This is a genomic window from Bradyrhizobium sp. A5 (assembly GCF_042076515.1).
In the GTDB taxonomy this organism is placed as follows: Bacteria; Pseudomonadota; Alphaproteobacteria; order Rhizobiales; family Xanthobacteraceae; genus Bradyrhizobium; species Bradyrhizobium cosmicum.
In genome coordinates this window covers 57,672-113,784 of sequence record NZ_CP148990.1, presented here as the reverse complement: position 1 = coordinate 113,784, position 56,113 = coordinate 57,672, and the positions used below count along the sequence as shown (strand labels likewise).

Annotated in this window: 55 protein-coding genes, 2 tRNA genes and 1 pseudogene (2 of these 58 only partly in view); 26 read left to right on the top strand and 32 right to left on the bottom strand. The window is 64.7% G+C overall.

What is annotated here, in order from left to right; translation table 11 throughout:
• From WHZ77_RS00575 to trxA, 7 genes are all read left to right on the top strand, one after another.
• Positions 1–349, top strand: partial view of an ATP-binding protein gene (locus tag WHZ77_RS00575; protein WP_375311910.1) — the end only. It extends 2,156 nt beyond the left edge of the window; only the last 349 of its 2,505 coding nucleotides appear in the window; its start codon lies off the left edge, out of view; it ends in the stop codon at positions 347–349.
• Positions 346–1,872, top strand: coding sequence for a tRNA (adenosine(37)-N6)-threonylcarbamoyltransferase complex ATPase subunit type 1 TsaE (tsaE, locus tag WHZ77_RS00570; protein ID WP_375311909.1), 1,527 nt, complete (start codon positions 346–348; stop codon positions 1,870–1,872). The genes WHZ77_RS00575 and tsaE overlap by 4 nt, the downstream gene beginning before the upstream one ends.
• A 76-nt stretch (positions 1,873–1,948) precedes the next feature.
• Positions 1,949–2,266, top strand: coding sequence for a PilZ domain-containing protein (locus WHZ77_RS00565; protein WP_375311908.1), 318 nt, complete (start codon positions 1,949–1,951; stop codon positions 2,264–2,266).
• Between the two features lie 198 nt (positions 2,267–2,464).
• Positions 2,465–3,187 carry a nucleotidyltransferase family protein gene (locus WHZ77_RS00560; RefSeq protein ID WP_375311907.1) on the top strand — a complete coding sequence of 241 codons (723 nt, stop codon included), beginning with the start codon at positions 2,465–2,467 and terminating at the stop codon, positions 3,185–3,187.
• A 228-nt stretch (positions 3,188–3,415) separates the two neighbouring features.
• On the top strand, positions 3,416–6,562 hold the full coding sequence (gene addB, locus WHZ77_RS00555) for a double-strand break repair protein AddB (RefSeq protein ID WP_375311906.1): 3,147 nt from the start codon (positions 3,416–3,418) through the stop codon (positions 6,560–6,562).
• Positions 6,556–10,065 carry a double-strand break repair helicase AddA gene (gene addA / locus WHZ77_RS00550; RefSeq protein ID WP_375311905.1) on the top strand — a complete coding sequence of 1,170 codons (3,510 nt, stop codon included), beginning with the start codon at positions 6,556–6,558 and terminating at the stop codon, positions 10,063–10,065. Before addB ends, addA begins: the two co-directional genes overlap by 7 nt.
• Before the next feature lie 69 nt (positions 10,066–10,134).
• A complete protein-coding gene (trxA, locus tag WHZ77_RS00545) occupies positions 10,135–10,455 on the top strand; it encodes a thioredoxin (protein WP_007598398.1) in 321 nt (106 codons plus the stop codon).
• Between the two features lie 57 nt (positions 10,456–10,512).
• On the opposite strand, the gene WHZ77_RS00540 is transcribed toward trxA, so the two are convergent.
• The 12 genes from WHZ77_RS00540 to aroA form a co-directional block, all read right to left on the bottom strand.
• Complete coding sequence (locus WHZ77_RS00540) at positions 10,513–11,256, bottom strand: metallophosphoesterase family protein (protein ID WP_375311904.1); 744 nt, start codon at positions 11,254–11,256, stop codon at positions 10,513–10,515.
• Positions 11,257–11,380: 124 nt separating this feature from the next.
• Entirely contained in the window at positions 11,381–12,724 is a 1,344-nt protein-coding gene (locus tag WHZ77_RS00535) for a bifunctional folylpolyglutamate synthase/dihydrofolate synthase (protein ID WP_375311903.1), read from the bottom strand.
• On the bottom strand, positions 12,721–13,662 hold the full coding sequence (accD, locus tag WHZ77_RS00530) for an acetyl-CoA carboxylase, carboxyltransferase subunit beta (RefSeq protein WP_375311902.1): 942 nt from the start codon (positions 13,660–13,662) through the stop codon (positions 12,721–12,723). Before accD ends, WHZ77_RS00535 begins: the two co-directional genes overlap by 4 nt.
• A 111-nt stretch (positions 13,663–13,773) precedes the next feature.
• Positions 13,774–14,610: a tryptophan synthase subunit alpha gene (gene trpA, locus WHZ77_RS00525; RefSeq protein WP_375311901.1), complete on the bottom strand. Its 837-nt coding sequence runs from the start codon at positions 14,608–14,610 to the stop codon at positions 13,774–13,776.
• A complete protein-coding gene (gene trpB, locus WHZ77_RS00520) occupies positions 14,607–15,824 on the bottom strand; it encodes a tryptophan synthase subunit beta (RefSeq protein WP_375311900.1) in 1,218 nt (405 codons plus the stop codon). The genes trpA and trpB overlap by 4 nt, the downstream gene beginning before the upstream one ends.
• Positions 15,821–16,480 (bottom strand): phosphoribosylanthranilate isomerase, encoded by a 660-nt coding sequence (locus tag WHZ77_RS00515; RefSeq protein ID WP_375311899.1) that lies wholly within the window; start codon positions 16,478–16,480, stop codon positions 15,821–15,823. The genes trpB and WHZ77_RS00515 overlap by 4 nt, the downstream gene beginning before the upstream one ends.
• Before the next feature lie 66 nt (positions 16,481–16,546).
• Positions 16,547–16,939, bottom strand: a complete 393-nt coding sequence (locus tag WHZ77_RS00510; protein WP_375311898.1) for a DUF1049 domain-containing protein — start codon at positions 16,937–16,939, stop codon at positions 16,547–16,549.
• 81 nt (positions 16,940–17,020) lie between these two features.
• Positions 17,021–17,326: an integration host factor subunit beta gene (locus WHZ77_RS00505; protein ID WP_007598410.1), complete on the bottom strand. Its 306-nt coding sequence runs from the start codon at positions 17,324–17,326 to the stop codon at positions 17,021–17,023.
• Between the two features lie 171 nt (positions 17,327–17,497).
• On the bottom strand, positions 17,498–18,478 hold the full coding sequence (gene sppA / locus WHZ77_RS00500; RefSeq protein WP_375311897.1) for a signal peptide peptidase SppA: 981 nt from the start codon (positions 18,476–18,478) through the stop codon (positions 17,498–17,500).
• A gap of 183 nt (positions 18,479–18,661) precedes the next feature.
• A complete protein-coding gene (rpsA, locus tag WHZ77_RS00495; RefSeq protein ID WP_014438737.1) occupies positions 18,662–20,365 on the bottom strand; it encodes a 30S ribosomal protein S1 in 1,704 nt (567 codons plus the stop codon).
• 263 nt (positions 20,366–20,628) lie between these two features.
• On the bottom strand, positions 20,629–21,267 hold the full coding sequence (gene cmk / locus WHZ77_RS00490) for a (d)CMP kinase (RefSeq protein WP_375311896.1): 639 nt from the start codon (positions 21,265–21,267) through the stop codon (positions 20,629–20,631).
• Positions 21,264–22,601, bottom strand: coding sequence for a 3-phosphoshikimate 1-carboxyvinyltransferase (gene aroA / locus WHZ77_RS00485; protein WP_375311895.1), 1,338 nt, complete (start codon positions 22,599–22,601; stop codon positions 21,264–21,266). Before aroA ends, cmk begins: the two co-directional genes overlap by 4 nt.
• A 172-nt stretch (positions 22,602–22,773) precedes the next feature.
• Between aroA and WHZ77_RS00480 the strand changes: the two genes are divergently transcribed.
• The gene (locus tag WHZ77_RS00480) at positions 22,774–23,178 is read left to right on the top strand and encodes a TIGR02300 family protein (protein ID WP_143842650.1); all 405 of its coding nucleotides are present in this window, start codon (positions 22,774–22,776) and stop codon (positions 23,176–23,178) included.
• Between the two features lie 95 nt (positions 23,179–23,273).
• Positions 23,274–23,349 (top strand) — tRNA-Ala (locus WHZ77_RS00475).
• A gap of 66 nt (positions 23,350–23,415) precedes the next feature.
• Here WHZ77_RS00475 and WHZ77_RS00470 read toward each other — a convergent pair.
• Positions 23,416–23,877, bottom strand: coding sequence for a MarR family winged helix-turn-helix transcriptional regulator (locus WHZ77_RS00470; RefSeq protein WP_375311894.1), 462 nt, complete (start codon positions 23,875–23,877; stop codon positions 23,416–23,418).
• A gap of 155 nt (positions 23,878–24,032) precedes the next feature.
• Here WHZ77_RS00470 and WHZ77_RS00465 point away from each other — a divergent pair, with 155 nt between their 5' ends.
• From WHZ77_RS00465 to WHZ77_RS00430, 8 genes and pseudogenes are all read left to right on the top strand, one after another.
• A complete protein-coding gene (locus WHZ77_RS00465; RefSeq protein WP_375311893.1) occupies positions 24,033–24,458 on the top strand; it encodes an organic hydroperoxide resistance protein in 426 nt (141 codons plus the stop codon).
• A 178-nt stretch (positions 24,459–24,636) separates the two neighbouring features.
• Positions 24,637–25,839, top strand: a complete 1,203-nt coding sequence (locus WHZ77_RS00460; protein ID WP_375311892.1) for a CaiB/BaiF CoA transferase family protein — start codon at positions 24,637–24,639, stop codon at positions 25,837–25,839.
• 218 nt (positions 25,840–26,057) lie between these two features.
• Positions 26,058–27,374 carry a sn-glycerol-3-phosphate ABC transporter substrate-binding protein UgpB gene (ugpB, locus tag WHZ77_RS00455; RefSeq protein WP_375311891.1) on the top strand — a complete coding sequence of 439 codons (1,317 nt, stop codon included), beginning with the start codon at positions 26,058–26,060 and terminating at the stop codon, positions 27,372–27,374.
• A gap of 49 nt (positions 27,375–27,423) precedes the next feature.
• Positions 27,424–28,305 (top strand): sn-glycerol-3-phosphate ABC transporter permease UgpA, encoded by an 882-nt coding sequence (gene ugpA, locus WHZ77_RS00450; RefSeq protein ID WP_375311890.1) that lies wholly within the window; start codon positions 27,424–27,426, stop codon positions 28,303–28,305.
• Positions 28,305–29,153 carry a sn-glycerol-3-phosphate ABC transporter permease UgpE gene (ugpE, locus tag WHZ77_RS00445; protein WP_375311889.1) on the top strand — a complete coding sequence of 283 codons (849 nt, stop codon included), beginning with the start codon at positions 28,305–28,307 and terminating at the stop codon, positions 29,151–29,153. Before ugpA ends, ugpE begins: the two co-directional genes overlap by 1 nt.
• Positions 29,154–29,163: 10 nt before the next feature.
• Positions 29,164–30,247, top strand: a pseudogene (locus WHZ77_RS00440) (sn-glycerol-3-phosphate import ATP-binding protein UgpC).
• A gap of 252 nt (positions 30,248–30,499) precedes the next feature.
• Complete coding sequence (locus tag WHZ77_RS00435; RefSeq protein ID WP_014438749.1) at positions 30,500–30,925, top strand: Hsp20 family protein; 426 nt, start codon at positions 30,500–30,502, stop codon at positions 30,923–30,925.
• Positions 30,926–30,976: 51 nt separating this feature from the next.
• Positions 30,977–31,249, top strand: a complete 273-nt coding sequence (locus WHZ77_RS00430) for a DUF1150 domain-containing protein (RefSeq protein ID WP_011083553.1) — start codon at positions 30,977–30,979, stop codon at positions 31,247–31,249.
• A 139-nt stretch (positions 31,250–31,388) separates the two neighbouring features.
• On the opposite strand, the gene ptsN is transcribed toward WHZ77_RS00430, so the two are convergent.
• From ptsN to WHZ77_RS00385, 9 genes are all read right to left on the bottom strand, one after another.
• The gene (ptsN, locus tag WHZ77_RS00425) at positions 31,389–31,850 is read right to left on the bottom strand and encodes a PTS IIA-like nitrogen regulatory protein PtsN (RefSeq protein ID WP_014438750.1); all 462 of its coding nucleotides are present in this window, start codon (positions 31,848–31,850) and stop codon (positions 31,389–31,391) included.
• Positions 31,851–32,071: 221 nt separating this feature from the next.
• A complete protein-coding gene (gene hpf, locus WHZ77_RS00420) occupies positions 32,072–32,683 on the bottom strand; it encodes a ribosome hibernation-promoting factor, HPF/YfiA family (RefSeq protein ID WP_375311888.1) in 612 nt (203 codons plus the stop codon).
• Between the two features lie 165 nt (positions 32,684–32,848).
• Positions 32,849–34,471 (bottom strand): RNA polymerase factor sigma-54, encoded by a 1,623-nt coding sequence (rpoN, locus tag WHZ77_RS00415; protein ID WP_375311887.1) that lies wholly within the window; start codon positions 34,469–34,471, stop codon positions 32,849–32,851.
• 90 nt (positions 34,472–34,561) lie between these two features.
• Positions 34,562–35,548, bottom strand: coding sequence for an LPS export ABC transporter ATP-binding protein (gene lptB, locus WHZ77_RS00410; protein WP_375311886.1), 987 nt, complete (start codon positions 35,546–35,548; stop codon positions 34,562–34,564).
• A 223-nt stretch (positions 35,549–35,771) separates the two neighbouring features.
• On the bottom strand, positions 35,772–36,479 hold the full coding sequence (locus WHZ77_RS00405) for an LptA/OstA family protein (RefSeq protein ID WP_375311885.1): 708 nt from the start codon (positions 36,477–36,479) through the stop codon (positions 35,772–35,774).
• Positions 36,480–36,484: 5 nt separating this feature from the next.
• Positions 36,485–37,204 (bottom strand): LPS export ABC transporter periplasmic protein LptC, encoded by a 720-nt coding sequence (lptC, locus tag WHZ77_RS00400; protein ID WP_375311884.1) that lies wholly within the window; start codon positions 37,202–37,204, stop codon positions 36,485–36,487.
• A 142-nt stretch (positions 37,205–37,346) separates the two neighbouring features.
• Entirely contained in the window at positions 37,347–37,961 is a 615-nt protein-coding gene (locus tag WHZ77_RS00395; protein ID WP_014438756.1) for a ribonuclease D, read from the bottom strand.
• Between the two features lie 118 nt (positions 37,962–38,079).
• Complete coding sequence (locus WHZ77_RS00390; protein ID WP_375311883.1) at positions 38,080–39,396, bottom strand: UbiA family prenyltransferase; 1,317 nt, start codon at positions 39,394–39,396, stop codon at positions 38,080–38,082.
• Positions 39,397–39,592: 196 nt separating this feature from the next.
• On the bottom strand, positions 39,593–41,248 hold the full coding sequence (locus tag WHZ77_RS00385) for a hypothetical protein (protein ID WP_375311882.1): 1,656 nt from the start codon (positions 41,246–41,248) through the stop codon (positions 39,593–39,595).
• 320 nt (positions 41,249–41,568) lie between these two features.
• On the opposite strand from WHZ77_RS00385, the gene WHZ77_RS00380 reads away from it, so the two are divergent.
• The gene (locus WHZ77_RS00380; RefSeq protein ID WP_375311881.1) at positions 41,569–42,840 is read left to right on the top strand and encodes an MFS transporter; all 1,272 of its coding nucleotides are present in this window, start codon (positions 41,569–41,571) and stop codon (positions 42,838–42,840) included.
• A gap of 97 nt (positions 42,841–42,937) precedes the next feature.
• On the opposite strand, the gene WHZ77_RS00375 is transcribed toward WHZ77_RS00380, so the two are convergent.
• The 3 genes from WHZ77_RS00375 to WHZ77_RS00365 all read right to left on the bottom strand — a co-directional run bounded on the left by WHZ77_RS00375 (position 42,938) and on the right by WHZ77_RS00365 (position 43,754).
• Complete coding sequence (locus tag WHZ77_RS00375) at positions 42,938–43,231, bottom strand: type II toxin-antitoxin system RelE/ParE family toxin (RefSeq protein ID WP_375311880.1); 294 nt, start codon at positions 43,229–43,231, stop codon at positions 42,938–42,940.
• A 6-nt stretch (positions 43,232–43,237) separates the two neighbouring features.
• Positions 43,238–43,441 carry an addiction module protein gene (locus WHZ77_RS00370; RefSeq protein WP_375311879.1) on the bottom strand — a complete coding sequence of 68 codons (204 nt, stop codon included), beginning with the start codon at positions 43,439–43,441 and terminating at the stop codon, positions 43,238–43,240.
• 226 nt (positions 43,442–43,667) lie between these two features.
• Positions 43,668–43,754 (bottom strand) — tRNA-Leu (locus tag WHZ77_RS00365).
• A 150-nt stretch (positions 43,755–43,904) separates the two neighbouring features.
• Here WHZ77_RS00365 and WHZ77_RS00360 point away from each other — a divergent pair.
• Positions 43,905–44,870, top strand: a complete 966-nt coding sequence (locus tag WHZ77_RS00360; protein ID WP_375311878.1) for a complex I NDUFA9 subunit family protein — start codon at positions 43,905–43,907, stop codon at positions 44,868–44,870.
• Positions 44,871–44,937: 67 nt separating this feature from the next.
• On the opposite strand, the gene WHZ77_RS00355 is transcribed toward WHZ77_RS00360, so the two are convergent.
• From WHZ77_RS00355 to WHZ77_RS00345, 3 genes are all read right to left on the bottom strand, one after another.
• Positions 44,938–45,678 (bottom strand): SDR family oxidoreductase, encoded by a 741-nt coding sequence (locus WHZ77_RS00355; protein ID WP_375311877.1) that lies wholly within the window; start codon positions 45,676–45,678, stop codon positions 44,938–44,940.
• 3 nt (positions 45,679–45,681) lie between these two features.
• Positions 45,682–47,007 carry an FAD-binding protein gene (locus WHZ77_RS00350; protein WP_375311876.1) on the bottom strand — a complete coding sequence of 442 codons (1,326 nt, stop codon included), beginning with the start codon at positions 47,005–47,007 and terminating at the stop codon, positions 45,682–45,684.
• Positions 47,008–47,115: 108 nt separating this feature from the next.
• Positions 47,116–47,922: an undecaprenyl-diphosphate phosphatase gene (locus WHZ77_RS00345; protein WP_375311875.1), complete on the bottom strand. Its 807-nt coding sequence runs from the start codon at positions 47,920–47,922 to the stop codon at positions 47,116–47,118.
• A gap of 169 nt (positions 47,923–48,091) precedes the next feature.
• Between WHZ77_RS00345 and WHZ77_RS00340 the strand changes: the two genes are divergently transcribed.
• Genes WHZ77_RS00340 through WHZ77_RS00330 form a run of 3 tightly spaced genes read left to right on the top strand, consistent with a single transcriptional unit; the run spans position 48,092 to position 50,762 of the window.
• Complete coding sequence (locus WHZ77_RS00340; RefSeq protein WP_375311874.1) at positions 48,092–48,784, top strand: glutathione S-transferase family protein; 693 nt, start codon at positions 48,092–48,094, stop codon at positions 48,782–48,784.
• A complete protein-coding gene (queG, locus tag WHZ77_RS00335) occupies positions 48,733–49,929 on the top strand; it encodes a tRNA epoxyqueuosine(34) reductase QueG (protein ID WP_375311873.1) in 1,197 nt (398 codons plus the stop codon). The genes WHZ77_RS00340 and queG overlap by 52 nt, the downstream gene beginning before the upstream one ends.
• 32 nt (positions 49,930–49,961) lie before the next feature.
• A complete protein-coding gene (locus WHZ77_RS00330) occupies positions 49,962–50,762 on the top strand; it encodes an acyl-CoA thioesterase domain-containing protein (protein ID WP_375311872.1) in 801 nt (266 codons plus the stop codon).
• 123 nt (positions 50,763–50,885) lie between these two features.
• Here WHZ77_RS00330 and WHZ77_RS00325 read toward each other — a convergent pair whose 3' ends face one another.
• Together WHZ77_RS00325 and WHZ77_RS00320 are read right to left on the bottom strand one after the other, a co-directional pair.
• The gene (locus tag WHZ77_RS00325; protein ID WP_375311871.1) at positions 50,886–51,353 is read right to left on the bottom strand and encodes a nuclear transport factor 2 family protein; all 468 of its coding nucleotides are present in this window, start codon (positions 51,351–51,353) and stop codon (positions 50,886–50,888) included.
• Between the two features lie 136 nt (positions 51,354–51,489).
• On the bottom strand, positions 51,490–52,278 hold the full coding sequence (locus WHZ77_RS00320; RefSeq protein ID WP_375311870.1) for an alpha/beta hydrolase: 789 nt from the start codon (positions 52,276–52,278) through the stop codon (positions 51,490–51,492).
• 245 nt (positions 52,279–52,523) lie between these two features.
• Between WHZ77_RS00320 and infC the strand changes: the two genes are divergently transcribed.
• The gene (infC, locus tag WHZ77_RS00315) at positions 52,524–53,063 is read left to right on the top strand and encodes a translation initiation factor IF-3 (protein ID WP_143846126.1); all 540 of its coding nucleotides are present in this window, start codon (positions 52,524–52,526) and stop codon (positions 53,061–53,063) included.
• Between the two features lie 63 nt (positions 53,064–53,126).
• Here infC and WHZ77_RS00310 read toward each other — a convergent pair whose 3' ends face one another.
• The gene (locus WHZ77_RS00310; RefSeq protein WP_375311869.1) at positions 53,127–53,531 is read right to left on the bottom strand and encodes a hypothetical protein; all 405 of its coding nucleotides are present in this window, start codon (positions 53,529–53,531) and stop codon (positions 53,127–53,129) included.
• A 275-nt stretch (positions 53,532–53,806) separates the two neighbouring features.
• Between WHZ77_RS00310 and rpmI the strand changes: the two genes are divergently transcribed.
• Entirely contained in the window at positions 53,807–54,007 is a 201-nt protein-coding gene (gene rpmI / locus WHZ77_RS00305; RefSeq protein ID WP_008143958.1) for a 50S ribosomal protein L35, read from the top strand.
• 80 nt (positions 54,008–54,087) lie between these two features.
• Positions 54,088–54,447, top strand: a complete 360-nt coding sequence (rplT, locus tag WHZ77_RS00300) for a 50S ribosomal protein L20 (protein WP_011083533.1) — start codon at positions 54,088–54,090, stop codon at positions 54,445–54,447.
• 14 nt (positions 54,448–54,461) lie between these two features.
• Here rplT and WHZ77_RS00295 read toward each other — a convergent pair whose 3' ends face one another.
• Positions 54,462–54,869, bottom strand: a complete 408-nt coding sequence (locus WHZ77_RS00295) for a hypothetical protein (protein ID WP_375314870.1) — start codon at positions 54,867–54,869, stop codon at positions 54,462–54,464.
• A 193-nt stretch (positions 54,870–55,062) separates the two neighbouring features.
• On the opposite strand from WHZ77_RS00295, the gene pheS reads away from it, so the two are divergent.
• On the top strand, positions 55,063–56,113 hold the 5' portion of the coding sequence (gene pheS, locus WHZ77_RS00290; protein ID WP_375311868.1) for a phenylalanine--tRNA ligase subunit alpha. It continues 32 nt past the right edge of the window; only the first 1,051 of its 1,083 coding nucleotides appear in the window; it begins with the start codon at positions 55,063–55,065; its stop codon lies off the right edge, out of view.

The window sequence follows — 56,113 nt, the reverse complement described above, 5'->3', positions numbered from 1 at the left end:
GCGCGTGGTGCAGGTGCTCTATAACCTCCTCGCCAACGCCGTCGGGTTTTCTCCACAGGATTCCACGGTCGGCATCAGCGCGCGCCGCACTGAGCATAGCGTGGTCTTCACCGTGACAGATTCCGGGCCTGGAATACCTGCCGACATGAAGGACAAGGTGTTCAACTGGTTCGAAAGCCGCTCGCAGGGGTCGCGTCACCGCGGCGCCGGGCTCGGCCTGTCGCTGGTGCGTTCCTTCGTCGAGCTGCATGGCGGCAAGGTACGGGTGGATTCGATCGTCGGCCGGGGTACGGTCGTGATCTGCGACTTCCCGACCGACCAGGCGGCGCATCGCGACGCCGCCGAATGACTGCGCCCGCCACATTCTCCGTCGCGCTTCCCAACGAGACGGCGACTGCGCAACTGATGGCCGACCTCGCGCTGCTGGTCGGTCCCGGCGATGTCATCACCCTCACCGGCGATCTCGGCGCCGGAAAGACTGCGGCCGCCCGCAGCCTGATCCGCTACCTCGCTGGCGACGAGGAACTGGAAGTGCCGAGCCCGACCTTCACCCTGGTGCAGGGCTACGAGCTGCCGCCATTTCCGGTGATGCATGCCGACCTCTATCGCATCGAGGACGAGAGCGAGCTCGAGGAGATCGGGCTGTCGCCGCTCCCCGATGCGACGCTGGTGCTGATCGAATGGCCGGAGCGCGCGCCGTCGGCGATGCCTGGGGATCGCATCGACATCGCGCTGACGCACCGGCCGGCGCTGGGCCCGAACGCGCGCGCCGCCGAAATCACCGGCTACGGCAAGAGCGCTGCCGTCGTTGCGCGGCTACAGGCGCTGCGCGACTTCCTCGATAGGTCCGGCTATATCGACGCAGGCCGCAAGCGCATGGCCGGCGACGCCTCGACCCGCTCCTATGCACGACTGCTGCGCGATGACGGCGTCGTCATCCTCATGAACTTTCCGCAGCGTCCGGACGGCGCCGCGCTCTACAACGGAAAATCCTACAGCGCCGCGGTGCATCTCGCCGAGAACGTCACACCGTTCGTCGCGATCGACGAAGGGCTGCGCGCGCAGGGAATCTCGGCGCCCAAGATCCATCATTTCGATCTCGACCAGGGCTTTCTGATCAGCGAGGATTTTGGCAGCGAGGGTGTGATCGAAGGCGACCCGCCGCGTCCTATCGTAGAACGCTATGAAGCCGCGACGGATGTGCTCGCTTTGCTGCACGGCAAGACACTGCCGGAGAAGCTGCCGCTGAACGGGCAGGCCTACGACATTCCCGTCTTCGACATCGAAGCACTTTTGATCGAGATCGGATTGATGCCGGAATGGTATCTGCCCGATCGCAACGCGCCGCTGAGCGACGAGAAGCGCGCGGAGTTCTTCGCGATGTGGCGCGAGCTCTTGAAGAAGCCGCTGGCCGCACCGAAGACCTGGATCATCCGCGACTATCACTCGCCAAATCTGATCTGGCTTGCAGATCGTACCGGCATCGAACGCGTCGGCGTGATCGACTTCCAGGACACTGTGCTCGGGCCGAAATCCTACGACGTCGTCTCGCTGCTCCAGGACGCGCGTATCGACGTGCCCGAAAACATCGAGCTGACGCTGCTGTCGCGGTACATCAAGGCACGTCGCGCCGATGATGCGAGCTTCGATCCGGCCGGCTTCGCCGAGCTCTACGCCATCATGTCGGCACAGCGGAACACTCGCCTGCTCGGCACCTTTGCCCGGCTCAACCGCCGCGACGGTAAGCCGCATTATTTGCGCCACCAGCCGCGGATCTGGACCTACCTCCAGCGCTCGCTGTCGCATCCTGCGCTCACCCATCTGCGCGACTGGTATTTCGCCAACGTCCCGCCGCCCCGGTCCGGAACCTGATTTACCGGCTGTTAGCCATCACATCGGTATCATCGCCCGAACGCAGCCGGATAAATACGGGGCTGGAGCAAGGCAGATGGCGGTCAAGACGGACCAGCGCGGAACCAGCCGGGTTGTTTTCGAACGCGGGATTCCGGCGCAGATGATGGGCATCGACGGCACCTGGCGGCGCGACTGCACCATGGAGGACGTCTCCGAGACCGGCGCCAAGCTGACGATCGACGGCTCCGTCGAAGGCCTGCATCTGAAGGAATTTTTTCTCCTGCTGTCGTCCACGGGGCTCGCGTACCGTCGCTGCGAACTGGCCTGGGTCAATGGCGACCAGATCGGCGTCAATTTTCTGAAGGTCGGCGACAAGAAGAAAAAGGCACGCTCCACAGCGGTCGGGGCGTGACGGCAACCGGCGTCGTACAAACGTCACGGCGGGTGGTTAAGGCGGTTAAGACGCAGTGCGGCTAATTGCGGTCCGTGCTAAAAATTGCTGCGAACGCGAAATCCAAGAGTTAGAGTCCAAGAGTTCGGGTCCAAGTATTCGAGTCCAAGCGTCCTGAATCCACGACGCCTAAGAAAGACGAATCCGAGAAGGCAAACGATGTCCGTCAAACCGACCAAAGCCATGGTGCTCGCCGCGGGGTTCGGCCTGCGTATGCGTCCATTGACGGAGAAGATGCCGAAGCCGCTGGTGCCCGTGGCCGGCCAGCCGCTGCTCGACCATGTGCTCGACAAGCTCGGCGAGGCCGGCGTGACCGAGGCCGTCGTCAACGTGCACTACCTGCCGGATCAGATCATCGATCACGTCGCATCCCGCCAGCATCCGCGCGTCACCATCTCCGACGAGCGCGACCAGGTGCTCGGCACCGGCGGCGGCGTGGTCAAAGCATTGCCGCTGCTCGGCGACGCGCCGTTCTTCCACGTCAATTCCGACACGCTGTGGATCGACGGCGTGCGCTCCAATCTGGCGCGGCTTGCGGAAAACTTCGACCCCGCGCGGATGGACATCCTGCTCCTGATGGCGCCGACCGCGACCAGCATCGGCTATAGCGGCCGCGGCGATTACGGCATGTTGGCCGACGGCGCCCTGCGCAAGCGCAAGGAAAAAGAGGTCGTTCCGTTCGTCTATGCGGGCGCGGCGATCCTGTCACCTTCGATCTTCGCCGATACGCCGCAGGGCGAATTCTCGCTGACCAGAATGTTCGACCGCGCGGGCGAACAGGACCGGCTGTTCGGCCTGCGCCTCGACGGCGTCTGGATGCATGTCGGCACGCCCGATGCGGTGCACGCGGCGGAAGAGGCGTTTCTGGAGAGCGTGGCGTAGCGATACGGGCAGTGCCGTAGGGTGGGCAAAGCGAAGCGTGCCCACCACCTGTTGCTGTCGAGAAAAGTCGTGGGCACGGCGCAAACGCGCCTTTGCCCACCCTAAGGCACTTCGCGGGCGACGACACCGGTTCTGGTCCGACGAACAACGGGGACTATCTCCTCTCCACCCATATCCATTTGAGTCCGCCTCCCTATATTGGCGCCTGATCCTTCGAATCAGGCAGCCATGCGCGTTTTCAGCGTTCCCCTCTCAGTTCCGTTCCTGCGCACGGTCGTTACGGCCCTGCTCGACGGCCGGCTGGTCGACGAATTCGAGGCGCGCAAGGAGCCGGCGCGGCTGGCCGATGCCACGCTGTACCTGCCGACGCGACGCGCCATGCGCGTCGTCCGCGAGATCTTTCTCGACGAGATGAAGGCCGATGCCGTGGTGCTGCCGCGCATCGTCGCGCTCGGCGACATCGACGAGGACGAGCTGGCTTTCGCCGACGAGGGCGAGCAGTTCTCCGGCGCAACACCGCTCGACATTCCGCCGCGACTCGGGGAGCTCGAGCGGCGGCTGACGCTGGCGCAGCTCGTCGCCGCCTGGGCCAAAGGCCCGGTGCTGTCACCACTGGTGGTCGGCGGCCCCGCATCGACGCTGGCGCTGGCCTCAGATCTCGCGCGCCTGATCGACGACATGGTCACGCGCAGCGTCGACTGGGGCGCGCTCGACGGCCTCGTGCCTGATATGCTCGACCGCTACTGGCAGCACTCGCTTGAATTCCTGCGCATCGCGCGCATCGCCTGGCCCGGCCACCTCGCCGAGATCAACCGGATCGAGCCTGCGGCGCGGCGCGATCTCCTGATCGCGGCGGAGGCCAGCCGGCTGACCACGCATCCCCGTGGTCCCGTGATCGCGGCCGGGTCGACCGGCTCGATGCCGGCCACCGCAAAATTCCTGCATGCGGTCGCCTCGCTGCCGCACGGCGCCGTCGTGCTGCCGGGCCTCGACACCGATCTCGACGACGATTCCTGGCGGACCATCGGCGGCGTGCGAGACTCCCTCGGAAAATTCGTGGAGCATCCGGCCTCGAACCATCCGCAATATGCCCTGCACGCGCTGCTGGATCGTTTTGGCATCAAGCGCGGCGACGTCGAGATCCTCCAGTCGTCCGCGGACGGCGGCCGGGATCTGCTGGCGTCGGAATCGATGCGGCCGTCTGCGAGGACGGAGGTCTGGTACGACCGGCTCAAGCAGCCTGATGTCGCCGCCAAGATCGCCGGCGGCATGGCAAATCTTGCCGTGGTGGAAGCCCCCAATCCTGAAATGGAAGCACTCGCGATCGCCATTGCGATGCGCGAAGCGCGGCATCTGGACAGATCTGCGGCGCTGGTGACGCCGGACCGCGCGCTGGCGCGGCGGGTGATGGCTGCGCTGACCCGATGGGATCTCGCCTTTGACGATTCCGGCGGCGACGTGCTGATGGAGACCTCCGCCGGAGTCTTCGCGCGGCTCGCGGCGGAGGCGGCGACCAAGGGCCTGGAGCCGCCGACGCTGCTGGCGATGCTGAAGCATCCGCTATGCCGGCTCGGCCGCGCGCCCGGCGCGTGGAAGACGGCGATCGAAGGGCTGGAGCTCGCGCTCCTGCGCGGGACGCGCCCACCTGCCGGCACGGCCGGCCTGCTGCGGGAATTCAACCGCTTCCGCGAGGAGCTTGCGAAGCTGGAGCGCAAGGAGGTTTCCGCACTTCATCACGCCGAGCCGCGCGCGCGTCTCAAGGCGCTGGATATCGAGCGCATCCAGGCGCTGATCGATATCCTGCAAAAGGTGCTGGCACCGGTCGAGAGCCTAGCATCATCAAAACCGTACGACTTCGCCGAGCTCGCGCACCGGCACCGCGAGATCCTGATCGAGCTGTCACGCGACGAGCAGGGTATCCCGCTGGCCTTCGAGGAGCGCGAAGGCCTCGCGCTCGCCAGCGCTTTCGACGATCTCCTGCGCGGCGGCACGACCAGCGGCCTGATGGTGCAGCTGGCCGACTATCCCGAATTGTTCCAGACCGCGTTCGGCGACCGCGCCGTGCGGCGGCGCGACAAGCCCGGCGCGCGGCTGCAGATCTACGGACCGCTGGAATCGCGCTTGATGCAGGCCGATCGCATCATCGTCGGCGGCCTGATCGAAGGCGTCTGGCCGCCGGCGCCGCGCATCGATCCCTGGCTCAGCCGGCCGATGCGACACGAGCTCGGCCTCGATCTGCCGGAGCGCCGCATCGGCCTCTCCGCGCACGACTTCGCGCAGCTGCTCGGCGGCGGCGAAGTCATTCTCACCCACTCCGCCAAGGCCGGCGGCGCGCCCGCGGTGGCCTCGCGCTTCCTGCACCGGCTTGAAGCTGTCGCAGGTGATGAGCACTGGAAAGCGGCGATTCGCGGCGGCGAAAAATACGTGAAATTCGCTGAAGCGCTCGACCAGCCCGAAAAGGTCGAGCCGGTCAAGCAGCCAGAGCCGCGGCCACCGCGCGCGACACGGCCGATGAGAATGTCGGTTACCGAAATAGAAGACTGGTTGCGTGACCCCTACACGATCTACGCCAAACGTATCCTGAAGCTCGCCGCGCTCGATCCCGTCGACATGCCGCTGTCGGCCGCCGACCGCGGCTCGGCGATCCACGATGCGCTCGGCGAGTTCACGCAGACCTATGCCGCGCATCTGCCCGCCGATCCCGCACGCGTGCTGCGCGCGATCGGCGAAAAGTATTTTGCGCCGCTGATGGAGCGGCCCGAGGCGCGAGCGCTGTGGTGGCCGCGCTTCCAGCGCATCGCGCGCTGGTTCGGCGAATGGGAGACGGTGCGGCGCGACGCGATCGAGGCGATCACGGCGGAAACCCGCGGCGAGATCTCGATCCCGCTCGACAGCGAGCGCAGCTTCCGCCTTTCGGCGCGCGCCGACCGCATCGAGCGGCGCCGGGGCGGCCTCTATGCCATCCTCGACTACAAGACTGGCCAGCCGCCGACCGGCAAGCAGGTCCGCATGGGCCTGTCACCGCAGCTCACGCTGGAAGCCGCGATCCTGCGCGAGGGCGGTTTTCCCGATATCGACGCCGGCTCTTCGGTGAGCCAGCTGGTCTATGTCCGCCTGAGCGGCAACAATCCCCCGGGCGAAGAACGCATCCTCGAGCTCAAGTTCAAGCAGAGCGACGAGCCGCAGCCGCCAGACACGGCGGCCGCGGAGGCCCGCACCAAGCTAGAGGCGCTGATCCGCGCCTTCGACGACGAGAACCAGCCCTACACCTCGCTGAACCTGCCGATGTGGACCAACCGCTACGGCACCTATGACGATCTCGCCCGGATCAAGGAATGGTCCGCGGCCGGCGGCTTGGGGATCGAGGAATGGTGAAGGCGCCGCGTCCCATCCCCGAGGAGGTGCGCGCGCGGCAGGCGCGCGCGTCGGATCCGACCGCCTCGGCCTTCGTGTCGGCCAATGCCGGTTCGGGCAAGACACATGTGCTGGTCCAGCGCGTGATCCGGTTGCTGCTGTCGGGCGTGCCGCCGGAAAAGATCCTCTGCATCACCTTCACCAAGGCTGCCGCGGCCAACATGGCCGAGCGCGTGTTCACCACGCTTGGCCATTGGGTAACGCTGGACGACGATGCGCTCACCAGGGCCATCGTTGCGGTCGGGATCCCGTTTCCCACCGCAAAGCTGCGGCGCGAAGCACGAAAGCTGTTTGCCTGCGCGCTGGAGACGCCGGGCGGACTGAAGGTGCAGACCATCCACGCGCTGTGCACCCGCCTGCTCCAGCAATTCCCGTTCGAGGCCAACGTTCCCGCGCGCTTCGCCGTGATCGACGAGCGCGACCAGACCGACATGATGGAGCGCGCCAATCTGAAGGTGCTGCTGGAGGCCGCGCGCGATCCGGACAGCGTCACCGGCCGCGCGCTGCTGACCGCGATGGCGAGCGCCGCCGACGTCACCTTCAAGGAGGTCGTGCGCGAGGCTTGTCTGAGCCGTGACCATTTCATGGCCTGGACCGACGAAGCCGGCAATGCGGAAGCGGCCACCGCGCAAATGGCCGCAGCGCTGGGCGTCAACGCGAGCGATCGGATCGAGGACGTCGAGACGGAGATTCTCGACGGCCCGTTCCTGCCGCGATCGCGCTGGGACGACATCGCGTTTGCACTGGAGGACGGCAGCAAGTCCGATAACGACCAGGCCAGTCGGCTCCGCGAGGCAAAAGTCTTCTCCGGCGCCGCGCAGGTCGACGCCTATCTCGGCGTGTTCCTCACCGACGAGAGGCTGCCGCGCAAGGCGGTGCTGACCAAGAAGTTTGGCGAGCACAACCCGTCCGTCGCCCGCCTGTTCGAGAACGAGGCGCAGCGCGTCAGTGGCTTGATCGAGAAGCGCCGCGCCGTGGCCATGCGCGATCGCACCGCCGCTCTGTTGCACATCGCGACCGCTGCCGCCGCAAACTACCGGCGCGAAAAGCAGGAGCGCGGCCTGCTCGACTACGACGACCTCATCGACAAGACGCTGGCGATGCTGGACCGCGTCGCTTCGGGCTGGGTCCACTACAAGCTCGACCGCGGCGTCGATCACGTCCTGATCGACGAGGCCCAGGACACCAGCCCGCGGCAATGGGACATCGTCGCGCACATCATCTCCGAGTTCACCGCCGGCGAAGGTGCGCGCGAGGGGCTGAACCGCACGGTCTTCGCGGTCGGCGACGAGAAACAGTCGATCTTCTCGTTCCAGGGCGCGGCCCCGCACGAGTTCGATGCGCGGCGGCGCGAGCTGCACCGCAAGTTCACTGCGGCCGGGCTGAAGTTCGATCCCGTCGCCTTCACCTATTCGTTCCGCTCCGGCGCTGCGATCCTGCACTCGGTCGACCACGTCTTCCGTGATCCCCAGATCTACAAGAGCATCCATTCCGTCGAGATCGGCCATCCCCTGCACAACGCGCTCGCCGATGCGGGCCCGAGCGTAATCGAGCTGTGGGACCTGGCAGAAGCGGACGAGCGGCAGGACATCGAGGGCTGGCGCGCGCCGTTCGACGGCGTCGCTGTCACCAGCCCCGAGGTCAAGCTCGCCCGCCGCATCCAGGCCGAGATCAAGCAGCTGGTCGAGAGCGGCACGCTGACCGGACACGAAGGCGAGCGGCGTCCGCTGCGCTATGGCGACATGCTGATCCTGGTGCGGCGGCGCGGCAATGCGTTCGATGCGGTGATCCAGGCGCTGAAGCACGCCAACGTCCCGGTCGCCGGCGCCGACCGGCTCAAGCTGACCGAGCACATCGGCATCATCGATCTGATGAACCTCGCAGACGCGCTGCTGCTGCCGCAGGACGATCTCGCGCTCGCGGTGGCGCTGAAGAGCCCGTTGTTCGGGCTCGATGACGACGATCTGTTTCAGCTCGCCCATGACCGCAAGGGATCGCTGCGCCGCGCGCTGGGCGAGCATGCAGTTGGAAGCGAGAAGTTCACGACCGTGCTGCGGCGCCTCGAAGCCTGCGAGGCGCGTGCTCGCGATGAAACGCCATTTGCCTTCTATGGCTGGCTGCTCGGCGGCGACGGCGGACGCGCGCGCATCCTGCGGCGGCTCGGGCACGAGGCCAACGATGCGCTCGACGAGTTCCTGGAGCTCGCGCTGAACTACGAACGCAAGGCGCCGGCCTCGCTGCAGGGGTTCATGGCCTGGCTACGCTCGGCCGACACCGAGGTGAAGCGCGACATGGAGATCTCGCGCGACGAGGTGCGGGTGATGACGGTGCACGGCGCCAAGGGCCTCGAGGCGTCCGTCGTGTTCATGGTCGACACGACGTCCTCGCCGGCGGACTCGCAGCGGGTTCGCTTGATCCACGTGCCGCGCGGCAATGGCGGCGAGGTCGTGGTCTGGGCGGGGCGCAAGGCGGATGATCCCAAGCCCGTCGCCGACGCACGCAAGGCGATGATCGAGGAGACCGAGGACGAATATCGCCGCCTGCTCTATGTCGCGATGACGCGCGCGGCAGACCGGCTGATCGTCGGCGGCTGCATGCCCGGCAACATGAAGACGGTGCGCAAGCTGAGCTGGTACGACCTGATCGACACCGGGCTCAAAGGCTCGGGCCTCGACAGGCAGACGATCGAGACGCCGCTCGGCAAGGTGACAAGGTTCGCCCGGCCCGAGGATGTCACTGCGCTGGGCACGCCCGCCACATCGGTGGATCAGGCGATCACGTTGCCCGGTTGGCTGCGGACGCCGGCGCCGCGCGAGATGCTCGACGACGATCCGGTGCGTCCCTCGGGCCAGTCGACCGAGGAGGGCCGTAGCGTGCAGACCGGCGAATCGGTCCGGTCCCGCGCGCTGGCGCTGCAACGCGGCACCCTGGTGCACCGGTTGCTGCAATCCCTGCCTGACATTGCCATGGAGCGCCGGCGCGAGGCCGCGCTCGGCTTCGTGACACGCAACGCCTCGGACTGGCCGGAGGCCGACCGCACGGCGCTGGCCGACAAGGTGCTAGCCCTGATCGCCGAGCCGCGCTTCGCAGCCGTCTTTGCGACAGGCAGTCGGGCGGAGGTCGCCATCGTCGGCCGGCTGGAGCGGCCGGGCCGCGCCCCGGCGCTGGTGTCGGGGCAGATCGACCGGTTGGTCGTTCGTCCGGATGAGATTCTGATCGTCGATTTCAAGACCAACCAGGCCGCGCCCAAAAGCGCTGCACAAGCGCCCGCCGCCTATGTCCGGCAGCTCGCGCTGTACCGGGCGGTGCTGGCGCGGCTTTATCCCCGAAAGCCGGTCAGGGCTGTCCTGCTCTGGACCGAGGCCCTTGAATATATGGAGATTTCAGCCCCCGCGCTGGACGCGGCGCTGGCATCCCTTCATGTCGGCGTGAGCGTCCTTGACCCGGCAAGGGGCCGTTCATAGGTTGACGGCATGATCCCCGGCGCGATTCCAGGTCGCGCCGATTCTCTTTCAACCGAACGAGGTACTCCCATGGCCGTTGGCAAGGTTTCCGACACCGATTTCGAAGCCGAAGTGCTCAAGGCGAACGGTCCCGTCGTCGTCGATTTCTGGGCCGAGTGGTGCGGCCCCTGCCGCATGATCGCCCCCGCGCTCGACGAGATCGCCGGCGCGATGGGCGACAAGGTCAAGATCGTGAAGCTCAACGTTGACGAGAGCCCGAAGACCGCGTCGAAATACGGCGTGATGTCGATCCCGACCCTGATGATCTTCAAGGGCGGCGAGATGGCCTCCCGTCAGGTCGGCGCTGCGCCGAAGGCGAAGCTGCAGCAGTGGATCACGTCGGCGGTCTGATCCGCGGGGCGAACGAAGAATTTTGCAGCGGCCGGCGAAAGCCGGCCGTTTTGTTTTTCACGGCTTGATCCAACCCGTCGCCAGCGCGTTCGCCAGCTCCGGCTGATTGTTGCGGCGTGCCAGCGCAGCCATGGTTTCATGATCGTAGGCGATGTGGCGGAACGCCACCTGCCAGGCACCATCCGCCAATTCGAGAATCGCATAGCGCGCATCCGGCGCGCCGGCTTCGACGACATGCGGGAACGGGTGCACGTCACGATAGCCGGGGCTGCCGACGCTGCCGGGATTGACGACCAGCCGGCCATCGCGAAGCCGCACCGCACGAGCGAGATGGGTATGGGCGCACAGGATCAGCGATTGCGTGATGCCTCGAGCAAACTGCTCGATCCGGTCCAGCGGCGATAGCGCCACCGTACCATCAGGGTGCACGGTATCGAGCCAATAGACTTCGTCGTTGCCCGGCGTCGCGTGGCAGAGAAATACCTGGTCACGGAAGACGCGCGTCATCGGCTGCGCGCGCAGCCAGTCGAGTTGCGCGGCATCGAGCGCTTCGTAGGCGGGACGATCCCACGAGCCCATCTTCTCCGGCGGGCGGTCGAGCAGATAGCGGTCGTGGTTGCCGAGTACGTGCACGGCGTCGAGCGTCATCAGGATCTCGACGGTTCGCCGCGCATCGAGCGGGCCGCTCAGCATGTCGCCGAGATTGACGATGTCGGAGATGCCTTGCGCGTGGATATCGGCAACCACCGCCGCCAGCGCGAGATGGTTTCCATGAACGTCGGCAATCGCGGCAAAACGCATTGGCAGTCTCTCCTGCTCCGGACGCAGCGCAGCGCTTCTTCAGCGGTGCGCTGCAGAGCCGGCCCATGTTGCGGCATTCTGGGTCCCGGATCAGCGCTTCGCTTGTCCGGGACACGAGATCAACTCATGCAGGAGGCGTGCCGTTGAGGCCCAGCACATGGCCGGCGAGATAGAGCGAGCCTGATATCAGGATGCGCGGCGGCACTTCGTAGGCGAGCTTCGACAGCCCGCGCAATGCGGCCTCGATGCCGGGCGCGATCTCGACGCGCATGCCGAGGCTGCGCGCGGCGTCCGCGAGCCGGTCAACCGGCATCGCGTTTTCGATGTCGGGAATCGGCACCGCGATGATGTGACGGGTGAGGCCGGCGAAATTGGCGAGGAAGGCCTGCGGGTCCTTGTTGGCCATCATGCCCGCAATCACCACCAGCGGCCGCGACACCCGCTCTTCGAGATCGCCGAGCGCCGCCGCCGCGACGCGCCCGCCCTCGGCATTGTGGCCGCCATCGAGCCAGAGCTCCGACCCCTGCGGTCCGAAGGCGAGCAGCTCGCCCGAGGTGATACGCTGCATCCGCGCCGGCCATTCAGCACCGACGATGCCGGCCTCGAACGCCGCATGATTGACATTGAATGCCGGGATCGCGCGCAGTGTCGCGATTGCGAGCCCGGCATTGTCGAACTGGTGGCGGCCGAACAGGCGTGGCGCGGTGAGATCCATCAGACCGCGCTCGTCGGAATACACCAGGCGCCCGTGCTCGACATTGATGTGCCAGCTTTCATTCGCCGCAAAAAGCGGTGCGCGCATGCGCCTGGCCTGCGCCTCGATCACGGCCATTGCCTCTGGCACCTGCTCGGCGCAAACCACGGGCACGCCGCGCTTGATGATCGCGGCCTTCTCGCCGGCGATGGAGGTCAGCGTGTCGCCGAGGAAATCCATGTGATCCATGCTGATTGGCGTGATCACGCAGGCCGCAGGCGTATCGATGACATTGGTCGAATCGAGCCGGCCGCCGAGCCCCACTTCGAGCAGCACCACATCGGCCGGGTTCTGCGCGAAAAGATGAAACGCCGCAGCGGTCTTCAGCTCGAACACGGTCGCAGGCTCGCCGGCATTGACGCGCTCGACCTCTTCGAGCGCCGCGCGCAGCTCATCGTCGCCGACGAGCACGCCGCCGCCGACGCGGCCGAGGCGAAAACATTCGTTGATGCGGACGAGATAGGGCGAGGTATAGGCGTGGACCCGCAGGCCTGCCGCTTCCAGCGTCGCGCGCAGATAAGCGAGCGTCGAGCCCTTGCCGTTGGTGCCGGCGATATGGATCACCGGCGGCAGCTTGTGTTCAGGGTGGCCGAGCCGCTCGAGCAGGCGGTGCATCCGTTCGAGCCCGAGATCGATGCGCTTCTGATGCAGGGCCGACAGCCGCCCGATCAATTCACCGAGCGGCGGCTTTGCATTGTCCGCGGACGCGTTCACGCGTGCGGCGCGGCCGGCGCCACTTCCGGAGCCGATACGATCTGCGCCGGGCTGACGACCGGCTGCGCTGATTTGGATGCACTTTCCAGCGCGGGCGCCCTGGTCAGGAGACGGCAGAGCCGCGCCAGGGTGGGACGCAAATCGTGGCGATGCACGACCATGTCGACCATGCCGTGCTCCTTCAGGTATTCGGCGCGCTGGAAACCCTCGGGAAGCTTTTCGCGGATGGTCTGCTCGATCACGCGCGCGCCGGCAAAGCCGATCAGCGCGCCGGGTTCGGCGATCTGCACGTCGCCCAGCATCGCATAGGACGCGGTGACGCCGCCGGTGGTCGGGTTGGTCAGCACGACGATGTAGGGCAGCTTGGCCTCGCGCAGCATCTGCACGCCGACCGTGGTGCGCGGCATCTGCATCAGCGACAGGATGCCTTCCTGCATCCGCGCGCCGCCGGATGCGGCAAAGACGATGAACGGCGACTTCTTCTCGACCGCGAGCTCGAGCCCGCGCACCAGGGCTTCGCCCGCGGCCATGCCGAGCGAGCCGCCCATGAAATCGAAATCCTGAACAGCGATGACGACGGCGGCGCCTTCGAGCTTGCCGTAGCCGACCTTGACCGCGTCGTTCAAATTGGTTCGCGCGCGCGCATCCTTGATGCGGTCGACGTATTTTTTCTCGTCGCGGAACTTGAGCGGATCGGGCGTGACGTCGGGCAACGCGACGTCGAACCAGGTCTCGTTGTCGAAGATCGACTTCAGACGCGCCACCGCGCCCATGCGCATGTGGTAGTTCGAGCCGGGAATGACGAACTGGTTGGCCTCGACGTCCTTGTAGAACACGAGCTGTCCGGAATCCGGGCACTTGATCCACAGATTCTCCGGCGTCTCCCGCCGCAGCATGTTGCGGATTTTCGGCCGGACCACATTGGTAAGCCAGTTCATGGTTTGCTCCGATGTGCGACCCCGCCCGGGGATCGCCTGAAGGGATATATGGCGGCCGGGCCGTTGCCCGGCAAGCCGCCGTGTCGCCCGCCCTGGAAGCGGAATTATGGCCTATTCCGCCGCCTGTTGCGCGCCCCTGACGCCCTGGGCCAGCGACGCCGTCAGCTCGGCGACGGCGTTAATGGTTTTGGCGGTCACGCGGCCTTCCGCATCAAGGCTGTTCTTGAGTGCATCGACCAGCGCGGTGCCGACCACGGCGCCATTCGCATGCGAGGCGATCGAGCGCGCGGTCTCCGGCGTCCGGATGCCGAAGCCGACGCAGACCGGCAGTTTCGTATGCCGCTTGATGCGGGCAACCGCCTCGCTGACGGCCGAGGAGTCCGCGGCCGCGGCCCCGGTGATGCCGGTGATCGAGACGTAGTAGACGAAGCCCGAGGTGTTGGCGAGCACGGCCGGCAGACGCTTGTCGTCGGTCGTCGGCGTCGCCAGGCGGATGAAGTTGAGGCCGGCCTTCATCGCGGGCAGGCAGAGCTCCTCGTCCTCTTCCGGCGGCAGGTCGACGATGATGAGGCCATCGACGCCGGCGCTCTTCGCATCGACCAGGAATTTGTCGACGCCGTAGATGTAGATGGGATTGTAGTAGCCCATCAGCACGATCGGCGTCGCATTGTCGTCCTTGCGGAAGCCGCGCACGAGTTCGAGCGTCTTCTTCAATGTCATGCCGGCCTTGAGCGCGCGCAGCCCCGCGGCCTGGATCGACGGACCGTCGGCCATCGGATCGGTAAAGGGCATGCCGATCTCGATCACATCGGCGCCAGCTTTCGGCAATGCCTTGATGATCTCGAGCGACGTCGCCGGATCCGGATCGCCGGCCATCAGGAAGGTGACGAAGGCCGAGCGGCCCGCTTTTTTCAGCTCGGCAAAACGGGTGTCGATGCGCGTGGTCACTTGCTCTTGCCCTTCAGGATGTCGCCGACCTGCGGGACGTCCTTGTCGCCGCGGCCGGAGAGGTTCACGACCATCAGGTGATCTTTGGGAAGCTTTGGTGCGAGCTCCATCACCTTGGCGATGGCGTGAGCGGGCTCGAGCGCGGGGATGATGCCTTCAAGCTTCGACAACAGCTGGAACGCGGCGAGCGCCTCGTCGTCGGTCGCGGAGAGATAGTTCACGCGGCCGATCTCGTGCAGCCAGGAATGCTCGGGGCCGATGCCGGGATAATCGAGGCCGGCCGAGATCGAATGCGCGTCCTGGATCTGGCCGTCCGCGTCCATCAGGAGATAGGTGCGGTTACCATGCAGCACGCCGGGACGGCCGCCGGCGATCGAGGCGGCATGCAGCTGGGTGAGCCCGTGGCCCGCGGCTTCGACGCCGAAGATCTCGACGGAGGGATCGTCGAGGAACGGATGGAACAGACCCATCGCGTTCGAGCCGCCGCCGATGCAGGCGATCAGCGAATCCGGCAGGCGGCCTTCGATCTCCAGCATCTGCGCCTTGGTCTCGTTGCCGATAATCGACTGGAAATCGCGCACCAACATCGGATAGGGATGCGGGCCCGCGACCGTGCCGATGCAATAGAAGGTGTTGTGCACGTTGGTGACCCAGTCGCGCAGCGCCTCGTTCATGGCGTCCTTCAGCGTGCGCGTGCCCGACTGCACCGGCATCACCGTAGCGCCCAGCATCTCCATGCGGATGACGTTCTGCTGCTGCCGTTCGACGTCGACCGCGCCCATGTAGACGATGCATTCGAGCCCGAACCGCGCGCACAGCGTCGCGGTGGCGACACCGTGCTGGCCGGCGCCGGTCTCGGCAATGATGCGCTTCTTGCCCATGCGCCGCGCCAGCATGATCTGGCCGAGCACGTTGTTCACCTTGTGCGAGCCGGTATGATTGAGCTCTTCGCGCTTGAGGTAAATCTTGGCGCCGCCGAGATGCTCGGTCAGGCGCTCGGCGAAATACAGCGGCGAGGGCCGTCCGACATAGTTCTTGAGATAGCCGTCCATCTCGGCCTGGAAGGCCGGATCGGCCTTGGCCTCGGTGTAGGCCTTTTCCAGATCGAGGATCAGCGGCATCAGGGTTTCGGCGACGAAGCGTCCGCCGAAAATGCCGAAATGGCCGCGCTCGTCGGGGCCGCTTCGGTAGGAGTTTGGTTTGGCGATGTTCATCGGACGCTCAATTCCTGGGTGGCGCGCGCGGCGCGAATGAAGGCTTTGATCATCTCCGGATCCTTCACACCGGGAGCGCTCTCGACACCGGAGGAGACATCGACGCCGCCGGCACGGGTGACGCGAACGGCTTCAGCGACGTTCCCTGCATGCAGGCCGCCCGAAACCATATACGGCAGCACGAGCTCCAGGTTTTGGAGAAGATGCCAATCGAAGGGGGCGCCGAGCCCGCCCGGCCGCGTCGCGTCCTTCGGCGGCCTCGCGTCGAACAGGATGCGGTCGGCGACCGCAGCATATCCGGGCAGGACGGCGAGATCGGCGGCGGTCTCGACCGGCAGCGCCTTCATCACCGGGCGGCCAAACTTCTGCTTGATGTCGCGCAGCCGCGCCACGCTCTCCTTGCCGTGGAGCTGAAAGATATCCGGCGACAACGCATCCATGATGTTGTCGAACGTGGCATCGTCGGCATCGACCGTGAGCGCGACCTTGAGCGCGCGCTGCTTCACCTGGCGACCGAGGTCGCGCCCGGCCTCCAGCGAGACATGCCGCGGCGACGGTGGGAAGAACACGAACCCCACCATGTCGGCGCCCGCGTCGAGCGCTGTTTCGAGCGTCTCGCGCGTGGACAGGCCGCATATCTTGACGAGCAGGGACATGGTCTCAAAGCGGGTTGAGGCCGCAGCTTCGCGGCCGGAAAGCAGGGTTTTCGGTTGCGGCCGCTTCTACAACGTCGCGCGCTGCTTGTCTCGCCCGACGGGTCCGTAAAGGCCGACCCCGGCGGGAACGGGGAGGCGCTGGGACTGGGGTTTCGCTGCGGCCGCCTGGGCCCGCAGATCGGCCAGTTCGAGCCTGGCAGCCCGCGCATCCGCGTCGTTCCGGCGCGCCGCACGCCGCCAGTGCCGCTGGCCGAACCAGACCGCACAGGCGCCCGCCAGGACCCCGAGGGCGCCCACCAGGATCAGCAGCAGGAACAGCGGCAGCGTGACCGACAGCGACGGATCGTCCGAGATGAAGGGGTCGACGGAGACCGTGACGAAATGCCGGTTGGCCACGGCGAAGGCCACCAGGATCAGGCCCAGCGGAATCACGATCAGCGCAGTCAGGAACTTTCGCATCGCGATCGCTCGTCTTGAATCAAGCTTGCTGCCGCATCATGCGGCCGTTCGGTTAAGCCCGGACGACAGTCGACGACGGCCTTAATCCGGCGCGCCGGGATCCGGATGGTCGCGGTTCAGCCGCTCACGCATTTCCTTGCCGGTCTTGAAGAACGGAACGCTCTTCTGGTCGACGGGGACATGGGCGCCAGTGCGGGGATTACGCCCGGCGCGTGCAGGGCGATGCTTGACCGAGAAGGCACCGAAGCCGCGCAACTCGACGCGATCACCGCGCGCGAGGGCCGCTACGATCTCTTCGAGAATCGCATTCACAATGTTCTCGACATCCCGCTGGTACAGATGCGGGTTGTGCTCGGCGATACGCTGAACAAGTTCGGATTTGATCATCGAGAGATAGGACCCGGAAGCGTGCGGATGACCATTTCCGTGAAAATACCGTGATCTGTCAAGACGCTAAATCAAGGTTGAGCGTCGCGAAAATACGTGACAAATGCCGAAAAAGCGGGCTGACCCGATACCCGCGAGACGGGAAAAGCCGTTGATGCTCGCCCGGACCCGTCAGTTTGACGCCGCCGGCTGCCACAGGGCCAGCATTCCATCCATTCCGAGCCGGTCCACGGCCTGCGCGACACCGGTTTGCCCGATCTGATGCGCAATCGAGCCTAAACCGAGCGCTTCCAGCGTCACGGCCGCCGCCGCCTTGAGAAACGGCAAATCGCCAAAGCGCGGCTGAAGCTTGTAATCGCGGACGGTGAGTCCCTTCTTGACGCCCTTCTGCTCGACCAGCCAGGTCACCGCGGTCTTCTCGTCACCGAGCTGGTCGATCAGCTTGAGATCTATCGCCTGGCGCCCGGTGAAGACGCGGCCATCGGCGACTTTTTCGAGCTGCGTGTCATCCATGCCACGCCGCTCCTTCACCAGGCCCTTGAACCAGGCGTAGGAATCCTTCACCAGCGCGTCGAGCGCGGCGCGTGCCTCCGGGCTGGTCGGCTCGAAGCCGTTGGGCGCGGCCTTCAGCGGCGAGGACTTCACCTCCTCGACCTTGACACCGACGGTCTTCAGCAGCTCCGAGACGTTGGGAAACTGGAACAGCACGCCGATCGAGCCGACCAGCGAGCTCTGCTGGGCGATGATGTGGTCGCTCGCAATCGCCGTGATGTAACCGCCGGAGGCGGCAAGGCCTTCGACCACGACGACGAGCGGCTTCTTCGCCTTCAGCCTCACCAGCGAATCGTAGAGCTGTTCGGAGCCGGCGGTGGTGCCGCCCGGCGAGTTGATATGGACGATGACCGCGGCGGCCTGCGAATTCTCCAACCGCTCCAGCGCCCGCGTGCGGTCGGAATCACTGCGGATCAGGCCTTCGATCTGAACGCGCGCGATCGAGCCGGCGGCTGCGAACGTGCCGCGCGCGCCGGGCGTCGCGATCAGCGCGAAGCCTGCGATCGCCGCGATCGCGATCAGGGCGGCGGCCACACGCCAGAACGTCAGCTTGCGACGGATCCTGCGGCGATCGACGATGATGTCCGAATCGAGCGACATCGCAATATCTCCAAATGAAAGGGTAGGCGCGTTGTGCCGTCACAGCGTGACCATCGGCTTATCTGGATACATCAATTGCGGCGCAATTTGAAGAAAACAAGGCCTCGCGCAGCCCGATGGAGCGCAACAAAAAAGCCCCGGCTCGCGCCGGGGCTTTGATGTCAGCGAAAAGAACCGTTTCGCTTACTTGTCGCGGTTCTTGAGCGCGGTGCCGAGGATGTCGCCGAGCGTCGCTCCCGAATCGGAGGAGCCGTACTGCGCGATGGCTTCCTTCTCTTCAGCGACTTCGAGCGCCTTGATCGACACCTGGACCTTGCGGGCCTTCTTGTCGAACTGGATCACGCGGGCATCGACCTTCTCGCCGACGGCAAAGCGTTCGGCGCGCTGGTCGTTACGGTCACGCGCGAGCTCCGAGCGCTTGATGAAGGTCGAGAAGTCGGTACCGGTGATCTTCACCTCGATGCCGCTTTCCTTCACTTCGAGCACTTCGCAGGTCACGACCGCGCCCTTCTTGACATCGCCCGGCTCGGCGAATGGGTCGCCTTCGAGCTGCTTGATGCCGAGCGAGATGCGCTCCTTCTCGACGTCCACATCGAGCACCACGGCCTTCACCATGTCGCCCTTCTTGTAGTTGTCGATCACCTGCTCGCCCGGAAGCTTCCAGTCGAGGTCGGAGAGATGGACCATGCCGTCGACATCGCCCTCGAGGCCCAGGAACAGACCGAACTCGGTCTTGTTCTTGACTTCGCCCTCGACCACCGAACCGGTCGGATGACCTTCGACGAAGACCTCCCAGGGGTTGCGCATGGTCTGCTTGAGGCCCAGCGAGATGCGGCGCTTGACGGAATCGACTTCGAGCACCTGCACTTCGACTTCCTGCGAGGTCGAAACGATCTTGCCGGGGTGCATGTTCTTCTTGGTCCACGACATCTCGGAGACGTGGATCAGGCCTTCGATACCCGGCTCGAGCTCGACGAACGCACCGTAGTCGGTGATGTTGGTGACGCGGCCGGTGAAGCGGGCACCCAGCGGGTACTTGGCTTCGATGCCCTGCCACGGATCGTCCAGCAGCTGCTTCATGCCCAGCGAGATGCGGTGCGTCTCGTGGTTGATCTTGATGATCTTGACCTTCACGGTCTGGCCGATCGAGAGCACCTCGGTCGGGTGGTTGACGCGGCGCCACGCGATGTCGGTGACGTGCAGCAGGCCGTCGATGCCGCCGAGATCAACGAACGCACCGTAATCGGTGATGTTCTTGACCACGCCGTCGATGACCTGACCCTCTTCGAGGTTCTGCACCAGCTCCTGACGCTGCTCGGCGCGGGTCTCTTCCAGCACCGTGCGGCGGGAGACGACGATGTTGCCGCGGCGGCGGTCCATCTTGAGGATCTGGAACGGCTGCGAGTTGTTCATCAGCGGCGCAACGTCGCGGATCGGACGGATGTCGACCTGGGAGCGCGGCAGGAAGGCCACGGCACCGTCGAGGTCGACGGTGAAGCCGCCCTTGACCTGGTTGAAGATGACGCCGTTGACCTTCTCGTTGTTCTGGAACGCCTTCTCAAGCTTGCCCCAGCTCTCTTCGCGGCGCGCCTTGTCGCGCGACAGCACGGCTTCGCCGAGCGCGTTCTCGATGCGATCGAGGAACACTTCCACCTCGTCGCCGACCTTGAGCTCGCTGTCACGGCCGGGGCCGGAAAATTCGCGCAGGGCGACGCGGCCCTCGGTCTTCAGGCCGACGTCGATGACGGCCATGTCCTTTTCGATTGCAACAACCCTGCCCTTGATGACGGAGCTCTCCTGCAGGTTGCCACCTGCGAAGGACTCATCGAGCATCGCGGCGAAATCATCGCGCGAGGGGCTATAGGTATCAGCGGAAGTCGAAGCCATTTGTTCTCCAGTTGCGGATGTCGTGCCGGCCGTTGGGTTCAAGGGCGTATCGGGCGCGCAGTGTCGGAAGGTCCACAAAACCTTCGAGCGACCGCTCGTTGCCCCGGTTTGAACCGGAACAGCGGAAGCGGGCCGGCTGAGGCCCGCACGTTCGATACGTGGAATCTGTGTCCGGAGCCTGGATCGCGCCGGCCCCAATCAGGGAGCCGAGGTATCGACCTCAAAGAGCGGGAGCGGGCGCTTCCTCCAATGACGGCAGCGGCTTAACCCCGCGACCGGCCCGCTCGGACGGCCTCGATAATGTCGATGGCGGCCCGGACGCCCGCTTCTATATCCAGTTGGGAGTTATCTAGCAAGTAAGCATCGGGGGCGGGTTTCAGGGGGGCGATCGGCCGGTTCTGGTCGCGTTCGTCGCGCTGCATGATGTCGGCCAGCACGGTCGCCTCGTCCGCCTCCTCGCCACGCGCCCTGGCCTCCATGGTCCGGCGGCGGGCGCGGACCCTGGGGTCGGCGACGACGAAGATCTTTACGTCGGCGTCCGGGCAGATCACGGTTCCGATGTCGCGACCATCAAGCACGGCGCCGGGCGGATCGGCGGCGAATTGCCGCTGGAAATTGACCAGGGCCTCACGGACCCTGGGGATGGCCGAGACGATGGAGGCGCCCTCGCCGGCCTTCTGGGTCTTCAGGGCGGGATTGCCGAATTTCTCGGGATCGAGCTCCAGCGCCGCCGCGACCGCTGCCGCCTCGTCCCTGAGGTCATGACCCGACTGCATCAGGGCGTAGGCCACCGCGCGATAGATCACGCCGGTATCGAGATGACGATAGCCGTAATGGTGGGCGAGGCGCTTGCCGAGCGTCCCCTTGCCCGAGGCGGCCGGTCCGTCGATGGCGATGATCATGAAAACTCTGCCCCAAGCGAACGCATCATCGGGATGAAGTCCGGAAAACTGGTGGCGATGAAGGCGGTGTCGTCGACGGTGACGGGCTGGTCGGACGCGCAGCCCATCACCAGCGCGGACATCGCGATGCGATGATCCATGTGCGTGGCGACAGTTCCGCCGCCGGGGACATGGCCGCGCCCCTCGACGATCAGATCGTCGCCGGAGACCTCGACCTTCACGCCGTTGACGCGGAGCATGTCGGCGGTGGCCTCGAGCCGATCGGATTCCTTGACGCGAAGCTCCTGCAGGCCGCGCATGATGGTGGTGCCCTCGGCGAAAGAGGCCGCCACCGCCAGCACGAGGTATTCGTCGATCATCGACGGCGCGCGCTCGGGCGGCACTTCGACACCGCGCAGTTTCGAGGCGCGAACGCGCAGCTGCGCCATCGGCTCACCGGCATCGCCGCGCACGTCGCTTTCCTCGATCGACGCGCCCATTTCGCGCAGCGTGGTGAACAGGCCGGTGCGCAGCGGATTAGTCATGACATCGGGCAGCACGACATCCGAGCCATCGACGATCAATGCGGCGACGACAGGGAACGCCGCAGAGGATGGATCAGCGGGCACGACGACCGTCGCGCCATGCAGCTCGGGCTGGCCCACCAGCGTGATGCGGCGGCCGTGCCGACTTTCCGGTGTGGAAGTGATCTCGGCGCCGAAATGCTTGAGCATCAGCTCGGTATGGTCGCGGCTGGCCTCGCTCTCGATCACCGTCGTGGTTCCCGGCGCGGCGAGCCCCGCCAGCAGCACCGCCGATTTGATCTGGGCCGAGGCGACCGGGGTCTTGTAGGTGATCGGCAGCGGATCGCGGGCGCCCTGGACGGTCAGCGGCAGGCGGCCGCCATCGCCACCGGAAACGACCTTCGCGCCCATCTTTTCGAGCGGGTCCAGGATCCGGCGCATGGGGCGGCTGCGCAGCGAGGCGTCGCCATCGAACACAGCGGAGATCGGGCAGCCGGCAACGGCGCCCATGACGAGCCGGCAGCCGGTGCCGGAGTTGCCGAAATCGAGCGGCGCCTTGGGCTCGGCAAAGCCGGCGACGCCGACGCCGTTCACCTTCCAAGCGAAATCGCCTGAGCGCTCGACCCTGGCGCCCAGCGCCTGCATGGATTTGGCGGTATTGAGGACGTCCTCGCCCTCCAGCAGGCCCGAAATCCGGGTTTCGCCGACCGCGAGCGCGCCCAGGATGAGGGCCCGGTGGGAAATCGACTTGTCCCCGGGCACCCGTACTTTTCCGGTCAGGGGACCGCTGGCCCGCGACTTGAGCGGCGTCGGCTTGTCGGAATGGGTCAAGATTGTGTCCTTGGATGTACCCTTGGATGCCCCTCTGGGGCTCGCGGGCAGGTACCACAAGGTGTCCTCGCCGTCACCGGCATGTCTTTCTCCCGTAATGCGCTATTGACAGCGGGCCGCCAACTAGCCAAGTGAAACACCGCTTTTCCGACATTCCCAGGATTCCTCTGCCGTGGCCAAGTCCGAACTCGGAACCAAACGTATTTGCCCGACCACGGGCAAGAAGTTCTATGACCTCAACAAGACTCCGGTGATCTCGCCCTATACCGGCGAAGTGGTGCCGATTGCGCCGATTGCGCCGGCCCGCGCGAGCCGGGCCGAACCCCGCCATGCGCCGGCCGCCGACACCGCGCCGGAGCCGGCAGAGGTCGAGGAGGTCTCGCTCGAGGAGGCCGACGCCGAGGAAAACACCGGCAAGGTCAAGGCCGTCGTGCCCGAATCCGAGGACGACATCGAGGTCGACGAGACCATCGAGGACGACGACGATGATGATTCGACCTTCATCGCCGACGACGAAGAGGGCGATGAGGACGTCACCGACATCATTGGTGACGTCGGAGGTGATGAAGAGACTTGAGATCAGCCCTGATCTGTGAAAAAGGGTGCACCGCGCGAGTCACCAGGCTCGCCGGTCGGGAGTGATCCACCAGGATCGTTCCATTTAAGGACTACGGGGCCATAGCTCAGCTGGGAGAGCGCTTGCATGGCATGCAAGAGGTCGGCGGTTCGATCCCGCCTGGCTCCACCAGCCTTCGCGAAGCGAAGGCTGCCACGGCGTAGCCCGAAGGGCGAAGCCGGGCTTTGACGAAATACCCTACTCCCCAATCACCGCATTCAGCCTGTCGCGCAGCGCGACGATCTCGTCCTTCATCGCCACCAGTTCCGAGACCGAGCAGTCCGACGCCGCCAGGATCGATTGCGGTACGGCGCGCGCCTTGTCTTTCAACGCGTGGCCCTGGGGCGTCAGCGCGATCAGCACCTGGCGCTCGTCCTCGCTCGAGCGCGTGCGCTTGACCAGATGGGCGGCCTCGAGCCGCTTCAGGAGCGGCGTCAGCGTACCCGAATCGAGAAACAGTTTCTCGCCGATGTCCTTCACCGGCACGTCGTCGCGCTCCCACAGCACCAGCATCACGAGATATTGGGGATAGGTCAGGCCGAGCCGGTCCAGCAGCGGCTTGTAGACGCGGTTGAAGGCGTGCGCGGCGGAATAGACCGCAAAGCAAATCTGGTTGTCGAGACGCAGCGGCTGGTCCGCTACCGAATGTTTCCGGGGCATGGAGAATCTCACGGGACTTTCCTCATTCTGGGGCCAGGCGGCGGCACATTCAATTGCGAACAATTAAATGTGAGGCATGCAAATATCAATTGCGCACAATCTAATTGTTTGCGATAGAGACCCCACCCCAACCGGAAGACTCCGAGGAGACGAAAATGTCCGTGAACGTTCTCTACAAGACCAGCGCCAAAGCCACCGGCGGCCGCGACGGCCATGCCGCGACCCTCGACGGCGCGCTCGACGTCAAGCTCACCACGCCGAAGGAGCTCGGCGGCGGCGGCGCCGCCGGCAACAATCCCGAACAGCTGTTTGCGGCCGGCTACGCCGCCTGCTTCATCGGCGCGATGAAATTCGTGGCGTCCCAGGGCGGCCCGAAGGTCCCGGCTGACGCTTCCGTCACCTCGACCGTCGGCATCGGCCCGCGCTCGGAAGGCGGCTTCGGACTCGACATCGATCTCGCCGTCTCGCTGCCGGGCCTTGCCCGCGCCGAAGCCGAGGCGCTGGTCGAGAAGGCCCACCAGGTGTGCCCCTACTCCAATGCCACGCGCGGCAATGTCGACGTTCGCCTGACGGTCGTCTGATCCAACGGCGGATTGGCTGGCCCGGGATCCCGCTCGGGCCAGCCGCTTCCGTTTCATTTTGCCGCGCCGCGGGATTGCACGGCCGCCCTGCATACGCCCCACCGCAACCAAGCCATTGCTGGCACAAAAAAACCTCGCTAGGCCTGTGATCAAACGCCGACACAGGGGAAGCGAAGGCATGACTGAAGCCGTTTTGGGCGCAATGACCGGACTGCGCGTCATCGATCTCACGCGCGTGCTTGGCGGTCCCTACTGCACCCAGATCCTCGCGGACCATGGCGCCGACGTGATCAAGGTCGAGCCGCCCGCGGGCGACGAGGTGCGCGACTGGGGTCCTCCCTTCCACGAGGAGGATGCGGCCTATTTCATCGGCATCAACCGCAACAAGCGTTCGATCGGCCTCGACCTCGCCTCCGAAGGCGGCCGCGCCGTGCTGCTCAAGATGCTCGAGACGGCAGACGTCCTGATCGAGAATTTCAAGCCGGGCACGCTGGAGAAATGGGGCATCGGCAACGATGTGTTGCGCGAGAAATTCCCGCGCCTCGTGCATTGCAGGATCTGCGGCTTCGGCGCCGACGGCCCGCGCGGCGGCAATCCGGGCTATGACGCCATCATCCAGGCCATGACCGGAATGATCGCGGCGACCGGCTCGCCCGAGAGCGGGCCGATGCGGATCGGCGTGCCGCTGGTCGACATCGGCACCGGCCTGTATGCGGCGATCGGCATTTTGATGGCGCTGTCGGAACGGCAGCGTTCGGGCAAAGGGCAATTCCTGGAGACGACGCTGTACGAGACCGGCCTTGCGATCATGCATCCGCACACCGCGAATTATTTTATGCATGGCAAGCCGCCCGGCCTCACCGGCAACGAGCATCCCAATCTCGTTCCCTACGCGATCTTCCCGACCAAGACCGACAACATCTTCATCGGCGTCGGCAATGACGGCACCTTCCGCAAGCTCGCCAAGGAGATCGGCAAGCCCGAACTCGGCACCGATCCGCGCTTTGCCCGCAACAAGGACCGCATCGCCAATCGCGAGGCGCTGCGCGCCGAGCTTGCCGCGGTGTTCAGCCAGCACGAGGCCGAACCGCTGTGCAATCGCCTGCTCGCCGCGGGCCTGCCCGCAGGTCCCGTGCAGAAGATCGACCAGGCGTTAACGAACCCGCACACGATCGCGCGCGGCGATATTATCGAGAAGGATTGGTACAAGGGCGTGGCCTCGCCGATCCGGCTCGATCGCAGCAAGCCGAGCCTGCGCCGCCTGCCGCCGAAGTTCAGCCAACACTCCCAGGAGGTGCTGGGCGAATTCGGGTACTCCAAGGCCGAGATCGACGCGATGATCGAGAAGGGCACGGTCTGCGGCCCCGAGCGCAAGCGCTAGGGACCCTCACCTCATTACAGAAGTGATGCCGCACTGCGGCGCGACCCACGCATGTGCACTGCGAACGGAGGAGGCTGCCCGCGTCGCCCTAGCCTATTTGACGACTTCCCATTTGGCAGCGCTTGCTGCTTTCGTTTCTCCCGCTTACACAGTCATGTGAACGTCATATGGCGCTGCTAGCGCAAGCGATCTTTTTGACGGCCAAGGGAGGTTACTAGATGGCTCTTCGACACTTTGGAGCGGCTGCCGCATTTGCAGTCACGGTTGGCATGACGGCTTCGCCGGCGCTGGCCGTGACCGAGATCCAGTGGTGGCACGCGATGACCGGCGCCAACAACGACGTCATCGTCAAGCTCGCCACCGACTTCAACGCGTCGCAGACCGATTACAAGGTCATTCCGACCTACAAGGGCAACTACCCCGACACGATGAACGCCGGCATCGCCGCGTTCCGTGCCGGCAACGCCCCGCACATCATGCAGGTGTTCGAAGTCGGCACCGCGACCATGATGGCCGCGACCGGCGCCGTGAAGCCCGTCTACAAGCTGATGGCCGACGCCGGCGAGAAGTTCGATCCGAAGAACTATCTGTCCGCGATCACCGGCTATTACTCGACGTCGAAGGGCGAAATGCTGTCGTTCCCCTTCAACTCGTCCTCGACCGTGATGTGGGTCAACCTCGACGAGCTCAAGAAGGCGAACGTCGAGATCCCGAAGACCTGGCCGGAAACCTTCGCGGCTGCCAAGAAGCTTCACGACAACGGCCATCCGACCTGCGGTTTCTCCGGCTCCTGGGTCACATGGGTCAATCTCGAGCAGCTGTCCGCATGGCACAACGTGCCGCTCGCCAGCAAGGCCAACGGCCTCGACGGCTTCGACACCGTGCTCGAGTTCAACGGCCCGCTCCAGGTCAAGCATCTCGAGAAGCTGATCGAGCTGCAAAAGGACAAGACCTACGACTATGCCGGTCGCACCAACACCGGCGAAGGCCGCTTCACGTCGGGCGAATGCCCGATCTACCTGACCTCCTCGGCCTTCTTCGGCAACGTCAAGGCGCAGGCCAAGTTCGCCTTCAACGCCGTGCCGATGCCGTATTATCCGGACGTGAAGGGCGCACCGCAGAACTCGATCATCGGCGGCGCTTCGCTGTGGGTGATGGGCGGCAAGTCGGCCGACGAGTACAAGGGCGTCGCGAAGTTCCTGACCTTCCTCTCGGACACCGATCGCCAGGTCTATATCCACAAGGCGTCGGGCTACCTGCCGATCACCAAGGCGGCCTATGAGAAGGCCAAGGCAGAAGGCTTCTACAAGGATCAGCCTTATCTCGAGACTCCGCTGCTCGAGCTGACCAACAAGGAGCCGACCGAGAACTCGCGGGGCCTGCGGCTCGGCAACATGGTGCAGCTGCGTGACGTCTGGTCGGAAGAAATCGAGCAGGCGCTGGCCGGCAAGAAGACCGCCAAGCAGGCGCTGGATGCCGCCGTCGAGCGCGGCAACACGATGCTGCGCCAGTTCGAAAAGACCGCTGTGAAGTGAGACATCGAAGCGGCAGGCCGCGACCCGGCCTGCCGCTTCGACTGACATCATGCAAAAGCAAGCCATTTTCCAATCCAAGCTGTTGCCCTACGCGCTGGTTGCGCCGCAGCTCGCGATCGTTCTGATTTTCTTTTATTGGCCAGCCCTGCAGGCGGTGATCCAGTCCTTCCTGCTGCAGGATGCCTTTGGCCTGTCCACAACCTTTGTCTGGTTCGAGAACTATATCGACCTGTTCAGGGATCCCGCCTATTTCGAGGCGATCGTCCGGACCTTCCTGTTCTCGTTCGCCATCGCCGTCTCATCGCTGTCCTTTGCGCTGCTGCTCGCCGTCATGGCGGACAAGCCCCTGCGCGGCTCGATGCTCTACCGCACGCTGCTGATCTGGCCCTATGCGGTCGCGCCGCCCGTCGTCGGCGTGCTCTGGATCTTCATGCTGCATCCCTCGCTCGGCGTGCTCTCGCGCTATCTGCGCGCAATGGGCATCGACTGGAATCCGCTGCTCGACGGCGACCAGGCCGCGGCACTGATCATCCTCGCCGCCGCGTGGAAGCAGATCTCCTATAACTTCCTGTTCTTCCTCGCCGGCCTGCAAGCGATCCCGAAGAGCGTGTTCGAGGCCGCCGCGATCGACGGCGCCCGGCCGATGCGGCGGTTCTGGACCGTGACCTTCCCGCTGCTGTCGCCGACCATCTTCTTCCTGCTGGTCGTCAACATCGTCTACGCCTTCTTTGACACCTTCGGCATCATCGACACCATGACCCGCGGCGGTCCCGGCACATCAACGGTCACGCTGGTCTACAAGGTCTATTCCGACGGCCTGCTCGGCGGCAATCTCGGCAGCTCGGCGGCGCAGTCGGTGATCCTGATGGTGATGGTCATCGTGCTGACGGGAATCCAGTTCCGCTTCGTCGAACGCAAGGTGACCTACTGATGGTCGAGGAAGAGGGCTTCCGGCGCTACGTCGCCCATTTCATCCTCTGGATCGGGATCGCGGTCGTCGCATTTCCGGTCTACATCGCGATCATCGCCTCGACGCAGGACAACGCGCTGATCGCCAACGGGCAGATGTCGCTGCTGCCGGGCGGGCATTTCTTCGAGACCTACTACCAGACCATCTTCGTCGGCACGAGCGGCTCGACCCGCGAGCCCGTCGGCAACATGATGCTGAACTCGCTGGTGATGGCGCTGGCGATCGCGATCGGCAAGATCGCGATCTCGATCATTTCGGCCTACGCGATTGTGTATTTCCGCTTTCCGTTCCGGATGCCGATCTTCTGGATCATCTTCATCACGCTGATGCTGCCGGTCGAGGTGCGTATCTATCCGACCTACAAGATCGTCGCCGATTTGCACATGCTCGACAGCTACGCCGGCCTCGCGCTGCCGCTGATCGCGTCGGCGACGGCGACGCTGCTGTTCCGCCAGTTCTTCATGACCGTGCCGGATGAACTTCTGGAAGCCTCGCGCATCGACGGTGCCGGCCCGTTGCGCTTCTTCTGGGATACGCTGCTGCCGCTGTCGCGCACCAACATGGCGGCGCTGTTCGTGATCCTCTTCATCCTCGGCTGGAATCAGTATCTCTGGCCGCTGCTGATCACCACGCGCGACGACATGCAGACCATCCAGGTCGGCATCCGCAAGATGATCACCACCACCGACGCGCTGACCGAATGGCCGATCGTGATGGCGACTGCCGTGCTGGCGATGCTGCCGCCGGTATTCGTCGTCGTCGTGATGCAGAAACTGTTCGTGCGCGGCCTGGTCGAGACCGAGAAGTAAGTGAGTTCTTATGGCTAACGTCACCCTGCGCAACGTCCGCAAGACCTATCCCGGCGGCTTCGAGGCCATCAAGGGCGTCAACGTCGATGTCGCCGACGGCCAGTTCTGCGTGCTGGTCGGCCCTTCCGGCTGCGGCAAGTCGACACTGCTGCGCATGGTTGCGGGGCTCGAGACCGTCACCGGCGGCGAGATCGATATCGGCGGCCGCGTCGTCAACCAGATCGAGCCCGCCGATCGCGACATCGCGATGGTGTTCCAGAACTACGCGCTCTACCCGCATATGAGCGTCTTCAACAACATGGCCTACGGCCTGCGCAACCGCGGCATGAAGGAGGCCGAGGTCAAGACCCGCGTCGACGAGGCCGCGCGCGTGCTCGAGCTCACCTCGATGCTGGATCGCAAGCCGCGCCAGCTCTCCGGCGGCCAGCGTCAGCGCGTCGCCATGGGCCGCGCCATCGTGCGCCAGCCAAAGGTGTTCCTGTTCGACGAGCCGCTCTCCAATCTCGATGCAAAACTGCGCATCGCAATGCGCGTCGAGATCCGCAAATTGCAGCGCCGGCTGAACACGACGTCGATCTACGTCACCCACGACCAGCTCGAGGCCATGACGCTCGCCGACATTCTCGTCGTGATGAACGGCGGCCAGGTCGAGCAGGTCGGCAATCCGCTTGCCATTTACGAGAAGCCGGCGACGACCTTCGTCGCCTCGTTCATCGGCGCGCCGCCGATGAACCTGATGTCGATACGCTCCGACGAGATCAAGTCGCAGCTCGGCGGCAGCGCAAGCGGGGCCGGCATCCTCGGCATCCGGCCGGAAGATTTCGTCATCACCGACCAGACGCCCGCCGGCGGCGTCACGCTTCCTCACGATCGAAGCCATCGAGCGCGTCGGCGCCGAAACCTTCATCTACGGCTCGCGAGCCCAGGACGAGCAGCGAATCGCCGCCACACCGGGCGAGCTGCCGCCCGGCGAGGTCATCGTCCGCGTTCCCGGAACCGAGGCCCCCGCCATCGGCGCGAAAATCCGCGTCGCCGCGGTGCGGGCGAAGCTGCATCTGTTCAGCGACGACGGGCGGACGCGGCTAGAGGTCTGACGGGTTCCGCAGGGGCCGGCAAAACAAGAAGCGCGAAAACAACCCCATGCACAGTAGCGGGGGGTCTGTTTTCATTGGGATAAATCTGTCCTCAAGCTCGCCATGCCCGGGCCAGGCGAAGACAGTCAGGGCGAATCCACAGCCTCCGCTACCTCCTTGAACCCACACGGGGATATGACCATATTACTGACCAAGGGGTGCCGCTTGCGGGCCCTGAAATGCCAAAGTCGCTTCGAGAGGACTTTGTAAACTATGTCTCGTGTTCCTACGTTATCCAGTCCGTTCCTTCTGGGCTTCGATGAGATCGAGCGCGTGCTCGATCGCGTCGTCAAAGGCGCCGACGGTTATCCGCCCTACAATATCGAGCGGTGCGACCGGTCTGACGGCCAGCCCGAGCGGCTGCGGATCACGCTGGCGGTCGCCGGATTCACCCGCGACCAACTCGATGTTACCATTGAGGAAAACCAGCTCGTCATTCGCGGGCGTCAACAGGACGACAAGACCCGGCAATACATCCATCGCGGCATCGCCGCGCGCCACTTCCAGCGCACCTTCGTGCTGGCGGAAGGGATGCTGGTGCTGGGTGCGGATCTGAAGAACGGGCTGCTGTCGGTCGATCTTGCCCGGCCTGAACCGGAGAGGATCGTTAAGACAATCGCTATCAATGAGCACGAATAATGGAACGAGTAGCGGACTCGACCGCTTAGTTTCTGTGAAGGAGTCGAGACCATGAGTGAAGGTCACGTTGCGTTCGAATACGAAGCCAAGAACGTCTCCCCGGAGACGCTGGCAACCCTCGGCGAAGGCCATATCGCCTATGTGAAGCAGATCCGCTCGGAAGACGTGCCGGGCCTGTTTCCCGAAGCGCCGAAAATCGCGCCGGGCCTCAAGCTCTTCGCGCTCCACGCCGCCGACGGCACGCCGATCATGCTGACCGACAGCCGCGAAGCCGCCGTCGCAAATGCCTGGAGCAACGAGCTGCAAGCGGTGAGCGTGCACTGAGCGCGCACGTCGCACGAAGAGAGATTCAAGCGGGCATGCCTTCGTGCGAAGGCGTGCCCGTTTTATTTTGGATGGTGGATCGTCTCACCGGGGCACGAAAGCGAGATGCAGCGCACGCGCTCTCGCAGTCAGCGTGAGATTACGCCGCGGTCGCCGGCGGCAATGCCAGCACCGAATAGATCGCCTGGGCGTCGCGCGAGGCGCGGAGTTTCTTGGCGATGTCCTGGTCGCGCAAGAGGCGGGCGATGCGGGCGAGGGCCTTGAGGTGGTCGGCGCCGGCGCCTTCGGGGGCGAGCAGCAGGAAGACGAGATCGACCGGCTGGCCGTCCATCGCCTCGAAATCGATCGGGCGATCGAGACGCGCGAACAGGCCGAAGATCTTTTCCAGCTTCGGCAGCTTGCCGTGAGGAATGGCGACGCCGTAGCCAACAGCGGTGGTGCCGAGCTTCTCACGCTGCAGCAGCACCTCGAACACCGAGCGCTCGTTCTGTCCGGTCAGCTCGGCAGCCCTGGCCGCCAGCTCCTGGAGCGCCTGCTTCTTGCTGTTGACCTTTAATGCAGGGAGAATCGCCTCGGGCGCGACCAGATCGGTAATCGGCATGGATGGTTTCCGAGGTGAATTAAACCGTCAGGTTCCGAATTGGCCAGCTTGGTCGGAACCGCGCCGGGCCGGCGACGAGAAGGTGAAGCAAGCGGGGGACTTAGCCCCAATCCTGATGTGGGGCGCTTCTACTCCAACGCAATCCCGGTGCCAACTCCCGCGTGCGGCTTTGCCACGGTCATTGTTAAGGCTGCGGATGGTACGGGGCTGGTGTCTGGCCCCTAGCCGCCCGCCTTATCGTCTGCCTTGGCTCCCGGCGGGTCGATCCAGCCCACATTGCCGTCGGCCCGGCGATAGATGATGTTCACCCGGCCACTGGAACCATGCTGGAATACCAGGCAGGGTGCCCCGCTGAGGTCGAGTTCCATGACGGCCTCGCTGACCGACAGCTGCTTCAGCGACGTGGTGGCCTCGGCGATGATGACCGGGCTGTAGCCGGTGACCTCGTCCTCATCCTCACCCTCTGCCGGTGCCTCCAGCACGTAGCTGGTCGCATCCATCCCGGCGAGCGCTTCCGAGGCAACGTGGTTCTTGCGCGCGGAACGGTCCTTGAGCCGGCTCTTGTAGCGGCGCAGCCGCTTCTCGATCATCAGCAGCGCTTGGTCGGCGCTGGCATAGGCGTCTGGCGCGTTCGAATCCGCCTCCAGCGAAATTCCCGAATCGAGGTGCAGCGCACAGTCGGTGCGGAAGCCGAAGCCGTCCTTGCTCAGCGTGATGTGGCCGGAATAATTGCCGTCGAAATATTTGCGCAGGACCTCTTCAGTCCGGTCGGAGACGCGGCCGCGCAGGGCCTCGCCGACGCTGACGCTCTTGCCCGAAATCCGAAGAGTCATGTGATGCCTCGCTTGGCTTGAGGGTCCAGGATGTGACGACGCGTCAGCGCATCCCGGGTCATTCCTTGCGCATGATCTTCCCGGAAAGATTTTTCCGGATCATGCGCGTGCTTGGATCGGTCGCGATAGGGGGGATGAGAGTAGCGCGATTTCGCGCCAGCGCAATCAGGCCAGCTCGGTGTTGCGGGAGCGATCGGACATTGCGGTGGAGATGACGTTACCAAGAGCGCTCTGCTTGTCGCGGCGGCGTTGCACCGAGGAAGGAATGCGCATGGCTTCGCGGTACTTCGCGACCGTGCGGCGGGCAATATCAATGCCCGAAGCGCGCAACCGTTCCACGATGGTATCATCTGACAGGATTGCGGCGGGTTCTTCCGAATCGATCAGCTGCTTGATGTGGTGACGTACGGCTTCGGCGGAATGCGCCTCACCGCCGTCGGCCGAGGCGATCGACGCCGTGAAGAAATATTTCAGCTCGAACGTGCCGCGATTCGTCGCCATGTATTTGTTGGCGGTGACGCGCGACACCGTGGATTCGTGCATCTGGATCGCGTCGGCGACGGCCTTCAGATTCAGCGGCCGCAGGTGCGCCACGCCGTGCGTGAAGAAGCCGTCCTGCTGGCGTACGATCTCGGTTGCAACTTTCAGAATGGTGCGGGCGCGCTGGTCGAGTGCGCGCACCAGCCAGGTCGCGTTCTGCAGCGCGTCGGTGAAATAGGACTTGTCGCCGTCCTTGCCGACCTTCTTCGACAGTTGCGAATAATAGGTCTGGTTGACCAGCACGCGCGGCAAGGTGTCGCTGTTCAGCTCGACATGCCAGCCGCCGTCGGGACCCGGGCGGACATAGACGTCGGGCACCATGGTCTGCAGTCGTGCCGTGCCGAACTTCATGCCGGGCTTGGGATTGAGCCGGCGGATCTCGCCGATCATGTCGGCGATGTCCTCGTCGTCGACGCCGCAGATCTTGCGCAGGCCCGCGATGTCGCGCTTGGCAAGGAGATCGAGATGCTCGACGAGGGCCTGCATCGCGGGATCGTAACGGTCGAGCTCGCGGAGCTGGATCGCCAGACATTCACTCAAATTGCGCGCGCAGACACCGGGCGGATCGAATTTCTGCAGTACCGCGAGGACATCGTCGACGGCCTGCTGCGATGCACCAAGGCGCTCCGCGGCCTGGCCGAGATCGGGCGGCAGGTAGCCGGCCTCGTCGACGAGGTCGATCAGGTACTGGCCGATCATCCGCTGCGCCGGCCCGGCAAAGGCCACCGCGAGCTGCTCGGCGAGATGGTCGCCGAGCGTTGTCTCGGCTGCGACAAAAGCTTCCAGATTGTAGTCTTCGTCACCGGAGGCACCGCCGCCCCATTCCGTATAGGTGGTCGGGGCCACGTCCTGGGCGTTGCGCGCGGCGGCCTCGGCCGGCTCCTCGGAGAAGACGTTGTCCAGGCCCGTGTCCAGGGTCTGCTCGATCTCGGCGCGGGTGCCGAGATCCTTGCTCATCCATTCTTCCTGGCCCGGCTCGAACGCCTCGCCCGGACCGCCGCCCGGCTCGTCGCTGCCACCGCCGCCGAAATCGTCGCTATCGCCGTACTGGCCGGCCTCGGCCGGCGCTTCACCCGCGGGGGGCTCGTCGTTGGCCCGTTCCAGCAGCGGGTTCCGCTCAAGTTCCTCTTCCACGAAGGTCGTGAGATCGAGATTGGACAATTGCAGCAGCTTGATCGCCTGCATCAGCTGCGGCGTCATGACCAGCGACTGCGATTGTCGGAACTCTAATCTCTGCGTGAGCGCCATGAAGCAAGAACCGATCCCAAAAGTTGGTCCGATTTTTGCTTATCCTAGTCTGAGCCCGATGTACACGCCTTGACGAAACGCAAAAAAGGGCTAGAGGCGGAATTCCTCGCCAAGGTAAAGGCGGCGAACGTCCGGATCAGCGACGATCTCATCCGGGCTGCCCTCGGTCAAGATTTCCCCGGCATAGACGATATAGGCACGATCGGTGAGGCCGAGCGTCTCGCGCACATTGTGGTCGGTGATCAGCACGCCGATGCCGCGATTGGTGAGGTGGCGGACGAGATCCTGAATGTCGCCGACGGCGATCGGATCGATGCCGGCGAAGGGCTCATCGAGCAGCATGTAGTTCGGACGTGTCGCCAGCGCGCGCGCGATCTCGACGCGGCGGCGCTCACCGCCTGACAGTGCGATCGACGGCGATTTCCGCAGGCGCGTGATGTTGAACTCGTCGAGCAGCGAATCGAGCTGCTGCTCGCGCTTCTTGCGCGAGGGCTCGACCACTTCGAGCACGGCGCGGATGTTCTGCTCGACCGTGAGGCCACGGAAGATCGAGGCTTCCTGCGGCAGATAGCCGATGCCGAGCCGGGCGCGCTGATACATCGGCAGCCTGGTGACGTCGTGGCCGTCGAGCTCGATCGCACCGCGATCGGGCTTGATCAGGCCGGTGATCATGTAGAACACCGTGGTCTTGCCGGCGCCGTTCGGGCCGAGCAGACCGACCGCTTCGCCGCGGCGCACATAAATGCTGACGCCGCGCACCACTTGGCGGCTGCCGAAACTCTTTTCCACGCTATGCACAGCCAGGAAGCCCGGCCGCTTCAGCAGCTGCGGCCCGCCGGCGCCGTTGGGCCGGCCAGCGGCCCTGACGGGATGAGGCGCCTGGGCCCGCGGCGGCTCCGCCTGGAACTGGTCGGGCGCATGCATCGGCTGGTCGCGGGCGATCGGCGGCGCGTCCCTGACAGGGCTGGCCACGAGACCGCCGACGCCGTCACCGAGCGCGGTGATGTCCTGACGCGCAAATCCTGGCCGGCCGCGTTTGGCGGGGCGCCGACGGAACATGCTGAAGAGATCGACCATCCCCGCCTTCTAGCTTTGCGCGGTGCTCGCGCGACCTGCCGCGCCGGCTTCAGGATGCGCCGACGCAGCTTGAGTGAACGGATGTCTCATGCCCAGTGAAACACGCCCGAAAAGCGGCAAAGCCCGCTTCGAAAGCCCTGTGCGGTAAATACAGTCTCGCCGGGCAAGCTTCAACCTCGGATCGGGAGCAACCGCCCCAAGCCATTGAATTCGCTTTCCGAATTTACTTTTGTTTGGCTGCGCCGGGCAATTGCAGAGGCGGGGCTGCGGCGGGTTTGCCCGGACCACCCGACCCGCAATCACTGCCGCCACCCTGCGGCAGCAGCGCCTGCACCCTGCCGCTGTCGGATTCCACCCGCGACACGCCGGTCGTCATGTCGACCATCAGCCGGTCGCCGCGCAGCACGTTCTTGCACTGCGTCAGGACCACGCCGCCGAGCATGGTGATGAGATTGGTCTTGGTGTCGAACACGGCGGTCTCGCCCGTCACCACCTGGTCCTTCTGGGTGACCACGACATTGCCGCGGGCCTCCAGCCGCTTGATCGAGGAGCTGCCGCCCGGGCCCGGCGTCGCCGATTGCATCGGAGCCGTCTTCGCGCCCTTTGCCGGGGTGGGCGCGGGCTGCGGCGCGGCGGGCTTGTCCCCGCCCGATTCGTAGAACACCACCAGCGTCTTCGAGGTCATGGTGGTGTCGCCCTGGATGACCTTCACGTTGCCGGAGAAGGTCGCCTCCTTCTTCTTGTCGCGCATCTCGAGCGAGGCGGCCTCGATCTGGATCGGCTGATCACGATTCTGCGAAAAGCCCTGCATCGCGTTGGGCACGCCCTGCATGGAGCCTTGCGCGCGCGCAGCGCCCGTTGCGAGCAGCACGAGACTGACGATGAGCGCGACATGGCCGATACCAGCGCCGCGCGGAAAAGACTTCATCATGAAAATCATCTTGAATTGGCAGACTTGTTCTGTGGCGTGCGCGTCTTCGCCGACGGTGCGGGCTCGACGGGCGCTGCGGCGGGTTCATCCAGCTTGTCCAGATGCATCACCACGTTGCCCTCGAAGCGGATGACGTCGCCGCCTTCCGTAATGCGCAGCCGGTCGGCAGTCAGCGTGCCGTTGGTCAGCTTGACGTCGACATGTTCATCCGACGAAACCGTGCCCTTGCCCATGTCCACGAAGGCCGAGTTCAGCCGCGCCTCGTAGCCGGACGATGTGCGCAGGAAGATGTCCTTGTGCAGGTCGAGCTGCTGCTGCTTGTTGTCGAAGCGGCCGGTGCGAGCATCGAGGAACAAGGTCGACTGGTCTTCCATCAGCACCTTCGCGCGCAGGTCCGCGAGATCGACATGGTCGGGGTCGGTGATGTCCTGTGTCGCGGTCTTGGCCCAGAGCTCGTAGGGCCGCTGATCGGGTGTGAAGCCGGACATGTGCGGCGATTCCATCGTGATCTTGGTGCCTGTCACCACGAGGTTTCCGGCATCGAGCTTCACGGGGATCTGGAAGGGATTGAGGAAGGTCGAGACGGCAACGATCGCGGCCATGGACGCAGCCACCGTCACCGGCACCGCAACGCGCAGAATCCGCACCAGGCGGCTGTGGCGCGCCGCGCTGGCGAACTTCGCCGCAAGCGCGGCGTCGTAGGTTGGAAACTGGGCCGAATTCACCGCTGCTCCAGGGTGTCGCTCGCCTTTGTGAGGCGATGGTGCCTCATTGTACCCGCGACCTGCGCAATATGCAGCCGCGACAGGCCGTTACGAAAGTGACCGAAACGGGGCGGCTGGCCCACCCTAGCCGCCGGATGAGGGCTCAGGAATGCGCAAAAATGTCCTCTTCCTCCCAGCCCTGCAGGTCGAGCAGGCAGCGGGTCGGCAGGAAATCGAAACAGGCCTTGGCCAGCGCGGTGCGGCCTTCCCGGACCAGCATGGCATCGAGCCGCTCGCGCAGGGCGTGCAGATGCAGCACGTCGGAGGCGGCGTAGGCGAGCTGCGGCTCGGTCAGGCTGTCGGAACCCCAGTCGCTGGATTGCTGCTGCTTGGAGAGGTCGACGTTGAGGACCTCGCGCACGAGGTCCTTGAGGCCATGGCGGTCGGTATAGGTGCGGACGAGGCGCGAGGCGATCTTGGTGCAGTAGATCGGTCCGGTCATGACGCCGAAGGTCTGGTACAGCACCGCAACGTCGAACCGCGCAAAGTGGAAGATCTTGGTGATCGCTGGATTGGCCAGCAGCGCCTTCAGGTTCGGCGCGTCGGTGTGGCCCTGGGGGATCTGCACCACGTCAGCGCTGCCGTCGCCGGGAGAGAGCTGCACCACGCAGAGCCGGTCGCGGTGCGGGTTCAGCCCCATGGTCTCGGTGTCGATCGCCACCGCGCCGGTGTATCGGGACAGGTCGGGCAAATCGCCGCGATGCAGGCGTACGGTCATGGCGTGTCAAAACCTCGGGTGGAATTGGTCTGTCGGCATCATAGGCTAACCGGATTGCCCGCGATGTAGCCACTGGCGGCGGCCCACGCAAGCGCCGGCTGTTCTCCGCCGGGCGCGGTCAGATCGCCGCCAGCATGATGCAGATCATCGCGGCGACCGTGATCCGGCTGGCGCCGTCGCGGAAGGTGTACAGGATCGGGTCGTCGGGCATCTCGCGGCGATGCGCCATCATCAGGGCGCGGCCGAACCAGTAGAGCAGCAGCGGGTTGAGCAGCCACAGCATCCAGGGCCGGCTATAGAGCGGCGTCACCGCCGACGACGAGACATAGAGCGAGAACACCGTCACCGCATTCATTGCGCTCGCCGCCGCCATCGCGCCGATGATGTGCAAATCGGTGATCCTGTAGTCGCGGTTGGAGGGATCGGCGAGGCCCACGCTCTCGCGCATGCTGAGCTCGCTGAAGCGCTTGATCAGGGCGAGCGAGGTGAACACGAACAGCGAGAAGATCAGCAGCCATTCCGACAGCACGACGCCGACGCCGACCGCGCCGGCAATGATGCGCAGCGTATAGAGGCCGGCCAGCGTGACGACGTCGACCAGCATCTTGCGCTTGAGCACGAGCGAATAGGCGATGGTGGTGGCGAGATAGGCGCCGAGCACGCCAAGGAACAGCGGCGAGATGCAGAGGCCGGCCGCGACCGCGAACAGCCACAGCGCGGGGATCGCCCAGAGCGCCGACGAGATCGGCAAATCGCCGGCCGCGAGCGCGCGATGGCGCTTGGTCGGATGCTGCCTGTCGGCGGCGAGATCCAGGAGATCGTTCATCAGATAGGCGCCGGACGCACAGGCCGAGAACGCCAGGAACGCCAGCAGCGCGTAGCCGAGCGTCGCGAGATTCAGCTGATGCGCGGTGATGACAGGCACGAACACCAGCGTGTTCTTGGCGTATTGATAGACCCGCAGCGCCTTGGCCCAGGTCTTGAGGTTCGCAACGCTGCCGCCGCCGCTCTGGATGCGATCGATGGAGCCGCGATCGAACGGCAGATTGTCGCCTGCAGCGAGATCGGCCGGCGCGACGACGCCGTCGAAGCCGAGATGCGCGGCGATGCCCGTCGCATGCCGGGCAAAGCGGCCGGCGACGAGGTAGATCTTCTCGCCACGCGCCCGCGCCGCGAGCGCCTGGTTCAGCACAGTCGGGTCATACGGCAGATGCGCGTAGTCGATCTCGGCCTGCGCCAGCACATCGCCGAACGCCGCCATGCCCCGCGCACGCAGGCCCGAAAAGGAGCGGCCGACATCGGCGAAGAGCGCCTCATAGGCGAGTTCGGAACGCAGCAATCCGCCTTCGAGATCGACGACCAGCGTCCGGGCGGCCGCCGCATTTGCCGACGGCGTGGACGCGCCAGAATCGTACTGCCGGGCAGGTTGCTCCATCCGAAAACGCTCTGACTTGCCGCAAACTGACCGGCTCCAAGGCCGGGGAGCAGGGAAATGGACGGCCGCGAGCCTAATGGGCATTCGCTAAGGGCGGCTTAACCGGGGGGTGGGGAGCAGCGCAGGCCCGGGGTGGAAAACCATCGCAGGGCCGGCGAAAATGCCGACGGAGGGGGGCGCCTGGCCGCGCCCGCCTTCACCAGCCGACGCGCATTCCGACGCGGCCACCCAATCCGCCGCCGTTGGTGCCATAGGTCAGGCCGCCGCTGGCCTGCACGTTCTCACTGACGCGGAGCGCCGCGCTCATGGAGAGCGCATTGGTGTTCTGAAACGTGCCCCAGTTCATGCTCATCGCGATCTTTTCGGACGGCATCAGCCACGGCGAGCCGGACATCGCAAAGGCCATCGCGACACCGTTGATCGCCTTGCCGGTCCGGCCGTCGAGGTCGTTGAGGCGGGCATTGATGCCGGCGAGCTGGCTGTTGATGCCCGCGACATCCGCAGGGCTCGCGAACCCGAGCGCGCCGAGCGAGGTGGCCGCGAGATTGCCGGCCGCGTCCGTGGTGACGAGCTGCACCGGTCCGGACTGCGCGGCCGTGCTCGCGGCCGAGGCGACGCCGGACATCGTGTAGGTATTGGCCGCGGTTCCGTACACCTGCTGGTTCGCGCGCGTCGCGGTCGCGCCATTGCCGATCGCGGCGGAGTTCGCGAAGGTCGCGGAGGCGCCATTGCCGAAGGCCGAGGAATTCGCGCCGGTGGCGTTGGAGCCGTTGCCCACTGCGGTGTTCGCGACACCGTTTCCGCTCGCGTTGGCGCCGTTGCCGACCGCAATGTTGAAGCTGCCGGTGCCGCTGGCATTAGATAGCGTACCGTTCGCAATATTCCTCGAATTGGCGCCACTGGCATTGGATACATAGCCGGTCGCCGCGTTGGAGCTGTTGGCGCCCAATGCGACGGCGGCGTTGCCGGTGGCGACGTTATAGCTTCCGGATCCGCTCGCGTTGGTGTTCAAGCCGTACGCGATGTTCGAGCTGGAGTCGCCGGTCGCGTTTGAGTTGCCGCCGGACGCGATGTTGGCGCTGCCGTTGCCGTAGGCGTTGGCGTTGTTCCCCGTCGCGGTGTTGGCGCTGGCGTCGCCGTAGGCCTTGGCGCTAAACCCGTTCGCAAGATTTCTGCTGTTGTTACCGGAGGCGTTGGAACTGCGCCCTGTCGCAACGTTCCTGCTGCCGTCTCCATTGGCCAGGGCGTTCAACCCGGACGCAAGATTGCCGCTGTAGTTGCCGCTGGCGTTGGCTCCGGCGCCGGCCGCGATATTGTTGCTGTTGTCACCGCTGGCTTGCGCGTTGTTTCCGGACGCCATGTTCTTGCTGCCTTCACCGCTGGCGACGGCTCCCGTCCCGGTCGCGCCATTGGAACTGTTATTGCCGCTGGCGTTGGCATTGTTTCCCGTCGCAATATTGGAGCTGCTATCGCCGCTGGCGTTGGCGGGGCCGACGGCGGTATTGCTGCTGGCATTTCCGCTAGCGTTGGAGCCGCTCCCGATCGCGGAGTTGTTGCTGCCCGTGCCGCCAGCGGAAGCGGAGGGCCCGCAGGCGAAATTGCTCCCTGATCCGGCGGCCGTAGCGCCTTGATCGGACGCGGCACCATCCACGCACAGGAACTGAGCCTGGGCTTTCGGCGCAGCTGAGCAAGCTACGATGACAGCAACCAGCGCCGTTGCGAGGGAAGCGGTGACTCGCGCTCGCAATGAAATCGTCATGTTCATCCTCCCAACCCGTCTTCCAAGCTTGCGACCGGCAAGAAGGCGCAGGAAGAATGAAGACCCCAGTCGCTTCCAGCCCCGACCCGCCACGACGTCAACGTAATTGACGCTCCCGCGACACTCAAAGCATGCGAGCTGCTGTTTGGGGAAGTCTCAGGGCTTACCAAGGCCCGCGCGGCACTCGGTCCTCCCATGTTCATGGGGGGCGGTCGGCTGCCCCGGCTTCTCAGTCCGCGCACTCTTTCCGGGGAGAAACCGGGCGGTCGGGGACCGCCCGTCTGTTGCACGGATCCCACAACCCGGCGCGAGCTTCATGTTCCCGAGGGGTTTATGCCTGCGCCCGGTGGAAAGCGTCGCGTTCGACCCCCATCTGCCAGTTTCTCCCCCCCGATCGCCATGAATCGAGACCCATGACCGAACAGACGCTTTCTGCGCCGATCGACGATCAACCGGACCGCCAGCGCGGTTTTTCACGCTACCAGGTGCTCCTCGTCGCGCTGCTCGCGTTCGCACAGTTCACCATCATTCTCGATTTCATCATCATGTCGCCGCTCGGCGCCATCCTGATGCCCTCGCTCGACATCACCGCCGGGCAATTCGGCGTCGCGGTGTCGGCCTATGCGTTCAGCGCCGGGCTATCGGGCATCCTGGCCGCCGGCTTTGCCGATCGCTTCGATCGCAAGCGCCTGCTGCTGTTCTTCTATGTCGGCTTCACGCTCGGAACCATGCTCTGCGCCGCCGCGCAGACTTACCACGTGCTGCTGCTCGGCAGGATCGTGACCGGATTGTTCGGCGGCGTGATCGGCTCGGTCGTGCTCGCGATCGTCACCGATTTGTTTCCGTTGCATCTGCGCGGCCGCGTGATGGGCTTCGTGCAGACCGCGTTTGCCGCGAGCCAGGTGCTCGGCATTCCGGCCGGGCTGTTTCTCGCCAATCACTGGAACTGGCATGCCTGCTTCATTGCGATCGTCGGCCTGTCGATCGTCACGATCGCAATCATCGCCTTCGCGATGGAGCCGGTCGACGCGCATCTGAAGCTGAAGCAGGACAAGAACCCGTTCCACCATCTGATCGCGACGGTCGGACAGCCCCGCTACACGCTGGCCTTCGCCGTGACGACCTTGCTGGCGACGGGCGGCTACATGCTGATGCCCTTCTCCAGCGCCTTCACCGTGCACAATCTCGGCATCGACATCCTGCATCTGCCGACGATCTATCTCGTCTCCGGCCTGTTCAGCATCGTCACCGGGCCGCTGGTCGGCAAGGCGAGCGACACGTTCGGCAAATACCCGACCTTCGTGTTCGGCAGCGTGGTGTCTGTCATCATGGTGCTGATCTACACCCATCTCGGCCACGTCTCGCTCGCGACCGCGATCCTCGTCAACGTGCTGATGTTCGTCGGCATCTTCTCGCGCATGATCCCGTCGCAGGCCCTGATGTCGGCGATCCCCGACCCCAGCCAGCGCGGCTCGTTCAGCGCGGTCAGCGCGTCGCTGCAGCAGCTCTCCGGCGGGCTCGGCTCGGTGCTCGCCGGAGCGATCATCGCGCAGGCGCCGGACGGGTCGCTGATCCATTTCGACCGGATCGGCTACGTCGTCGTCGCATCGGCGATCGTCTCGCTGGTCGCGATGTATTTCGTGCAGAAGGCCGTGGCGGAGCGGGCGGGGAAGCGGGTGCTGTGAGGGGCGGGCCGATAAGGCCATTCGAGTGCCTCTACGGTGGCAGTGCGGGGATAGCCCGGAAGCCCCGCCTGATCGACGCATGCTCGACCACAATGAGCTACGGACGGCGCTGCCAAATCAGGGGATCGCGACTTGTGTGAAAAACCGCGACGATGTAGACGGCGTCGTCCATCTCACGAAACACCAGAATATAGGGGAAGCGGCGTAGCAACGCACGGCGTGTGTTTTTGAGGACCGGCGTAAACTGCTTGGGATTCTCCGAGATTCGGGCCAGCGCTGCGCGCAAGGCGTCACGAAATTGCGGCACGACATGCGGGGCGTGGGCGTCGTACCAACGCACGGCATCGACGAGGTCGGCCCGAGCCGCCTGCGTAAAAAGAATCTTGGCCACCTAGCGCTACCGGCGGTCAAGCTCGGCGTCGATCTCTTCCCAAGGGATTGCTTCGCGGCTGTCCACGTCAAAGGTCGCAAGCCGACGCTCGAGTTCGGCCTCGTGCGCCGGGGTTAACCGGACGTCGACAGCGGAGAGACTGTCCCAGAGCTCACCGATGAGGTCGAGCCGTTCCTTGGGCGTCAAGCGAGTGATATCAAGCGTTGCCATGATCCCGAACCCCTTGGCCTTTGGCTCACGAAATCATAATCTTCACGAACTCGTCGAGACAAATATCGTGATGGCTGCGACAGGCTGATAAGGAGCGGGATCCGGCGATTCTGGGCCCATTTCGTCCCATTGCTGCGGACCAGATTGCTGCCCAGTCTGCGACAGGCGCAGGCAAGTGCCCACCAAAGCTCGGATTTGGCCTCAAGGGCGATCCAAGGAAAAAAGATGGTGCCCAGGAAAGGACTCGAACCTTCACGGCCGTTAAGCCACTGGCACCTGAAGCCAGCGCGTCTACCAATTCCACCACCTGGGCATGCCGTTTGGGGCACGGAGGCGGTTACTAAGGTTCGGTGACGCGGTTGTCAAATCATGAGTAGGGATGCGGATTGCGCATCGCAAACCGGCCCGATACAAGCCTGATAACACGCGCTCTTCCCCAGGAATGGACCCAGGATCAGATCCCATGGCATCGAATTCGGAAACTCTCGTCACGGTTTTCGGCGGATCGGGGTTTTTGGGCCGGAATGTCGTCCGCGCGCTGTGCCGGCGGGATTACCGGGTCCGTGTTGCAGTGCGGCGGCCGGAATTGGCCGGATATCTCCAGCCCTCGGGCAAGGTCGGGCAGGTCCACGTCGTGCAGGCCAATTTGCGCTATCCGGCCTCGGTCGAGGCGGCGCTGCGTGATTCGGATGTCGTGATCAATCTGGTGGGCATCCTCGCCGAGGGTGGCGCGCAGACCTTCGACGCCGTCCAGGCCAAGGGCGCCGAAACCGTCGCCAAGGCGGCCGCGGCCGTTGGCGCCCGGATGGTGCATGTCTCGGCGATCGGCGCCGATGCGGAATCGCCCTCGGCCTACGCGCGCGCCAAGGCGGCCGGCGAGCAGGCGGTGATGGCGGCAGTGCCGTCGGCCACGATCTTCCGTCCCTCGGTCGTATTCGGCCCCGAGGACCAGTTCACCAACCGCTTCGCCGCGCTGGCCCGGATGTCGCCGGTGATGCCGCTGATCGGCGGCGACACCAGGATGCAGCCGGTCTATGTCGGCGACGTCGCCACCGCGATCGCGGATGCCGTCGACGGCAAGGCCAAGGCGGGCGCCACCTACGAGCTCGGTGGACCGGAAGTGCTGACCATGCGCGAGATCATCGAGGCCATCCTCGAGATCGCCGATCGCAAGCCGATGCTGGTGCCGCTGCCGTTCGGCCTCGCCCGTTTCCAGGCCAATTTCCTGCAATTCGCGCCGGGCATGCTGAAGCTGACGCCGGACCAGGTCACGCTGCTTGCGCGTGACAATGTCGTGTCGGATGCGGCGAAGGCCGCCGGCCTGACGCTGGAAGGACTCGGCATCACGGCCGATTCGCTCGAAGCGGTCGCCCCGCAATATCTCTGGCGCTTCCGCCCGCAGGGCCAGTTCCAGCGCAAGAGCGCGTAACTCGTCTACGCCGTCGTGGCCGGGCTTGTGCCGGGCATGACGAGACTGTGGTGAGAGCCGCAAGACGTCAAAACTTCAGCTTCTTGAACACCGCTTCCGGCAGCGTCTTGATGATCAGCATCACGAGGCGCCATTTGCCACTGACGTAGACGACGTCGGTCTTGTTCTCGACGGCGCTGAGGATCGCGTCGCCCACGACAGGCGCATCCACGGTGAGCGGGCCGATCAGCTTCATGCCCTCGGTCATCCTGGTGCGGACGAAGCCCGGCTTCACCGTGACGACGTGAACGCCGCCGCGGCTCGCGCGCGCGCGCAGTCCTGAGAGAAACGCGGAGAAGCCTGCTTTCGCCGAGCCATAGACATAGTTCGAGGCGCGGCCGCGATCGCCGGCAACCGACGACACGCCGACGATCGTGCCTGTACCGCGCGCCAGGAATTTTTCGGTGAACAGGCCCAGGATCAGCGACGGGCCTTCGTAGTTCGAACGCATGATGGTGGTGGCGTGGGCCAGATCGCTCTCGGCGTTCTCCTGCACACCCAGCAAGCCGACGATCGAGATGACGACGTCAGGCAACGCCGGAAGCCCGTTCACGAACCCCTCGAACGAGGCGGTGTCGAGCACATCGAACTTGTAGAGACCAACAACGACATCGTAACGCGCGCGCAGGTCCGCGGCGTCGGGCTCCAGCGCGGCGACATCGCGGCCGGCGAGGGCGACATCGTATCCGGCCTTGGCAAAGGCGCGCGCGGCGGCGCGGCCGATATCGGAGGAACCACCGAGCACAATTGCGGTCTTGCGTGATGTCACGGCTTAAACCTCATCGAACAGGCGTTGTGAAAGTTTCGAGCGAATGTTTCCGGCGGGATCGAGCGATCTGCGAATCGCGTTGAAGCGTTGCAGGGCCGGATAGCCGGCCTCGAACGTCGCGCGCGACTGGCGCGCGTCCTTGGCGAGATAGAGCCTTCCGCCGGCGGCGACGACGAGGCGGTCGATCTCGTCGAGGAAATTCATGATGTCGCCCTTCGCCGGAAAATCCAGCGCCAGCGTGTAGCCGGGCAGCGGAAACGACAGGACGCCGTCGCCCTGGCCGAGCTTCTTGAGCACCGCGAGGAAGGAGGCATCGCCGCGCTGTGCGACGCGGCCCAGGATCTCGCCAAGCACGGCGCGCGCACCAGCTTGCGGAATCACGCATTGATGCTGAAGGAAACCGCGACGTCCATAGATGCGATTCCAGTCGGCGATAGCGTCGAGCGGGAAGAAATAGGGGTAGAGCGAGACCACATGGCTGCCGCCGGCGCGCCGCGTACCCATGCGGTAGTAGAGTTCGTTGAAGGCGCGGATGCTATAGCGGTTCAGCGTGATCGACGGCAGGTCGACGGGCACGGCGAGCGCGGGATTCTTGCCGGCGGGAAATGCAGCGGCGCCTTCGGCAAGCTCACCCGTCCCCGCGTGCTCGCCGAGATAGACCAGCGAGCGTCCGAGATCGCGCCCTTTCGCGGCGCAATCGATCCAAGCCACCGAATAGGTCGCAGCATCGCCGGCGTCGAGCGCGCGCATGGCGGCGTCGAGATCGGATGCGGAGATGACCCGCTCGCGGATCCAGCCGGTCTCGACGGTGCGCAGCCGCATCGTCGCTTCGAGAATGATTCCGGTGAGGCCCATGCCGCCGACGGTCGCGAAGAAAGCCTCGGAATTCTGTTCGCGCGAGGCCTCGATGGTCTCGCCGTGCCCGGTGCGCAGCAGGATGCTGTCGACGTAGCGGCCGAAGCCGCCCTCGCAATGATGGTTCTTGCCGTGGACGTCAGCGGCAATCGCGCCGCCGACGGACACAAAGCGCGTTCCGGGAACGACAAAGGGCAGAAAGCCGCGCGGACCAAACGTGTCGATCAAATCCGACAGCAGCACGCCGGCCTCGAGGCGAATACGCCCGGTCGCGGGATCGAACCACCTGATCCGATCGAAGCCGGTCATCGCGACGGTTCTGACGGCGCCGATCGCGGCATCGCCATAGGCGCGGCCGTTGCCCCTCGCCACCGAGCCGGTCACCACGGCTTCGCCCACGGCCTCGAACGACCGCGGCCGCAGGAGTTCACTATCGACGACCGGGAAACGTCCCCAGCCGCTGACGAGGGTCATGGTTCAGCTCCTGTGCAGGGCGCGCGCCTTGCGTTGGAAACTGCCTACCGGTCAAAAGCTTATATTGTGTTGAAGGCTTGGTAGAAAAGCGTAGCCCGGCCCTGAAGCTTAACGTCCAAGCGCCAGCGCGATCAGGCCGAGGGTGCCGACGATGACGCGCCACCAGGCGAACACCACGAAGCCGTGGCGGGTGACGTAGGACAGGAACGTCTTCACCACGATGATTGCGGTGATGAACGACACAACGAAGCCGATCGCGACGACGCCCATGTGGTCCATCGTCATCTCGGAGCGGTTCTTGTAGAAGTCGTAGGCGAACGCGCCGATCATGGTTGGAATGGCGAGGAAGAACGAGAACTCCGCCGCCGCGCGCTTGTCGGCCCCCAGGAACATCGCTGCGACGATGCTGGCGCCGGAGCGCGAAACGCCCGGGATCATCGCGACGCACTGCGCAATGCCGATATAGAGATACATCAGCAGCGGAAAGCGGGTGGCGTCATGCTCGCGCGCCTTGAGATCGAGCCGGTCGACCCACAACAGGATGGCGCCGCCGACGATCAGCGAGAAACACACGACCCACGGATTGAACAGCAGGCTCTTGATGTACTTGCCGGCGACGAGGCCGACGATGACCGCGGGCAGGAATGCGACCAGCACGCCGATCACGAAGCGGCGCGCATCGGCATCGCCGGTGAACATGCCGATCGCGACGTCCCACAATTTCTTAAAGTACAGCACGACGATCGCAAGGATCGCGCCGAGCTGGATCAGAACCGTAAACGAATCCCAGAACGCGCCTTCGCCGAGGTGGAAGAAACGCTCCGCAAGCAGCAGGTGGCCGGTCGAGGAAACGGGAAGGAACTCGGTCACCCCCTCGATGATGCCGAGGATCACTGCCCGTATTGCGTCTGACATATTTACGGTCCATTTCCGCTGGAAAAGCGGGGTTCTTCTCGCCTATTCCCCCCAATGCTGCAATCGCAAAATGCGGCATCCCGCCCTTGCTTCGCGGTTTTGAAGGACTAGTGTGGCGCCGCACAAACATTGATGGATTCTTAAGCACCATCACATAGTCAAAGGCTTCATGTTTACGCTGTATCATCATCCGTTCTGTCCGCATTCGCGCTTCATCCGCCTGATCGCGGGGGAATACGGACTCGAGTTGCGCCTCGTCGAGGAACGCAGCTGGGAACGGCGCGAGGCCTTCCTGCTGCTCAATGCAGCGGGGACGACACCGGTCCTGGTGGACGAGGAGCAGCCGCCGATCCCGGGCGCGGCCATCATCGCCGAATATGTCGACGAGGCCTATGGTCACGAGGTGGGGCCCAAGCGCCTGATGCCAGACAGCGTCGCCGAGCGCGTCGAGGTGCGCCGGCTGATGGCCTGGTTCAACGAAAAATTCTTCGAGGAAGTGTCTCATCCACTCGTCACCGAGCGCATCTACAAGCGCTTCATGAGCGAGGACAGCGGCGGCGGCGCGCCCTCGGCCGACGTGATGCGCGCGGCCAAGGCAAATGTGCGCTATCATCTGGCCTATATCGGCTGGTTGGCGCAGACGCGTAATTTCCTCGCCGGCGACCGGCTGACTTACGCGGATCTCGCCGCCGCGGCGCATCTCTCGGCGATCGACTATCTGGGCGACGTGCCATGGAGCGAGGACGACGCGGCAAAGGCGTGGTACGCGCGGGTGAAATCCCGCCCGTCGTTCCGTCCGCTGCTGAGCGAATGGCTTGCGGGCGTGCCGGCGTCGCGGACCTACGTGGACCTGGATTTCTGAACTCCGATCCGGCTGAACTGAAGACGGCGCTTGCGCACGAGGCGCGCGCGCTCGGCTTCGACTGCATCGGCATCACGGTGCCGGGGACGATCGAGAACGCGGGACAGCATTTTCTCGATTTCATCGCCTCGGGCGGCCATGGCGACATGGACTGGCTAGCCGCGCAGCCGGAGCGCCGCGTCGATCCGCGCGGGCTGTGGGCCGACGTGCGCAGCGTCATCATGCTCGGCGTGAATTACGGTCCCGACTCCGATCCGCTCGCAATCCTGAAGGAACGCACGCGCGCGGCGATCTCGGTCTATGCGCAAGGCGACGACTATCACGACCTCATCAAGAAGCGCCTGAAGGCGCTGGCGCGCTGGCTGGTCGCGACCGCGTCTTGTGAGCTGGAGCCCTGCGAGGTGAAGGTGTTCGTCGACACCGCGGCGGTGATGGAGAAGCCGCTGGCGCAGACCGCCGGTCTCGGCTGGCAGGGCAAGCACACCAATCTGGTCTCGCGCGAATTCGGCTCGTGGCTGTTTCTCGGTGCGATCTACACCACGCTGGAGCTGCCACGCGACGATGCCGAGATCGATCATTGCGGCTCGTGCCAGGCCTGCCTCGAGATCTGCCCGACGTCGGCGTTTACGGCGCCTTACAAGCTCGACGCGCGGCGCTGCATCTCGTATCTCACCATCGAGAACAAGGGACCGATCCCGCGCGAGTTTCGCAGAGCCATCGGCAACCGCATCTATGGCTGCGACGATTGTCTTGCGGCGTGTCCGTGGAACAAGTTCGCGCAGCAGGGACGCGAGGCAAAGCTCGCCGCGCGCGATGAATTGCGGGCGCCCGGTCTTGCCGAACTCGCGCGGCTCGACGATTCCGCATTTCGCGCGCTGTTCACGAAGTCGCCGGTCAAGCGCATCGGCCGCGATCGCTTTTTGCGCAACGTGCTGATCGCGATCGGCAACTCCGGAGAGGTGGCGCTGGCGGAGGAGGCGCGACGATTGCTCGATGATGCGAGCCCGCTGGTGCGCGGGGCCGCGGTGTGGGCACTGGGGCAGCTGATGTCGCCATGTGACTTCGTTCAGTCCAGGGCGAATGCTATCGCAAGCGAGCCAGACGAGAGCGTTCGTGAGGAGTGGCGGGCCGTTTCCCACTCTTGATTTCCCCGCACGATCCTTCAAGGTCGCGCGTCATGACAAACATGCCTTTCTTCACCCGCGACGGCGATACATTCCACCCGACGGAAGTCGCAAACGGCCCGTGGGATCCGAACTCGCTGCACGGACGCGTCATCATCGGCCTGCTCGGCTTTGCCATCGAGGAGCGCCATTCCGGGCCTGAATTCGTGCCGGCGCGGCTCACCGTCGACATGTTTCGGCTGCCGACCATCGACAAGCCGATTCAAGTGACGACGCGGCTGGTCCGCGACGGACTACGAATCCGCGTGGTTGAGGCGGAGTTCGTCTCGGGCGGCGTCAGCATGGCGCGCGCGTCCTGCCAGCTGCTGCGCCGAACGCAGAATCCCGACGGCAATGTCTGGTCGCCGCCGAACTGGGACGTACCAAAACCGGCCGACATTCCGAAGCCGACCGATCCGAGGCTTGGCATGAACGGCAAATGGACGACGCGGCCGATCATCGGCCATATGGGCTCGCTCGGTCCGCGGCGGCTGTGGATGAGCGAGGTGCGCGAGCTGGTGGCGGGCGTGCCGATGACGCCGTTCGTGCATGTCGCCGTCGGCGCCGATTTCGCCAGCCCGTTTGCGAATGCCGGCGACAAGGGGCTCGGCTACATCAACAGCGACGTCACGATCTATCTGCACCGGCTGCCGGTGACGAACTGGATCGGCTTCGACGTGGTCAACCACCAGGCCACCGACGGCGTGGCGATCGGCGAATGCTGGCTCTATGACGAGCAGGGTCCGATCGGCACCGCCACGGTCGCAGCGCTGGCGCAGCGCAAGCCGATGGCGAAGCCAACGCCGCCGCCGTAGATTGCTGCCGTCATTCCGGGGCGTGCGAAGCACGAGCCCGGAATCCATTCTGCCTCTGGCTCTGACTCGCGATGGATTCCGGGCTCGCGCCAAGTGGCGCGCCCCGGAATGACGAGGAGAGACCTACACCAGATGCCGCTTCATCTCCGACCGTGCCTTCAGCTCCGCGCCCTGCTTGCCGACGATCTTGGCGATTCTTTCAGGCGCGAACTTCAAATCGACGAACGCCGGCGCGGTGTTGGCGACCTCGTGATAGCCAACGATCTTGCCGTCCTTCAGCGTCATGATCGCGACGCCCTCGAACATCGCCCGCGCCCCGTTCGCTTCCGGCAAGGTTGATTTGTAGCTGAAGGTGTAGCGCGCATAGAGCGTGGCGCCGTCCGACACCGGATCATGCATGTCCCAGCGAAAATCGGTCGCCGTGCGATAGAACCAGTCATCGACCATCGCCGCGATCTTTGTCCGGCCTTCGAAGGCACCGTAGAAGACGTCGTGATAGACACCGTCTTCGGTGAACAGCTCAGCAAACGCTTTGCCGTTACGCTGTTCAACCGCATCGCAGAAGGCGCGCAGCATGGCGGTGGTGGTCATCGGCGTTTCTCCCAATCTCTTCGTCATGCCCGCGAAGGCGGGCATCCAGTACGCCGCGGCCTCTCGGTCAAACAACGGCCGTCTCTGGAATACTGGATTGCCCGCCTTCGCGTGCAATGACAGTGAGCACGACACTTCACCCGATCTCGGCCACCGCGGCAAGAATGCGCGCGATGTCCTGCGGGCGCGACAGGCGGTGATCGCCGTCCTGGATCATGGTCAGCACGACATCGTCGGCGGGCAGACGATGGGTCAGCGCGAAGGCGTGCTGCCAGGGCACATCAGGGTCCTGCGCGCCCTGCAGGATGCGGACGGGACAACCGAGATCGATCGCGCTGCCGAGCACGAGATGGTTGCGCCCCTCCTCGATCAGGTTTCGCGTGATCGGATAGGGCGAGCCGTCGCCATAGTCCGACGGCCGCAGCCAGAAACCCTTGGTCTCGATCTCCTTCTTCACCTCGGGCGAGAAATTCTTCCACATCAGCTCTTCCGTGAAGTCGGGCGCGGGCGCGATCAGCACGAGCCCAGCCAGCGATGCTTTGCTGGTCCGCTTCCTGATCTCGCGGGCGAGCAGCAGCGCCATCCAGCCGCCCATGGAGGAGCCGATCAGGATTTGCGGGCCGTCGCAGAATCGCTCGACCACCGCGACGCTGTCCTCAAGCCAGCGTCCGATGGTTCCGTCAGCGAAATCACCGCTGGATTCGCCGTGGCCGGAATAGTCAAACCGGACCACGGCGCGGCCATGGTCTTTGGCCCAGCCGTCCAGTGCCACGGCCTTGCCGCCCAGCATGTCCGACTTGAATCCGCCCAGCCAGACCAGCCCGGGGCCCATTCCGGGACGGCTGCGCACCGCGATCCTGCGCGCGGACGGGCCCTCGCCCAAATCGATGAAGTCGAGCACGGCGTCGGAAATGGCATCGGTCATGGAACGTTTACTCCGGCTGTGCAGTTTGAGCTGTCCGGGCGTGTTCCGCGGCGCGGCCCGGGATTGGCCCTTTGGGACGCTTGCGGAACAGAAGCAAGGTGTCTATGTCCGTCAGCGTGCCGATGGGCGTGACCGAAATGCCTCGCATTTGAGGCTATTTCGCCTCCCGCCCGAGCGAATTGCTTGCCGGCAAACCTATCTTCCTGCACAGTAGCCGCCTCTTTCACAACTTTGGAGAACCACCCATTCGCCGTCCCAATAAAGCCCCGCCCGTTGCCAGCAAAGACGGGCCGCGCATCAATGATGATATTCGCAATGCGCAGATCCAGCTGATCGATCAGACCGGTGACAACAAAGGCACGGTCGAGACAGTCATGGCCATCCGTATGGCCCAGGAAGCCGGCATGGATCTGGTCGAGATCTCGCCGAACGTCAGCCCTCCCGTCTGCAAGATCATGGACTACGGGAAGTATAAGTATTCCGCCCAGAAAAAAGCCGCCGAAGCCCGCAAGCGGCAGAAGATCGTCGAAATCAAGGAGATCAAGCTCCGCCCGATGATCGACGACCACGATTACGAAGTTAAGATGCGCGCGATGCAGCGCTTCTTCGAAGAGGGCGACAAGGTCAAGATCACGCTGCGCTATCGCGGCCGCGAAATGGCGCACCAGGAGATCGGCACCAAGCTGCTCGACAAGATCAAGACCGACGTTGCCGAGCTCGCGAAGGTCGAGCAGGACGCGCGGTTCGAAGGCCGCCAGGTCGTCATGGTGCTGGCGCCGCGCTGACGCAGGCGCTTTAAGGCAGAGAATTCAACGGCCCGTCCGGCTCTCCGGCGGGCCGTTTTGTTGTCAGGTCCGCGTCGCCTGCCAGGTGCCGCTGCAGCGGTCGCCGGAAATGATGCCGTTCCAGGAGCCGGCGCCGGCCACACCGGCGAGCCGGCCGCCGCCGCTGGCGTGGGACGCCCCGACCGAGACCTGAACCGCGACGGCGCCGCCGCGTCGGACCGTGCCGGAAACCCGGCCGCCACCGGCAGACGATACCCGGCTGCCGGTCACCGTGAACGGGACGCTGTAGCCGGAGCTGCAATTGCCCCGAGTGGTGGCGAAAGTGACATTCCAGATGCCGTCATAGCCGCCGACACGGGCATCGGCAGTCGAGGGCAGCAACGCGGCCGCAACCACGGCAAGCAGCGCCAGGCGGCGCGGGCGGGCAAGAGCGACGAAAGACGAAATCAACTGCGGGAAATGAGCCATTTTGGTCCTGCTTCAAGCGACGCGACTTGGACAATGATGGTAACAATTCCGAATAGTCGGTCGCCAGATTTCACCGGTTCATCGTTGCCAATTCGCCCGTTCTCTGTCATAAGCCCGGCCTTCATCGCCCGGCTGATTAAGGGCTGCCGTGGCGGTGTTTCGTGCGGGTTTCGCGCTTGTTCGTAGAAACCTGAGCACAATCAACGCTCTAACGAGCATTTTTGACGGCCAAGCCGCCTTCGCGGGCGGATTTCGTTGGCCATTAGGAGAGCCAAATGCCCAAGCTGAAGACCAAATCGGGCGCCAAAAAGCGCTTCAAGGTGACTGCCACCGGCAAAGTGATGTTCGCCCATCGCGGCAAGCGTCACGGCATGATCAAGCGGACGAAGAAGCAGATCCGTCAGCTCCGCGGCACCGCCGTGCTGTTCAAGACCGACGGCGACAACGTCAAGAAGTACTTCTTGCCGAACGCCTGATCGCGTCCAAGATCATTGCCATCAGCGCCGCGTTTTGCGCGGCGATCCGAAAAACCAAGTCATCTCTGAAGGATTTTGTCATGTCTCGCGTCAAACGCGGTGTGACCGCCCACGCCAAGCACAAGAAAGTCTACAAGGCCGCCAAGGGCTTCTACGGCCGCCGCAAGAACACCATCCGCGCCGCCAAGCCGGCCGTAGAGAAGGCCCAGCAGTACGCCTTCCGCGATCGCAAGCGCAAGAAGCGGACGTTCCGCGCGCTCTGGATCCAGCGCCTCAACGCCGCCGTCCGTCCGTTCGGCCTGACCTACAGCCGATTTATCGACGGCCTCGCCAAGTCGGGCATCACCGTGGACCGCAAGGTGCTGTCGGATCTCGCGATCAACGAGCCTGCGTCGTTCCAGGCGATCGCCGAGAAGGCCAAGGCCGCGCTGGCCGCCTGAACCAAGCTTGCGTGCTAACGGCCGGCTCGGCCGGTCTTCAGCGCGCGTCGCGAGTAACGCTGGGCGACCTCCGCCCGGCAGAAGGCTGTTGCCGAAATATACATGGTGCCGGACTTATTCCGGTATTTCCGGTCGCAGACCCGTAACTCGCGCTGATAGCTGAGCTTCTGCGGCGTTTTCAGCTGGCCGAGAAAGTCCGCCTCGCACTTCTTCTCGACGACCTCCCCGAACTGAACGTCGCCACTGGCGCCGTATGAGCAGGCCTCGAACAGCTTCATGGCGCGGTCGCAGCCCGGCGCCGCGTTGAGGGCCGATTTGATGTCGTCCATTACATTGGATTTGGCCGGACATTCCTCGGCGGCGTGAGCCACGCTTGCCATGATAACCAGGGCCATGCCAGCCAGGCAGGATCGTAAACGCATCCTCCGCTCCTTCGTCAGGTTGGTGGTGGCCATGCCTATACCGTTCAAATGCATAGCGTTTTCAAGCGAAGTGGGCACCGGTTCGCGTCAAGAAAACGCGTCAAGAAGATGCCCTGCATTTACGCTGGCTATTCGGCTTGACGTTCCGGCCCGGCTGCGGCCACAACCGGCAGCCTTTTGAAAGGATCCGACCGTGTCCGACCTCGCCAGCCTCGTCCAATCCATCCTCGCACAGATCACCGCCGCCGGCGACGAAGCAACCCTCGAAGCCGTCCGCGTTGCCTCGCTCGGCAAGAAGGGCTCGATCTCCGCTCTTCTCGCGACGCTCGGCAAGATGTCGCCTGAGGAGCGCAAGACGCAAGGCGCCGCGATCAACCAGGCCAAGGACGAGGTCACCCAGGCGCTCGCGGCGAAGCGCGACGTGCTGAAGTCGGCGGCGCTCGACGCACGGCTTGCGGCGGAGACCGTCGACGTAACCCTGCCGCTGCGCGACGCACCGACTGATGCTGGCCGCATCCATCCGCTGAGCCAGGTCTGGGACGAGCTGACGACGATCTTCGCCGACATGGGATTCTCGGTCGCCGAAGGCCCCGACATCGAGACCGACGACTACAATTTCACCAAGCTGAACTTCCCGGAAGGCCATCCCGCGCGCGAGATGCACGACACCTTCTTCTTCCATCCCAAGGAAGACGGCTCGCGCATGCTGCTGCGGACCCACACCTCGCCGGTGCAGGTGCGCACCATGCTGAGCCAGAAGCCGCCGATCCGCGTGATCTGCCCGGGCCGCACCTACCGCATCGATTCGGACGCGACCCATACGCCGCAATTCCACCAGGTCGAAGGCCTCGTCATCGACAAGCACTCGCATCTCGGCCACCTCAAATGGATTTTGCACGAGTTCTGCAAGGCGTTCTTCGAGGTCGACAACATCAACATGCGCTTCCGTCCCTCGTTCTTCCCGTTCACGGAGCCGTCGCTGGAAGTCGACATCCAGTGCCGCCGCGACAAGGGCGAGATCCGCTTCGGCGAGGGTGAGGACTGGCTCGAGATTCTCGGCTGCGGCATGGTGCACCCGAACGTGCTGCGCGCCTGCGGCATCGATCCCGATGAGTACCAGGGTTTTGCCTGGGGCATGGGCATCGACCGCATCGCCATGCTGAAATATGGCGTCGCCGATCTGCGCCAGCTGTTCGACAGCGACGTCCGCTGGCTATCCCACTACGGCTTCAAGCCGCTCGAAG

Excerpts from the sequence above, each read along its gene's own strand:
- WHZ77_RS00465 (WP_375311893.1), top strand. The coding sequence starts at position 24,033 with ATGTCCGTGAACGTTCTCTACAAGACCAGCGCCAAAGCCACCGGCGGC.
- addB (WP_375311906.1), top strand. The coding sequence starts at position 3,416 with ATGCGCGTTTTCAGCGTTCCCCTCTCAGTTCCGTTCCTGCGCACGGTC.
- cmk (WP_375311896.1), bottom strand. The coding sequence starts at position 21,267 with ATGATCATCGCCATCGACGGACCGGCCGCCTCGGGCAAGGGGACGCTC.
- ugpA (WP_375311890.1), top strand. The coding sequence starts at position 27,424 with ATGCAAAAGCAAGCCATTTTCCAATCCAAGCTGTTGCCCTACGCGCTG.
- ugpB (WP_375311891.1), top strand. The coding sequence starts at position 26,058 with ATGGCTCTTCGACACTTTGGAGCGGCTGCCGCATTTGCAGTCACGGTT.
- lptB (WP_375311886.1), bottom strand. The coding sequence starts at position 35,548 with ATGGTCGATCTCTTCAGCATGTTCCGTCGGCGCCCCGCCAAACGCGGC.
- WHZ77_RS00565 (WP_375311908.1), top strand. The coding sequence starts at position 1,949 with ATGGCGGTCAAGACGGACCAGCGCGGAACCAGCCGGGTTGTTTTCGAA.
- accD (WP_375311902.1), bottom strand. The coding sequence starts at position 13,662 with ATGAACTGGCTTACCAATGTGGTCCGGCCGAAAATCCGCAACATGCTG.
- WHZ77_RS00395 (WP_014438756.1), bottom strand. The coding sequence starts at position 37,961 with ATGACCGTACGCCTGCATCGCGGCGATTTGCCCGACCTGTCCCGATAC.
- WHZ77_RS00505 (WP_007598410.1), bottom strand. The coding sequence starts at position 17,326 with ATGATCAAATCCGAACTTGTTCAGCGTATCGCCGAGCACAACCCGCAT.
- WHZ77_RS00515 (WP_375311899.1), bottom strand. The coding sequence starts at position 16,480 with ATGTCCCTGCTCGTCAAGATATGCGGCCTGTCCACGCGCGAGACGCTC.
- WHZ77_RS00435 (WP_014438749.1), top strand. The coding sequence starts at position 30,500 with ATGTCTCGTGTTCCTACGTTATCCAGTCCGTTCCTTCTGGGCTTCGAT.
- rpsA (WP_014438737.1), bottom strand. The coding sequence starts at position 20,365 with ATGGCTTCGACTTCCGCTGATACCTATAGCCCCTCGCGCGATGATTTC.
- WHZ77_RS00380 (WP_375311881.1), top strand. The coding sequence starts at position 41,569 with ATGACCGAACAGACGCTTTCTGCGCCGATCGACGATCAACCGGACCGC.
- WHZ77_RS00390 (WP_375311883.1), bottom strand. The coding sequence starts at position 39,396 with ATGGAGCAACCTGCCCGGCAGTACGATTCTGGCGCGTCCACGCCGTCG.
- addA (WP_375311905.1), top strand. The coding sequence starts at position 6,556 with ATGGTGAAGGCGCCGCGTCCCATCCCCGAGGAGGTGCGCGCGCGGCAG.
- WHZ77_RS00310 (WP_375311869.1), bottom strand. The coding sequence starts at position 53,531 with ATGGCTCATTTCCCGCAGTTGATTTCGTCTTTCGTCGCTCTTGCCCGC.
- WHZ77_RS00330 (WP_375311872.1), top strand. The coding sequence starts at position 49,962 with ATGACAAACATGCCTTTCTTCACCCGCGACGGCGATACATTCCACCCG.
- WHZ77_RS00350 (WP_375311876.1), bottom strand. The coding sequence starts at position 47,007 with ATGACCCTCGTCAGCGGCTGGGGACGTTTCCCGGTCGTCGATAGTGAA.
- queG (WP_375311873.1), top strand. The coding sequence starts at position 48,733 with ATGGCTTGCGGGCGTGCCGGCGTCGCGGACCTACGTGGACCTGGATTT.
- WHZ77_RS00370 (WP_375311879.1), bottom strand. The coding sequence starts at position 43,441 with ATGGCAACGCTTGATATCACTCGCTTGACGCCCAAGGAACGGCTCGAC.
- WHZ77_RS00405 (WP_375311885.1), bottom strand. The coding sequence starts at position 36,479 with ATGATGAAGTCTTTTCCGCGCGGCGCTGGTATCGGCCATGTCGCGCTC.
- rpoN (WP_375311887.1), bottom strand. The coding sequence starts at position 34,471 with ATGGCGCTCACGCAGAGATTAGAGTTCCGACAATCGCAGTCGCTGGTC.
- WHZ77_RS00540 (WP_375311904.1), bottom strand. The coding sequence starts at position 11,256 with ATGCGTTTTGCCGCGATTGCCGACGTTCATGGAAACCATCTCGCGCTG.
- tsaE (WP_375311909.1), top strand. The coding sequence starts at position 346 with ATGACTGCGCCCGCCACATTCTCCGTCGCGCTTCCCAACGAGACGGCG.
- trpB (WP_375311900.1), bottom strand. The coding sequence starts at position 15,824 with ATGAACATCGCCAAACCAAACTCCTACCGAAGCGGCCCCGACGAGCGC.
- WHZ77_RS00360 (WP_375311878.1), top strand. The coding sequence starts at position 43,905 with ATGGCATCGAATTCGGAAACTCTCGTCACGGTTTTCGGCGGATCGGGG.
- WHZ77_RS00340 (WP_375311874.1), top strand. The coding sequence starts at position 48,092 with ATGTTTACGCTGTATCATCATCCGTTCTGTCCGCATTCGCGCTTCATC.
- trxA (WP_007598398.1), top strand. The coding sequence starts at position 10,135 with ATGGCCGTTGGCAAGGTTTCCGACACCGATTTCGAAGCCGAAGTGCTC.
- ugpE (WP_375311889.1), top strand. The coding sequence starts at position 28,305 with ATGGTCGAGGAAGAGGGCTTCCGGCGCTACGTCGCCCATTTCATCCTC.
- WHZ77_RS00320 (WP_375311870.1), bottom strand. The coding sequence starts at position 52,278 with ATGACCGATGCCATTTCCGACGCCGTGCTCGACTTCATCGATTTGGGC.
- ptsN (WP_014438750.1), bottom strand. The coding sequence starts at position 31,850 with ATGCCGATTACCGATCTGGTCGCGCCCGAGGCGATTCTCCCTGCATTA.
- WHZ77_RS00460 (WP_375311892.1), top strand. The coding sequence starts at position 24,637 with ATGACTGAAGCCGTTTTGGGCGCAATGACCGGACTGCGCGTCATCGAT.
- WHZ77_RS00470 (WP_375311894.1), bottom strand. The coding sequence starts at position 23,877 with ATGCCCCGGAAACATTCGGTAGCGGACCAGCCGCTGCGTCTCGACAAC.
- sppA (WP_375311897.1), bottom strand. The coding sequence starts at position 18,478 with ATGTCGCTCGATTCGGACATCATCGTCGATCGCCGCAGGATCCGTCGC.
- WHZ77_RS00345 (WP_375311875.1), bottom strand. The coding sequence starts at position 47,922 with ATGTCAGACGCAATACGGGCAGTGATCCTCGGCATCATCGAGGGGGTG.
- WHZ77_RS00325 (WP_375311871.1), bottom strand. The coding sequence starts at position 51,353 with ATGACCACCACCGCCATGCTGCGCGCCTTCTGCGATGCGGTTGAACAG.
- WHZ77_RS00560 (WP_375311907.1), top strand. The coding sequence starts at position 2,465 with ATGTCCGTCAAACCGACCAAAGCCATGGTGCTCGCCGCGGGGTTCGGC.
- rpmI (WP_008143958.1), top strand. The coding sequence starts at position 53,807 with ATGCCCAAGCTGAAGACCAAATCGGGCGCCAAAAAGCGCTTCAAGGTG.
- WHZ77_RS00430 (WP_011083553.1), top strand. The coding sequence starts at position 30,977 with ATGAGTGAAGGTCACGTTGCGTTCGAATACGAAGCCAAGAACGTCTCC.
- WHZ77_RS00510 (WP_375311898.1), bottom strand. The coding sequence starts at position 16,939 with ATGCGAAAGTTCCTGACTGCGCTGATCGTGATTCCGCTGGGCCTGATC.
- WHZ77_RS00295 (WP_375314870.1), bottom strand. The coding sequence starts at position 54,869 with ATGCGTTTACGATCCTGCCTGGCTGGCATGGCCCTGGTTATCATGGCA.
- rplT (WP_011083533.1), top strand. The coding sequence starts at position 54,088 with ATGTCTCGCGTCAAACGCGGTGTGACCGCCCACGCCAAGCACAAGAAA.
- hpf (WP_375311888.1), bottom strand. The coding sequence starts at position 32,683 with ATGACTCTTCGGATTTCGGGCAAGAGCGTCAGCGTCGGCGAGGCCCTG.